Raw genomic sequence first — 57,671 nt, 5'->3', positions numbered from 1 at the left:
GTGGGTCCGCGGTGCCGTCGGCGACGACCATGCAGGAGGCCGCGCAATGAACGGAACAACCGTCAGCGATACCGCACTCGCCGCCGATGCGACGATGGCGCCGCAAGTGGGCGCCAAGGCCGCGAATCTCGGTAGGCTCGTAGCGGCCGGATATCGGGTGCCACCGTTCGTGGTGCTGAGTGCCGCCGCGTGTGCGCGCATCCTCGAACCGATCCGCGGATCCATCGCCGACGCGCTGGATTCGCTCGATCACTCCGATCCGGCGTCGTTGCGGGCGGTGTCGGGGGAGATCCGCACGGTTATCCGTGCTCAGCCGATCCCAGCGGATATCAACACCGAGCTGAGCGCGGAGATTCGCGAAATCGCCGAGCGCACAGCACAATCCGGTGTTCGCCTGGCTGTGCGTTCCTCGGTGAGCGGCGAGGATTCGGCGACGGACTCCTTCGCGGGCCAACTCGATACCCTGCTGAATGTCGCCCCGGCGGACGTATCGGCGGCGGTGCTGGAAGTGCTCGCCTCGGCCTACTCGGAGCGGTCACTTTTCTACCGAGGACATCGTGGACTGGACAATACCGAGATCGACTGTGCCGTCCTGGTCCAGGTGCTGATCGACAGTGCGGTCTCCGGTGTCGCCTTCAGCTGCAACCCGCAGACCGGCGACCCGGGCGAGGCCGTCGTCTCGGCGGCCCTCGGCCTGGGCGAAGGTGTCGTCGCCGGAACCGTGGAGTGCGATACCTACTTCGTCGATGCCGCCGCGCGCACGATCGTTTCCCGTTCGGTGGCCGAGAAGCAGAGCCGGGTCGCGGTTGCGGCCGATGGTTCCGGCACCGTCATCGAGCAGATCACCGCCGTAACCGGCCAGGCACTCACCGACGCACAGGTAGTCGAACTCGTCGATACCGCAACGGGATTGGCCGATACCTTCGACGCGCCACAGGATGTCGAATGGGCCTATGACGCCGAGGGCGCGCTGTACCTGCTCCAGGCCCGCCCGATCACCGCGACCGGTGCCCGCGAAACCATTTTCGACAATGTGAACGTCGCCGAGTCCTATCCCGGTCTTTCCAGCCCGCTGACCTTTTCGATCCTGCGGAACGCCTATGAGCAGGTGTTCCGGGCCTGTCACAAGGATTTCGGCGCAACCGACGCCATCGTCGACCGCAATGCCGCGAGCCTGTACCCCTATTTGGTCGGTACCGCGCACGGGCGCATCTACTACAACATCAGCAACTGGTACCGGCTGTTCCTGCAGATCCCGGGTATGGAGTTCGCCATCGAAGGCTGGGAGGCGGCACTCAATATCGAGAATCGCTACCAGCGCCCGGCCGCGCCGAAACAGGGGCTGGCGCGGGCGAAGATGTATCTGCTGCGCTTGCGTATCGCTGCCATCATCACCGTTGGCTGGCTGCGGCTACCGCGGCGGCTGCGCGCGTTCTTCGCCGAACTCCAGGCCTTCACCGTCGATCTGGACCACCGGCTCGACCCGGAAACACCGGAGCGGGAACGGGATCCGGAAGCACTACTCGAATGGATGGAACGCTGCCTGCACGAACTCGTCCCCGCCTACGCGGTGCAGATCTTCAATGACTTTCTGGCCCAGCAGATGTTCCACGTCGTGGGTCTGCTGCTGGAACGCGAAGGCCTCACCGAGCCATCCGCCATCACTTTGCGCAATGAATTGTTCTGCGGCGAAGAAGGTGTCGACAGTGTCGACCCGGTCCGCTCGGCGCTCGCGCTGACCGCGACGGTCCGGGCGGATGCCGCGCTGCGTGAGCTGTTCGAGGGGCCACTGGAACCGCACGAAGTGTGGAAAGCCCTGGCACAGCCCGAATTCGCCGATTTCCGCGGTGCATGCCTGCGCCATATCGCCCTGTTCGGCGACCGTACCGTGGACGAGCTGAAGCTGGAAACCGATCCGCTGGGCGAGCATCCGGAGCGACTGGTTCCTATGCTGCGCAACTACCTGCGTGGCGGTCAGAACATCGACGACATGGCGGCGCGCGAAAAGCAGATCCGCCGCGACGCGGAGCGCACCGCGGCGAGGCTGTTCCGTGGAAAGCTTCCGCAACGGTTGGCGTTCCGGTTCGCACTCGGGCGGGCGCGCGAGCATGTGAAACAGCGCGAGAATATGCGGCTGGGTCGCAGCCGTTCCTTCGGCCTGGTCAAACGGGTATTCCGGGAATACGGCAGGCAGATGCACGCGGCTGGACTGCTCGAGGATCCGCGCGATATCTTCTGGCTCACCTACGAGGAGATCGCGGCCCTTACCCGGGGGACCGCTGTCGATACCGATGCGGCGCGGACGGTCGTCAGACGTAAGAGCGATCACGAGCGGTGGCGCGTCGAGCAACTGCCGTCGCGGATCGTCACGGCTGGAATCGCGGCCGTCGGTTTCAACGATCCGGGCTTCGACCATCCGGCTCCCAACGGCGATTCCGGCAGTGTGCTACACGGAATCGGTTGCGCGCCGGGCCGAGTCGAAGCTCCGGCACTGGTGTTGGCCACTCCGGAACCGGATGTGGTGGTCGACGGTCAGATCCTCGTCGCAGCCAGTACCGATCCCGGTTGGGTCTTCCTGATGGTGGCCGCCGGTGGATTGGTCAGCGAGAAGGGCAGCCCGCTCTCCCATACCGCCATTATCGGCCGTGAACTCGGCATTCCCACCGTCGTCGGCGTTGCGGGCGTCACCCGGCTGGTCGCCAGCGGGGATGTGCTGATTCTCGACGGCAAGGCCGGAACCGCAACCATCGTTCAGGAACACAGCTCATGACATCCACCGCAGCCGCACCGCACGAGACCGCGCACGGCGAGAACTTCAGCCTCGAGCATTACCTGGATCCCGCCGCGCACACCTTCGAACAGCGCTTCGAGGAATTCCGGCCCTATGTCGCGAACGCACGCGGCACCGGATTCGTCCTCCGTGAGATCACCGGGCCCGCGGGTCCGGTCGTACAGGTCCGCGATCCCGGCGGCGACGCGGTCCGCGAACTGATCATGTTGGGGTCGAACAACTACCTCGGCCTCGGCAACGAACCGGAGATCGTCGAAGCCGCCGTCCGGGCCGTGCGCGAATTCGGTGTCGGCCATGGCGGACCGCCACTGCTGAACGGCACCACTTCGGTGCACCGGCGGCTGGAGGAACGCCTCGCCGAGACCAAGGGCTGCGAATCCGCGCTGGTGTTCTCCTCCGGCTACGCCGCCAATGTGGGCTGGGTGACCGGTCTGCTGCGCAAGGGCGACATCCTGCTCTACGACGAGCAGAGCCATGCCAGCCTCTATGACGGCATCCAACTCGGCCGGGTCCGCTCGATGGCCTTCGAGCACAACGATCTTCGGCATCTACGGCACCGGCTCATGCAGATCCGCTGGCGCAATCCAGGCGCGAATATCGTGGTCGCCGTCGAGGGCGTGTATTCGATGGACGGCGATATCGCGCCGCTGCCGGAGATTCGGGCGCTGTGCGATTCCTTCGGAGCCTGGCTGACCATCGACGACGCGCACGGTACCGGTGTGCTCGGCGCGCACGGCCACGGCACTGCCGAACATTTCGGCATGGGGGCCGGATCGGTCGAGCTGTACATGGGCACCTTCTCGAAGGTGTTCGCCACCACCGGCGGTTTCGTGGCCGGGTCGAAGGATCTGGTGGACACGCTGCGGTTCTTCGCGCGCTCGTACATGTTCTCGGCCTCGCTGGCCCCGGCGGTCGTCGCCTCGGTACTCGCCGCCATCGATTTCATCGATGAGCATCCGGAGCGGATCCGCCAATTGCACGACAATGTCGACTACTTCGTGCGCGAACTGCGTCGAATGGGCTTCGCGGTCGATCCGCAGACCGCGATCATCCCGATCTTGGTGCCGCAGCGCCTCGCCGTCGCCGAGGTTGTCGCGGCGCTGCACGCCGAGGGCGTGTTCGTCAACGGCGTCGAATTCCCGGCCGTCCCACGCGAACAGCAGCGGCTGCGGGTCAGCATGATGGCCACGCTCAGTCGCGACCAGCTGGATTTCGCGCTGGCGAAGATTTCGGCCGTGGCCCGCCGCTTCGCCTTCCATCCCGAGCAAATCGGTCCGACCGAAGAAGGGATCCGCTGATATGACCGGAACCGAAATCGCCGCGGGCGGAACGGCTTCCGAACGCCTGCTCGTGCACGCGGCACTTGCCGACCCGAGTCGGCACGAACGCGCCGCGTTGGCGAAACTCGCCCACGAGATCACCGACTGGGCAGAGGTTTTCGAACTCGCCGAGCTCAATGCGACCGTCCCACTGGTGCACCGTCGGTTGGAGTCCGAGCAGCTTTACGACCTCGTTCCCGAGCTGGTGCGAGCACATTTCGCGAGCGTGACCGATCACATTGCCGCCGTGAACGATCGGCGCCTGGCCGGTGCCAGGGAACTGTTGCGCCGCTTCGACGAACGCGGCGTGCGCTGCGTGGTGCTCAAGGGCATGTTGTTCTCAGCGGAGATCTACCACGACCCGCGCTACAAGCGGATGAACGACCTGGATATCCTCGTCGAACTCGATCAGGTCGACACCGTTATCGAGATCTACCGGGAGCTGGGACTTTTCGCCACCTCCGAACTGCTGGGCAAGGCCCCGAAGGTCCGCGCCGAACGCTCACACCACCTGCCGTCGTTCGTCTCCCGCGACGGATCCCTCGTCGTCGGCACGCACTGGGGGCTGATCACGCCGTTGGCTCCGTACATCGTCGACTACGCCGCGATCTGGAAGCGCGTGCGGCGCATCGACTTCTACGGTGTGCCCGCCTGGGCGATGTCGCACGAGGACAACCTGCACCACCTCGGCATCCACCTGCCCTACTACAAGACCGGTGTACGCGAACTCGCCGACATCTGGAACCTGGCCCGCTACGCCGATGGCCTCGACTACGACCTGCTGGCCGGTGAGATCGCCAAGACGGGCAGCGAAAGCCTGATGTACCACGCTCTTTCGCTGGCCGATCGGCTCGTGCCCGAACCGGAGTTCGCGGCCTTGATCAACTGGATCGCACCGAAGATCAACCGCTTCACCCGCTACGACACCGCGCGCAAAACCGCCGATATCCATGCGCTGCTGCGCAGCCGCTCCACCCACACCTCGCGCATCGAAAAGGCCTACACCGAATTCAATATGGCCGCCGTCGCGAGCGAAAAGCGTGACCGCTTCGGCCGCCTGTGGTCGGATCTGCTGCTGGTGCCCGGTGACGAAGCGCGCAAGATGAGTTCGCTGCGCGACCCAGCGCCGCTATCCGATCTCGGTGCGCGAATCTCCGCCCCCTACCGGCTGACTCGGGTTTTCCAGCGCGACCTCGGCCGCTGGCTCTTTCCGGCGGCGCTGGCCAAGACCGTCTTCGATCTCGGTACCGCCTATGGTTCGGAGCTGGCGAGCCGGGCCGGAATCGGTACCGCTGCGACCGGACGTCCCGGCATCGACGAATACGCGGCCCAGCTGGGCCTGACCCGCGCCGATCTCCAAGCGGTACTGGACAGCCAGGAATGAAGCGCACAGTGCTGTGGGACCTGGACGGCACCTTGGTGCGGTTGCATCGGCGCCGGTTCAAGGCGCTGATGCCGCTGGCTGCCGCGCAGGCATTTCGCGAGTTGACCTCACCGCATCGTTTTCTGCGCGTCCTGCCCGGCGTGCTGAAGCAGGTTCGAGCCAACGACACCGAGCACACCAACACCGACCTGATGGTCCGACTGCTCGCCGAGCGGCTGCGGGTCGCACCTGATGCGGTGGCGAGTCAACTGAAGAGCCTGGCGGAGACGGGTTTTCCGCGTCTGCGCGGTTGCTTTCCGCTGGAGCCTCGGGCACTGGATACGGTGACCCGGCTCCAGGAATCGGGCACGGTACAGGTCGTTGCGACCAATCCGCTGTGGCCGGACAGCACTGTCAGCACCCGGCTCGGCTGGGGCGGCTACGACCCGTCCGTGTTCACCTTCCGCACCAGCGGCGAGAACATGCGCCGCTCGAAACCACGTATCGAGTTCTACCGCGAACTGCTCGACCGGCTCGGCGCGGAACCGGGGGAGTGCGTGATGATCGGCAACGACGCCGCCAACGACGCACCGGCGGCACTTCTGGGGATCCCCGTATTCCTCGTGAACGTGCCGGAATCTGCTGTTCCGCAGAAATATTCGGGCCTTGTAAGTACGGGGGACTGGCCTCGGCTGCGCGAGTGGCTGGGTATCGAGGAGAAATCATGCTCGTCGTCCTGAATCCACAGTCCAATGCCGGGACCGCGCTGCAGCGGTGGCGTCCGGTAGAAGGCGTGCTACGCGAACGGAATACCGATCTCACCGTCGAAATGCCCAGTGACGCAGAACAAGCCACGAAACTGGTCCAAGCGAGCCTCGAGTCGGATCCACCCGAGGTGATCGTAGCGGCGGGCGGCGACGGCATGGTCAATCTGGTCCTCAATGCGATTATGGATCCGGCGACCGACCGACCGCGACAGGGCGCGGAATCGGTCGCACTCGGCGCGATCGGTCTCGGCAGTTCCAACGACTTCCACAAACCGGGGCGATCGAGCATCGCCGATATCCCGGTCCGGCTCGGCACACCCGAGCTCGTCGACGTCGGCAAGGCCACCATGCTGCTTCCGGACGGCACCCGAACAGTCCGATACTTCCTGCTCAATGCGAGTATGGGACTCGTTGCGGCGGGTAATCATTCGTTCAACCACGCGCGCGGGCTGATCGGCTGGCTGAAATCCCGCAATGTCGAGGCGGCCATTATCGCCACCGCGCTGAGCAATATCGCCACCCACAAGCCGCTGGCAGTCCAACTGCGCGGATCCGACTGGGTGCACGCCGCACCGATCACGAATGTGGGTGTGCTCAAGAGCGTGCACTTCGCCGGTGGCATGTACTACGACACACCGGTCACCCGTGCGGACGGCATGTTCGACGTGAATATCTGGAAAGCCGCCGGGCGGGCGCGGATTCTGGGGCTCATCGCAGGTCTTTACCGCGGCAAGTTCCGGGGTTCGGCGCTGGCCACCTGCCGTCGCGACACCGCGGTGGAACTGCGGCCCGCCGCACCCGCACCACTCGAACTGGATGGCGAGATCACGATTGTGGAATCGGCCCGACTAGAAGTGCTGCCGCGCATATTGCGGGTGTGTGCGCTGTGACCGTTGTCCTGGTGACCGGGGCCGCCCACGGCATGGGCGCGGCGACCGTCGAATACCTTGCGCGCGTCGGCTATACGGTCGAGGGCAGCGACAAGTTCGCGCGGGATGGCGTGCGCGCGGTCGACGTCCGCGATACCGAAGCGGTGCGGAGTTGGGTGAAATCCATGCACGCGCGGCACGGCCGCATCGATGCGGTGGTCACCTTCGCCGCCTACGGCATTGTCGGTTCGGTGGAGGAGACCGATCCGGACGAGGCCGCCGCACTTATCGACACCAACGTGATCGGCACTCACCGCGTGCTGCGCGAAGTGCTGCCGATCATGCGTGCGCAGGGCCACGGCCAGGTGATCGTGGTGAGCTCCGGTGCGGGCGCGATCGCCGAGCCCTATGGCGGCTGGTATTCGGCCACCAAGGCGGCCGTCGAACGTCTCGGTGAGGCGATGCGGATGGAGACCGCGGGCTTCGGCATCCACGTCTCGGTCCTCGCGCCGGGGTGGACGGTTACCCCGATCATCGATTCGGCTGCGCGCGTTGCCGATCCGATCGAGGCATATACGCCGGATCGGACTTCGGTGCTGTCGCGCGTCACCGGATATCTGGAGCACGGACAATCCGCGGAGGTGGTAGCCAGGAAGGTGCGGACAATCCTGGAAGCACCCGAACCGCGTCAAACCTACCTGTGCGGCAGTGACGTTCGGCTCTCGTTCTGGACCCGGCGATTCACGCCCGCTCGGGTCTACGAACGGCTCGTTCGCCGCTACTACGGCCTTTGACAGGAGCATGCACGGGCAGTGCCGGTAGTATCACCTCGGCCGCACGGCTCCCGAGAAAGCGGGGGCTTGTCCGGTACGTGCCGTTCGCTGGATGGTTTTCGCAGTAGCCCATCTGCCGACGACACGGCAGGAGAGGCAGCGATGACCAACCGATAGGGGCAGGCGATGGCACCGGCTCTGAGATGTCTTGTCTGGGAACTGGACAACACCCTCTGGGATGGTGTCGTCTGCGACGCGACCAGCAGCGCACCACGTCCCGCCGCCCTGCGCACGCTGCTGAAGCTCAGCGAGCGCGGCATCTGGCACGCCGTAGCCAGCCGCAGCGACCGCGACCTCACCCTCAAAAAGCTCTACCGCCACGGTCTCTACGACATGTTCTCGGCCATCGAGATCGGCTGGGGCCGCAAATCGGCGTCGCTATTGCGGATCGCGCACACCCTCGGCCTGGAACTGGACACCATCGGTTTCATCGACGCCGAACCGGTGGAGCGAGCCGAGGTCACCCGCGCACTCCCGCGCGTGCGCTGCTACGCCGCCCGCAACGCCGATGTGCTCCCCGCACTTCCCGACTTCCGCCCGGTACTGCGCACGGGTCCGTCGCCCACGCCGCCCATGGGTTTCGCAAGCGTCCGGGGATAACGGGAGTCGTTTGGTGAGCGGTCCGCTCACCGATCGGACGCGGGCCTACTGGCCGTTGGCCTTCGGCTCCGAAGGCTGCCCTGATCGGGCTACCGGCTTCGTTGCTCTGTTCGCGGTTTCAACCTACTGGCGGAGGGCCACATTACCCGACCCGGTTCTGAGGAGGCGTCACCACCGGCTGCAACCTGCACGGCTTGCCCGGCGCCCCCAGGCACAAAGACGCCCGGATACCGCGCCGCCGCTGAAACTGCTGTGGACTCTGGGACGCTTGTCGATGTCGACGCCATGGGGCGCTGCGGGGCCAGAGTCACTAGAGTCCTTTGTCGTAGCGGTTCGAGTTGTGCGGCCGGGACGGCCGGGGAGGAGTGTTGACGATGGTGAATCCGATGCCGCCGGGTCAGCCGGGTGGGTACGGGTTGCCGGGCCAGGCGAATCCGTATGGGGGTCAAGTGAACCCGCAGCACAGTCAGCCGCATCCCTACGGCGCGCCGCCGCCCGGCGTGCCGTATCTGGTGCCGTCCGCGCCCGGTTACAGTCCGCCGAGCCGCCCGCCGAGCGGCGGCGCGATGGAGCGGGTTGCGGGCGGTCTGCTGCTGGTCGCCGCGTTGCTCGCCATCGTCTTGCGGGTGGCCAACGCGTTCTCCTCGAGTTCGCGTTTCCTCTGGTCCGACATCCTGTTCGTGCTGATGATCCTGCTCGCGATCCTGACCGGTATCTGCGCGCTCGCGGGGATGGGCGCGCGATATCCGGTGCTGCGCGCGCTCGCGGCGGTGGCTGCGGGCATGCTCTTGTCCGGCATGGTGGAAGCGATGCTCAGTGCCGCACAGTTCGAATTCCTCTTCGAGGACGCCTTCTGGTTGTCCATCCCGTGCGCGATCGCGGCATTCGCCGCCACCCTCGCGACGGTGGTCGCCGCTGCGGCGGCGCGGACGCCGCCCGCGCCTGGAGGCCCCGGCGGCCAAGGGCCGCACCAGTACCCGCCCTGGAACCAGCCGCCGCGCTGAGTCCGTCCGTACGCCGCTCGGCCGCCGTCCCCCTACTCTCGGCCCTCACCCTGCCACTCGCCTTTCAGGACAATGCGATTCCCGCCATTGTTGGTGCATTGCTGTGGGGTGCGGTGCTGGGCGTCCAGGAATCGCATTCCGCGCGACGGTTGCCGATTTGGTCCCCGCGCACCGACCCGGCACACCGTCTATGGTGTTTTCGCCGCCGGTTCGGGTCTTGCCGCCTTCGTCGGAACCGCGCCTCAGGCACTGCTCTGTACTCGGTCCCTGACCGCGTCAGCGTTACTGCTGCCATCCAACTCATAGCGCTGCTCGTCTTCGTAACCAGCAGGCTTCGCCTCGGCGCGTCGAGTCGACGCGTGTGACCGATCCGCTACCGCACTGACCGGAGGAATCCGTCGATGTGGTCGAATGTGGCCTCCGGCTGTTCCAATTGGGGCAAATGCCCTGCCGCACGGATGATTTCGAAGCGGGCGTCGGCGAAGGCGGCGGCATAGGCCGCGCCGTAGGCCGGAGTGACGATGCGATCGCTTTCACCCCAGAGCAGCAGGGTGGGGGTGGTGACGGCGGTGAGTCGGGGGAGTAGTCGGGGATTGTGCATGTACGGGTCGGCCGCATAAGTCCGTAGTGCGGCCATATTCCCTTGGCGCATGGCCGATTCTGCGGCGGGAATACCAGCGGGATCTTGGTAGAAGCGCGCGGGGTCGTGGTACGAGTGCTCGGCCACGCCGCGGGCGTCGAGAGCGAAGAAGTCGGTGATCGGTTCGTCGTCGAACCATACGCCGGTCGCATCGATCAGCACGAGTCCGCCGATGCGGCGGTCGTGATCATGGACGGCCATTTCGGCGGCAATCCAGCCGCCGATCGAGGAGCCGACGACGAGAACGTCCTGCAGATCGCGATCGTGGAGCAGGTCCAGGTAGGCGCGTGAAAGATCGCCGATGCTGTCGAATGTCAACGGTGTGCCATTCCAACCCGGATGGGTCGGTGCAATGACATGAGACGAGCGGGACAGGTGCTCGGCGATACCGGCCACCGAGGCGGGCCCCGCGCCGCCGTGTAGGACGAGAACTGTTGGGCCGCTGCCTGATTCGGCGATGGTGAGGGGCGGTTGCGGCTGGGTGTGTGCGGTCATCGTCGAGCTCCCCGATCCAGTGACTAAACATGTTGATATAAACAAGCTTAGTCATACTGCTAGGGTCATGTCCATGCCTGGTGATCTGCAAGCCCTGGGACGCGCCGTCAAACAGGCGCAGTACCGCCACCACCGTGCGTTGGACAATCGGCTCGCGACCGTAGGAACCACCCTCGCCCAGTGGGACGCCTTGCGCGCCATCGACCGCAATCCCGGTTCCACCGCGCGTGCCTTGGCCGAGGAGACATTCCAGAGCGAGCAGGCCTTCGGCACCCTCGCGAACCGGCTTGTGACACGCGGTCTCATCGAACGCACCCCCGGTCGCGGTCGCGCCATCGAACACCGGTTGACCGTCGCGGGCGAGCAGGCCCTGCGCGCTGGTCATCGGGTCGCGAACGAGGTATTGACCGAATCCTTCGCCGCATTGTCCGCGGGCGAACGCGCGACCCTGCTCGACCTGCTCCAGCGAATCGGCACGCACGGATAATCACCCTGCTCGGCGTGGTCGGCAGCGGTGGCGATGCGGGCGGGGAATGATGTGGCCATGGTCAATGATCCGAACGGTCCCGATATCAAGCCGCGTAGTCGCGATGTCACCGATGGTCTGGAGAAGACGGCCGCGCGCGGCATGTTGCGGGCGGTGGGCATGGACGACGGCGACTGGGGGAAGTCGCAGATCGGGGTGGCCTCCTCGTGGAACGAGATCACGCCGTGCAATCTGTCGCTGGACCGGCTCGCCAAGGCGTGCAAGGAGGGGGTGTTCGCGGGCGGCGGGTATCCGATGGAATTCGGGACCATTTCGGTCTCCGACGGCATCTCCATGGGACATGAGGGCATGCATTTCTCCCTGGTATCGCGGGAGGTGATCGCCGACAGCGTGGAAACCGTCATGCAGGCCGAGCGGCTCGACGGTTCGGTGCTGCTGGCCGGATGCGATAAATCCTTGCCCGGCATGCTGATGGCGGCGGCGCGGCTGAACCTGGCGAGTGTGTTCCTGTACGCGGGCTCGATCCTGCCCGGAATCGCGAAACTCAGCGATGGCAGCGAGCGCGAAGTGACGATCATCGATGCGTTCGAGGCGGTCGGCGCCTGCTCGCGCGGTTTGATGAGTCGCGAGGACGTGGACGCCATCGAGCGCGCCATCTGTCCGGGTGAGGGCGCCTGCGGCGGCATGTACACGGCCAACACCATGGCGAGCGCGGCCGAGGCATTGGGTATGTCGCTGCCCGGCAGCGCGGCACCGCCCGCGACCGATCGGCGGCGCGACGGCTACGCGCGGCGCAGCGGTGAGGCGGTGGTGGAATTGCTGCGGCGGGGAATCACGACGGCCGACATCCTCACCAAGGAGGCCTTCGAGAACGCGATCGCGGTGGTCATGGCGTTCGGCGGCTCCACCAATGCCGTACTGCATCTGCTGGCGATCGCCCACGACGCGAAAGTCGATCTGGCACTCGCGGACTTCGCGCGCATCGGCCGCAAGGTGCCGCACCTCGCCGATGTAAAGCCCTTCGGGCGGCATGTGATGACCGATGTCGACCGGATCGGCGGCGTGCCGGTAATGATGAAGGCACTGCTCGATGCCGGACTGCTACACGGCGACTGCCTGACCGTCACTGGGCGCACGGTCGCGGAGAACCTCGCCACCATCGTCCCGCCGGATCCCGATGGAAAAGTGGTGCGGGCCATGGCATCTCCGATCCACCCGACCGGTGGCATCACCATCCTCGCCGGATCGCTCGCGCCCGGCGGCGCGGTGGTCAAGTCGGCAGGCTTCGATTCCGACGTATTCACCGGTACGGCACGGGTTTTCGATCGCGAGCGGGCGGCGATGGACGCGCTCGAGGACGGCACGATCACCGCGGGCGATGTGGTGGTCATCCGCTATGAGGGCCCCAAGGGCGGTCCCGGCATGCGCGAGATGCTCGCGATCACCGCGGCCATCAAGGGTGCGGGCCTCGGCAAGGACGTGCTGCTGCTCACCGATGGCCGCTTCTCCGGCGGCACCACCGGTCTCTGCGTCGGCCATGTCGCTCCGGAGGCGGTCGATGCCGGGCCGATCGCGTTCGTCCACGACGGCGACCAGATCCGCCTCGACGTCGCCGCAGGCACTCTCGACCTTCTCGTCGCCCCCGAAGAACTCGACCGCCGCCGCGAAGGCTGGAAACCGCTGCCGTCGCGCTACACGCGCGGCGTGCTCGCCAAATATTCGAAGTTGGTCGGCTCGGCGTCCTTCGGTGCGGTCTGCGACTGAAGCAGGAGTCGTCCGTTGGCTGGATGAGTCACATGGTGGTTCGGACGCATTCGGTAAGCGACCATTCGGCTCGCCTGCACGATAAGCCCATCTGTCGTACCGAGGTCTCGGAATCTTTGCGACGCGTGGCGGCGCGCGCGCCGAGTATTCGAAGTTGGTTGGTCGGCGTCCCTGGGTGTCGTCTGCGGCTGAAGTCGCCTTCGTCAGCTGCGTGGCGGTGTGCTGCGCGACGCCTGAATTTGCCCTGGCTCAAGGCAATTCGGGAAGGATGGCGATCTCCACGTGCCGCAGGCGGGCCGGATCGGCGATCACCTCGTAGCCCGCGATCCGGTCGTCCTGGACCGTAACCGCAAGCGCGAGTAGCAGTTTGCCGCGCGGCGCGACAATGATGCCGACCGCGCCGTCGACCAGCGCGAGCGTGGCGACCTGAGAGCGGCGGCGCAGGATGACGGTCTCGCGGGCCACCGCCTGCGCACCCCGCGCGACCGGTGCCATACCCGAGGGCAGTGCGGCCGGATCGGCCGTACGCACCACATCGGGCGCGAGGACCGCGAGCAAGCCGTCGAGATCACCACTGCGAGCGGCGGCGAGGAAGGCATCCACGACATGCCGCTGCTGCGCGAGTTCGGCGGTGGAAGCGCTCGCATCGCCGTGCGCCCGCCCGCGGGCCCGGCTGGCGAGCTTCTTGGTGGCGACGCTGGTGCGCCCGACGATCGGCGCGATCTGATCGAAGGGAACGGCGAACATATCGTGCAGCACGAACGCCACCCGCTCATCGGGACCGAGCGTATCCAGCACCACCAGTAGCGCGCGCCCGACCGAATCGATCAGCACCGCTTCGCTTTCCGGATCTCGGTCGTAGGCGGCGTCGCCGAGTTCGGCGATCCGATCGATCGGATCCTCGCGCCGGGCGGCCCGCGAGCGCAGCATATCGAGACAGATCCGGGAGACCACCGTGGTCAACCACCCGGCAAGATTCTCGACCTCGCTGGTGTCGGAGCGGTCCAGCCGCAGCCAGGCCTCCTGCACCGCGTCCTCGGCTTCAACGGCCGATCCGAGCATCCGGTAGGCGACCGCGTGCAGGTGATCGCGGTGCGTCTGGAATCGTCGCGCCAACAATTCCTGTGCGTGCATCGGTCACCTTTCGGGTTCGGCATCCGTCACGTGGATAAGGCGATCAGGTGTCCCGCCCACGATCGCAGACCCGCAGAACCCAGCTGACCGGAGGGTAGTTCCCATGTCTGTCGCATATGTCGTCGTCACCATCCTCGCCGCCGTAGCCGCATTCGGCGCCACCGGCTTCGATATCGTCAAGGCGGACCAAGTGCGCGAGACGATGCTCGGCTACGGCCTCCCACAATGGACCCTCAACCCGTTGGCCATCCTGAAAGCCCTCGGCGGCCTCGGCCTCCTGATCGGCCTGGCATACCCGCCACTCGGGCTCACCGCCGCCCTCTGCCTGGTCCTCTACTTCCTCGGCGCGGAAATCACCATTGTCCGAGCCAAGCTGTACGCCGACATCGCCTATCCCATGCCCTACCTACTGCTGTCCGCAGCCTCCCTGGCCCTATTCGCCTACGCCTGACCTCGCCCCGTGCCCGCGATCGAGCCTGCCGTGCTGCCGGGTGCCGCGGCGCTGCCGGGTCCCATTGGCGCTGCCGGGTCCCATTGCGCTGCTGGATGCCACTGCGCTATCGGGTGTCGATGTGCGGCTGGAGGTTGTTTTACTGCCGGGTGTCATCGCCCTGCTGGGTGTTGTTGTGCTGGCCAGTGTTGTCGTGCTGCTCGGTGCCGCTGCGCTCCCGGATGTCGGCGCGCCGCCGGACGCCGCTGACCTGCTGGGTGTAATTGTCCTGCGCGGCGCTGCCGCACCACTTGCGACGGAGACCAGAAGACTCGCCTCGACGAGGCGAGCCACTGCGGCACAACACCAATCGGTCAGGCGGGCGCTTTGACATTCGGTGCGGCACAGCACGTTATGCACGCAAGCATGCAATGCGATATTGCATTGCATGCCATTTCGAGCCCGATCTGTGGCACGAACCCGGGGACCACGGATTCCCTTGCCGCCCGGCATATTCCGCCGCCGCGGAGAGTCCCGCGGGCCCGACCGGCAACAAGCCCAATGGTGGTGTATCGAAACCCTATGCCTACGGCAGCACGCTAACCATGCTGGATGAACTTCGCCGCTTGCTCACCGATGAACACACTCGGCGCATGCGTGTGCCCGCGGATAAGCAACGGCATCACCGACGCGTCCGCGACGCGGAGTCCTTGCACCCCACGCACTTCCAGTCGCGGCGTGACGACACTGCCCGCATCGGTACCCATCCGGCAGGTGCCGACCGGGTGATACAGGGTGTGCGAGTAGCCGTTCAGTGTCAATTCCATCGCGGCCTCGAGCTCGGCCGGAGCCTGCGGAGGGTAGATCAGCGGCCCGAGTGCCGCCTTCAGAGCCGGAGCCGCGGCCAGTTCGGCGCACACGCGTAAACCAGACATGATCGCGGCCCGGTCCGCGCCACCGCTATCGGAGAGATAGCGTGGGTCGATGACCGGCTTGGCGGTGGGATCACCGGAACCCAGCGAGATCCGGCCGCGGCTGTGCGGCCGCAACAGCACCGTCGCCAGCACGACCCCGTGCTCGGTCGGATCCACGAGACCCTCGTAGAAGAACGGCGCTGGCGCGAAAATCAGCTCCAGATCGGGCAATTCGAGATCGGACCTGCTGCGGATGAAACCGTAGGCCTCACCGACATTGGAGGTGAGCATGCCGCGGTGCCGGATCAGGTAGTCGAGCAGCTGACGAGGCTTCTCCGCCGTGAACAGCGAATCGGATTCGACGCCGTAGCCGAGCGCCGCGACCAGGTGGTCCTGCAGATTGGCGCCCACCTCGGGCGCATTGTGCACAAGCGGAATGTGATGGCGCGCCAGCTCGTCCTCATCGCCGATTCCCGAGAGCATGAGCAGCTGCGGACTATTGATCGCACCACCGCAGAGCAACACCTCGCGCCTGGCGGACACAGTCTGTGTGACGCCGTCCTTGCGGTACTCCACACCGGTCGCGCGTGGCTGTCCGGTCGGCGAGGTCTCGAAGATGATCCGCGACGCGAGCGCCTCGGTATAGACGGTGAGATTCGCACGGCGCATCGCGGGCTTCAGATACCCGTCGGCCGTACTCCACCGCCTGCCGCCGCGCTGGGTGACCATGGTCTCGCTGAATCCCTCCGGCTGCGGCCGGTTCGGTGGCTCCACAAGGAATCCGGATTCCTCGGCCGCGGCCAAATACGCCGCGGTCAAAGCGCGCGGACTGCGCTGCCGCGAAATATGCAGCGGCCCGGTCGCGCCCTCATCCGGATACTGGGCGTTCTCGACGGACTCGATCTTGCGGAACTGCTCGACCGCCGCCGAGAACCCCCACTCGTCCCCGGCCAGCAATGCCCACTCGTCGTAGTCGGCACGGAATCCGCGCACCCACATCATCGCGTTCATCGACGACGATCCGCCGAACATTTTGCCGCGCGGCCAGTAGATCTGCCGATTCTTCAGCTCGGGCTGCGGTTCGGTGAGGTAGTCCCAATCCATCTCGGAGCGGAACAGCTTCGCGAATGCCGCCGGAATGTGAGCGAACTTGTTCTTATCCGGCGGTCCGGCTTCCAGCACCACCACCGACACATCCGGATCGTCGCTGAGCCGGTTGGCCAGGACCGCGCCGGCCGATCCGGAGCCGACGATCACATAATCCGCGGTAACCCCTGCTTGCACTGTCCCACTCCGATCTGCACTGCGTATGGCAAACATACGAGCAAGACGCGGCCTCGGGTTCGGTTTCCTGACAAACCGGATGTTTCGCGGATCGGACCGGATTATCCGCGCCTGGTCAGCGGCGGTCGCAGACCGAGATGTTCGCGCAGGGTGGCGCCTGTGTAGGCGGTGCGATAGGACCCGCGCTCCTGCAATTCCGGAATCAGCCAGTCGACGATCTCGTCGAGTCCGGTCGGCACCAAATACGGCGAGATATTGAACCCGTGGGTCGCGCCGTGGCGGACCCAGCGGGTGAGTTCGTCGGCGACCTGGCTCGGTGTCCCGGCGAATCCGGACCGCCGCGAGGTCTCGATGGCGACCTGGCGCAGCGACAGATTCTTGGCTTCGGCCAGCGCCCGCCATTGTCGGGCGATCGCCACCGGATCCTGACCGTCGCGCTGTGCGCCGCGCTCGCCCGAAATCACTCGGGGCTGTGGGTCGTCCGCGGGCAGCGGACCGTCCGGATCGAGATCCGACAGATCACGACCCCATACCTGCCCGACCAGGGAAAGCGCGGTCTGTCCGGTGAATTGGCCCTCCAGCACCCAGCGCGCCTTCTCCTCGACCTCGGATTCCCGCTCCGCCAATACGATCTGGGTGCCGGGCAGGATCTTGATGTCATCGGCCGGTCGGCCCGCCCGTTCCAGGCGTGCCCGAATATCGTTCGCGAATGCGAGCGCGGCGTCGAAATGTGTTCCGTGCCTGGAGAAGATGACCTCCGCATGGGCCGCTGCGAAGTCGCGGCCCGCCGGTGAATCACCGGCCTGGAAGATCACCGGATGGCCCTGGGCGCTACGCGGCAGGGTCGGCGTGATCGAGACTTGGAAGTGCTCGTTGTCGCGGGCCACCGGCCGCACCGAATCCGGTGCGGCCCAATCGGTATCGTGGCGCGAGGTCGCGATCGCATTGTCGGCCCAGGCATCCCAGATCTCGCGTGCCGTCCGAATGAATTCACCCGCGCGCTCGTAGCGCTGCCCGTGGTCGAGGAAGCCGCCGCGCCGGAAATTCGCACCGGTCCAGGCATTGTCGGTGGTGACCGCGTTCCAGCCCGCACGGCCGCCGGACAGCAGATCCAGGCCCGCGAGTCGGCGGGCGAGATCGGCGGGTTCGTTGTAGGTGGTGTTCTGGGTGGCGACCAGACCGATCCGGCTGGTGATCCCGGCCAGCGCCGCCAACTGGGCAATGGCGTCGGGACGCCCGGCGATATCGGTATCGAGCAGCTTTCCGTTCTGCTCGCGCAAGCGCAGGCCCTCACCGAGGAAGAATGCGTCGAAGAGTCCGCGCTCGGCCGTGGTGACGATATGCCGAAAGGTTTCGAAGTCGATCTGCGAGCCGCTGCTCGAATCCGACCAGATGGTGCTGTGATTGACGCCCTGGAAGAAGACGCCGAAATGAACCCGAGCGTCGGGGAAAGGAACCTCGGACATCAGTGCTGATCCTTCGCATAACGGTTGATCGGCCGTGCCAGGCCGAGATTGGCGCGCAGGGTCGAACCCGGCACCGGGCGGTGCGCGATACCGGCGCGGAATAGAGCGGGCAGGATGTAGCGCGCCAGCGCGGGGAGGTCTTCGTCGATAACGGCGGGATGCAGGCGTACGCCGTCGACATGGTGAGCGAGTTCGGTGATGAGGCGCACGAGTTCGGTCGGGGAGCCCGAGAACGTCAGGCGCTCGATGCGGTTCGTGGCCGCGTACTTGCCCAGGTCGGCGAGGCGTTCGGCGGCCGTTGCGTGCGGAATGTCCAGGGTGACATCGAGTTCCGCGAACACCAGTGCACCGGTGGCTCGCGCGTGGTCCGCGGCGGCGAGGGTCTGAGCGAGGTCGGTTCCGGTGACCAGGATGACGTCGGCAGCATCGGTGTCATGTGCGAAGACGACCACCTGCCCCTGCGGCGGCCGCGGCACGATCGTCGGACCCTTCACCGAGAACGTCTCACCGCTGAAGTCGATGTAGTGCAGCTTGTCTCGGTCCAGGAATCGGCTCGCCGCGTAGTCGCGTACCACGGCGTCGTCTTCCCACGAATCCCATAACCGACGCGCGACCTCGATCGAATCCCGTTGTTCGCGTGCGAGTTCCGCTTCCACTGTGCGCGGCGGTCGTCCCCAGGCGGTGGCGGCCGCGGGGTCGGTCGTGGCGATCCACCCGCCGCGCCCACGCGAGGCGTAGTCGAGCGTGGCAAGTTGTGACGATGTGTGGAACGGCTCCGCGTAAGTGGTCGCGACCGTGGCGACCAGCCCGATGGTGCTGGTTGTCGCCGCGACGTACGAAGCCCGCGTGACCCCGTCTATCCGCCCCGCCGGATGCCCCGTAGGTGGCAGGATCGAATCGTCGAAGGTGGCGAGGGTGAAACCGGCATTCTCGGCCGCGCTCACCCGTTTGCGCAGTGTATTGCCGGTGAGCAACTGATCGGGCGCATGTGTGGCCCGCCGCCACGCGGCCGGGTGATATCCCTCGCCATCCAATTCGATGCCCACCGCGAAGACATTTCCGCTCATTGGTACGACGATCGTCAAACTTGACCGCCACCGCCATGATTTGCGTCGCGATGATCCGAACCCGGACCACCGACGATCGCGAGCTGGCGGTGATCCCGGATTCGCTTTCGAGCGAATCCGGGATCGGTTGCCCTTACCGCACTGCGCGCGCAGACAGCGCCGCGGCAACCAATACCGTGACACCCTCCGCAATGGCGGTGCCGCCCAACGCATGTGCGGCCGAGAGCACCGTACTGCCCGCGAGGCCGAGGAATACCGACCCGAAGCAGGCGATCCCGACCACGATGCCGAGCTGCACACTGGTCACCAGAATGCCGCTGGCATCGGCCGCGAGGGCCATCGGAATCCTGGCCAGGGTGCGGGTCATCAGCGGGCTGAAGGCCAGGCCGAAACCGATGCCCTGGATCCCGAAGACGACCAGCGGCAGCGGACCGAAGTCGGCGCCGTCGCGCAGCATCATGCCCAGCGCCACCATGGTGGCCGCGCCGACCATCAGACCGAACGGAATCATGATGGCGTGCAGGCGATGTGGAATGCGCTCCCAGTTCAAACTGGCCAGCGCGAAGGTCACGCCCATCGGGATGAACAGCAGACCCGCGTGTAGTGCGGTATAGCCGAGGGTGCTCTGCAGGTGGATCGCCATGACGAACATCCAGCCACCGAAGGTCGCCATGATCGTGAACAGCGTGCCCGCGGTGAGCGCAAGCCCCGGCGACTTCAGCACCCGCTGCGCGAACAGCGGTTCACCGTCGCGTGCCGCGACCGCCCGCTCGATGGCCACGAACATTCCGACACCGATCACGCTGGCACCCAACATGATCCATGTCCACACCGGCCAGTCCTGCTCATGCCCCAGCACCAGCGGCAACACGAGCAGCAGCACCGAGACGGTGAGCATGGTCAGACCGGCGAGATCGAGTTTCCGATCGAATCGCGCGGTGGCAGTGGGCAATACCCGCGGCGCAATCAGCAGAAGCGCCGCACCGATCGGCACATTCACCAGGAATACGCCGCGCCAGCTACTCCCGAAAAGGTCGGCATTGACGATCAAACCGCCCGCCACCTGACCGACGACCATACCGCCGGAAATGATCGCCGAGTACGCGCTGAGCGCCTTGGCCCTGGCGTTGCCGGTGAAATTCCGCTGGATCATGGTCATGATCTGCGGAATCATCGCCGCGGCCCCCGCGCCCTGCAGGAACCGGAATACGATGAGCGAGAACTCATTCCATGCCAGCCCGCAGGCCAGCGAGGCAACGGTGAACACCGCGAGCCCGGTGATGAAGGTATGGCGCTGAGTGAACCGATCACCCAATCGTGCACCGGTCACGAGCAGCACGGCATAGGCGATCACATACCCCGCGACGATCAACTGCAGCGCGGATCCACTGGTATGCAACGAAGTACGAATAGAAGGAATGGCGACATTCACGATCGAGGCATCGAGTACCGCCATGAACTGCCCGGTGAGCAACACCGCGAGCACCGCGATGGTACGCCGCGCACCGAACGCGACGGGTTGAATTGCCGATCCCGCAACGGCCGACGTGGCCGCAGCGTTGCCCGGCTGCAAGGTCTGAGTCATCTCATGAGCTTGCAACCGATCCGACACCAGTAACAGGAGTCCGATAACACTGGTACTGGCAACACCTGGATAGCGACCGGCGGCCGCTGAGAGGCCGTCGAAGCGCGGCGAGATATACACCGACGATATCGCTTTCGATCTCGAGCTCTGGTGTGCCGGGATATGTTCGTTCGGGCACAGAGAGGGGGACCATGACTGCAGGTGGTTCGAGCGCTGTCGCTCGATTCGGCTCGGCGCATGTGCGGATCCGCACGACCACGGGTCAGGTCGTCGGCGCGGGGTACCTGGTGGGCCCGAACATCGTCGCGACGTGCGCGCACGTGGTCGCGTACGCGACCGGCGCCGATCCGAATGACCTGCGGCCGCCGGACTCGGTTGTGGCGGTCGACTTTCCGTTGCTGTCATCGGCCGGGCCGCAGCGCGCGCGGGTGCGCCGGTGGTCACCGATCGCCGAGGACGGCCGGGGAGATATCGCGATCCTGGAGCTGGACGACGCCATCAGCGATTCGGTTGCGCCGCCGCCGTTTTGGCGTGCCAATGACCCGTGGGGGCGCGAGTTCCGGATGTTCGGCTTTCCGGCGGAGTTGCCCGATGGCGTCTGGGCGTCGGGTGAGTTCCGGGAACGGCAGGGCACCGGCTGGCTGCAGTTGCAGCGGGTCGGCGGTCAGCCGATCACGCGGGGGTTCAGCGGTGCGCCGGTGTGGGACAGCGGAACAGACGCGGTAGTGGGGATGGCGGCGGTTGCCGACCCGCGTGGGTACACCGGGACGGCGTTCATGATCCCGATTGCCGACGTGCTCGGTATCGACCCCTCATTCGTCCCCAATCCCTACCGTGGGCTGGAGCCGTTCGACGAGGAACACGCGGACTACTTCTACGGTCGAGACGACGACATCGAGCGGGTGTCGGCAGCACTGCGGCAGCGACCGCTCGTCGCGGTGGCCGGACCGTCGGGCACCGGCAAATCGTCGCTCATCCGAGCCGGGGTGATTCCCCGGCTCCGGGCGCAGGGGAGGCAGATCGCGACCTTCCGGCTCGCTGGCGAGGTGTCGCCGGGCGAGGCGGCCACGCCGGTCGTCCGAGCGGTGGCGCCACGATTCGATTTTCCGGACGACGGCGCGCTCTCGACACTGCTGGCGGAACAGGCGGCGCGGGAGTCGGGTACCGACGACGACTCGGTGGCGCGACTGCTCGAGCGCGTGCCGCCGGAGGGCTTGGTGCTCTTCGCGGATCAATTCGAGGATCTGGCCGCGACCGCCCCGGAGCGGGCACGTGCGGTACTGCAATGGCTGATGGAGCTCACCCGCGCCGATACCGAGGGGCACATCAGAATTCTGCTCACGTTGCGGTGGGATGCGCTGAACAACCTGATCGACGCGGAACTCGCCAGCTTTCTCGACGGGGCGACGGTGGCGCTGGCGCCGATGGGCCGTGACCAGCTCCGCGACGCCATCCAGCGGCCCGCGACCCGTGCGCCTGGCGTCGATCTGCAGCCCGCGCTGGTCGAGCGTCTAATCGACGACACGGTGGGCGAGCCGGGTGCGCTGCCACTGCTCGAGTCGACTCTGACGCAACTGTGGGATCGGCGCGGCAGCGCGTCTCTGACCATCGATGATTACGAAAAAGTCGGCCGCGCAACGGGTTTCTTCACCGACCGCGCTGAGCAGGTGCTGGCCCAGTTCACCGATCCGGTCGAGGAATTCGACGTGCGGCGCCTACTGAAGCTGCTCGCCGCACCCGCGTCCAGCGGAGCGGGTTTCGTCCGGTCCGTGGTGTCGATGGGTGATTTCCCCGAACTGCGCAGTGTCGCTGGACGATTGGCGCGTGACCGGCTGGTCGTCGTCGGCCGGGACGCGCAGGGAACCGACATCGTAGAACTGGCGCACCAGGCCCTCATCGACAACTGGTCGCGGCTGCGCGGCTGGCTGCAGGACGACCGCGACTTCCGTGCCTGGCAACAGCGATTGGAGCAGGACCGCCAGAAGTGGGAGCTGTCAGCGCACGACAACGGCGCGCTGTTGCACGGCAAGACGCTGGAGGATGCGCTCGAATGGGTCGACAAGCGCAAACCTGAAATCCCTGCAGCGCACCGGCTGTACATCGCCGCGTCCCGCCGCCTCCGCCGACGCGAGGTGCGGCGATTGTGGACCGTCACCGCGGTGGTCGCCGTACTCGCCCTGGTCGCCTCCAGCGCCGCAGTCGTCGCCTATCGGACCAGCCAGGCCCGGACGGCCCAATTGCGGGAGCAAGCGGGAATCAACCTCGCTCAGCAATCCGAAGTGCTCGGTAACACCGATCCGTCCAGGGCTCTCCAATTCGCGCAAGCCGCAGGAAGATTCGCTCCGGACAATGCGGACGTTCGAGCGGGTCAGCTGCTCGAGCAGGTTCGGCTCGGCTCATTGGAGGCCGCGTACAACGACCTTTGGTCCAATGTGACGACAGCGGACTTCAGCGCCGATACGTCGGTCTTGGCAACTGCCGAATCGAACGGCAATGTCACGGTCTGGACGGGATTTCTCACCGGACCGCCGTCGCCGTGGCGGGTGGCCACGGGGCCGAGTGTCATCGGCGTGCGCCTGAGCCCTGATGGCGGCAAACTGGCGGTCCTGGACAATCGTGGCGGCATCGCGCTGTGGGACGTGCCGACTCGATCCGGTCCCGTCTCTGTTCGGCCCGCCGGTGCGGATGTTGTGGGAAGTAAGGCGCTCGTCGCAAGGTTCTCCGAGGATGGCAGACAGTTGTTCATTTCTGTCGATCCGAAGCGAGACTATGGCACCTATTTCGGCGATCCCGATGTGGTCGAAAGATATGACCTGTCCGGACAGCCTCGACGGCTTCAGGACATTCCTGCCGATGGCATGGCGACACGGACGGTCGCACGGGTCGACTCCGGGAATCAAACCGTGTGGCTTTCGGAGACGGACGTCGATTTCAAGGAACACCATGTCATTTACGACCTGAGAAGCGGTCGGCCAGTTGGTGAATGGCGAGGGCGCGACGTCACACCCGACGGCCTGACCACAGAATGCGCCGATGACGCGAAGACCCTGATCATCCGCGGCGCTGACGGCGCGCAGCTTCGCGGGGTGCGGCTCGGCACCTGTCAATCGCTCCAGCTCGACAGGACAGGACAATTCGCGATCGAATATTCCGGCGAAAGCAGGGATGCGTTCGGGATCGCAAAGCTTGTTCACCTTGCGACTGGACTCGTGTATCAGGTCCAGGTTCGACGCAGCTCCAACGAGGCCGCCCCCGCGGTACACCTCACCTCGGCCGGTCCGCAGTTGATCTATGCGACGGGTGGCGGCATCGAGCGATACCGGGCGGCAGCAGAGTTCAACCCTGATTGGCCTGAGATCGCGCCCGACTATGTCACGTCCCTGTGGAGTCCCGACGGCCGTTATGCCGCGAGCGATCGCGGTGAGACGTTCGAGGTCATCGACCTGAATTCGGTGCGGCTTCTCTACAGCCTGCCCGGTTTCACCCTTCGGGTCTGGCCACACGCGATGCTGGCTTTCACTCCCGACGGGCGCCATGCCCTGATGTTCACCGGCTCTTCGAAAGCCGCCGTTGTGCTCATGCCTGCCTTCGACGAGATAGCTCGCTTACAACTCCCGACGCCCCCGGGTTTGGATCCGGCAGATCTATCCTTCATAACCTTCGCCATTCGCGACGACGACGAAGTGGCCGCATTGTTCGCGGGAGCCATCACGCGCTGGCGCATCGGCGACGGTCGACAGATCGGCGGTCAGGTCCCGCTCAGCGAGAACCTCGAGGATTTGCGGACTTCCGCGAAAGCGTCGACCCTCGTCGGTTACGCGTCGCCAGACTCTGTTGTTGTCAACGTCGCCACCGCGTCGCTGCAGGTGTGGAATCTCGAGAGCGGCGCGCTGGTTCGCTCGTTCGTTCCGCAGGGTAGACGTGTGGTGAGTGTCCATATGAATCCTGGGCAGGCCGATGCGCTGGTCCAGGACGACTCGGGTTCGTTGTTCCGCTGGAACACCGCCACTGGCGAGGCCGCGAAGTTGGACATACCGCCGGTACCGCCCGACTCCGTTGTCGCTGGATGGTCAGCGGATGGTCTTGTCGTGCTCGGCAAAAAATCCGAAGTCGAAGCGTGGGACACGCGCACAGGGACCAGCACGAAGTTCACCGTGCCCGGGTCCACCATGGTTTGGAAGCTGATCGGAACGACGCTGATCGGTCTGTCCGACCAGGGTCCGATCCGGATCAACCTCGACCGCAACAATATTCAGGAACGGCTGTGCGCGATCAGCAATCGCGATTACACCGATGCCGAACGCGACAAGCTTCCGCGCGGCGTCGACAGCAAGCCGCCGTGTGGCTGATGCGCGAGCGTTGAATTCGCTTGTGTATCAAGCTGCTTCGATGTTCGCCCGGAGCCGTTTGAGCGCCGCGTGCACGTAGGCCTTCACGGTCCCGTCTCCCACGCCCATGATCGCGGCTGTTTCGGCATAGGTGTTTCCCTCGAAGGCGCGCACGACTACTGCTTGGCGCTCGCGGGCGGGCACGGCGTTCAACGCGGCGATCAGTGTGTGCCGCAACGCGATCACATCGTCGAAGGCGAGTCCGGCACTGTCTGCCAGCTGGGCGATCCGGGTTTCGCCGTCGGGATCGACACGGTCGCGTTCGTTCGCGGCTCGCCGCCACGTGTCGCGGGTCAGATTCTTTGCGGCGGTCCAGATGTAGCGGCGCAATTCCTCGGCGTCGGAGATATCGGGACGCGCGGCGTAGACGCGCATGAACGCGGTCTGGACGATATCTTCCGCGTCGGTGCGGCTCCCGACCTGTTTTGTCACCGAAGCCAACAGCATGTCCTTGGTCGATTCGTATGCCTCGATGAGCAGTTCATCGAACGGCCGCGCCGAATCAGCGCCGCCCCGCCCGATCCGAATCACCGACGTCTGGGGAGCGCTCGCGAGCAATGACAGCGGTTCTCGCGCACAGTCCTGCAGCACCGCGCCCAGTAGCGCGATGAGCGCAACGTCACGAACCCAGCCGCCATCGTCTGTGGTGCTCATCTGAACCGCCTTCCGTGTCCTACTCGACTACAACAGAAATGTGCACGAAAAGGTTGGGTTCGAAATCGGCACAACCCTTTGCGCCCTCCCGGGGTTGAGGGGGGTATGAAACTTGATTCGGCAACACCTCAACAGCTTTCCGGCAATCCGCCCCGGGGCTTCACTGCTCTCACAGCAGGTGTATCGGCCTGCCTCGGTGCCGCATCACATCTGTTCGGAGTCATTCTCGCGGTCTTGATCATCGGATCGACTCCAGCCGATGCCGACCTCGACGGCGAGTGGCCAACTTGGTTCAAGCCGACGATCGCCCTCATCGGTCTCTTCGGGCTTGCTGTCGGAGTCCTGCTGGCCGTGGGCGCGGTCCAGCTGTTCCGCAGAAGGCCTCAGGGCCGGTCGCTTGTGCTGGCAGCGTGCATCACCAACATTTCGGTCGGCTGGATCATGCTCGCGTATATGGCAATTGCCGGTTTCGGAGATGACAGCACGGTCCGAGTGAAAGTCGGTCCTTCGATACTGGCCACGCTTGTCGTCCAGACACCAGCGATTATCACGCTCATCCTCGTCGCGGTTCCAGCGACCAAGCTTTGGCTCGATTATCGGCCCGCGCAGCCTCGAGCATAGGGCGAACGATGCTTCCATCGGCCGTGGCTCGACGACACCGACGCCGCACATGGTTGCGACGCCCTGGTGCGCGAATTGCACGTCGCGCTCGACGAAATGAGCTCGTCGAGGAGGCGCGAGCTCAGGGCAAGTCGAAGCCCATGGCCTCGGCCGCGGCCGAAGGGGTTGGTTGGGGCCAGCGGTCGTTCAGGTTCTGGGCGGAGGTCAGGGAGCGGGTGATGGCGCGATCGATGTAGAGGGTGCCGTCGAGGTGGTCGGTTTCGTGCTGGACGATGCGGGCGGGCCAGCCGGAGACTTCCTCGTCCAACTCGCGGCCGCGTTCGTCCTGGCCGCGTAGGCGCACGCGGGCGTGGCGCGCGACGACGGCCTGCCAGCCCGGAACGCTCAGGCAGCCCTCGAAGAATGCCGCGTGGGCGTCGCCGATGGGTTCGTAGGTCGGGTTGACCAGAACTCGGAACGGTAGCGGGACTCGCTCGCGAACCGCGCGCACCTCGTCGGTCACTTCGGCCGGATCCTCCAGCACGGCCAGCCGCAGCGGTATCCCGACCTGTGGGGCAGCCAGTCCGACACCGGGCGCGGCACGCATCGTCTCCCGCATAGCCCACACCAAGCGGTCCAATTGAGCCTGCGTCAGCTGTCCGTCGTAGCGCGCCGCGGGCGTGCGCAGCACCGGATCGCCCGCGCTGACAATGGAGAGTGGACCACCGAGCAGCGTCTCGACGAGATCGGGAAGCGGGATCGTCATGGTTTCAGCATCGCAAAGCGCCGCGCGGCGCAATGATATGGCCAGGCCCGTTGTCGAATATGGGCCGCCCTGGAATATTTAGCCAGGCTAACGTGTTACTGGATACAGGCGTCTTCAATCTGAACAGAACAACCGACGGTCGACATGCGATCGAAGGAGGCTGGCCATGATTATTGATACGCGGATGGAACAGGTCATGAATCGCATCGCCGACCTGTATGCCACCTATCCGGACATTCGCAACGCGCGACCGAAACCGGAGACTTTCGCCGCGATCCGAGAACCCGGAATGCGGCCATCACAGATCGTGGCGACGGTCGCGGCGGCCTATGCCGATCGCCCCGCGCTCGGGCACCGGGTCCTCGAACCCACCGCGGACGAGTCCGGGCGGCGCACGCTGCGACCGCAGCCCGAATTCGCCACCATCACTTACGGCGAATTGTGGGCGCGCGTCGGTGCGATCGCCGCAGCCTGGCATCACAATCCCGACAACCCCATCAAAGCGGGCGACTTCATCGCGACACTCGGCTTCACCAGCGGCGACTACACCACGCTCGATCTGGCCTGTCTGTATCTCGGCGCGGTCGCCGTGCCGCTGCAGGCAGGTGCGGCACCGAAGCAAGTGTCGGCGATCATTGCCGAGACCGAACCACGCATCCTCGCCGCGACCCCCGAAAACCTCACTACCGCAGTGGAATGCGTCCTCGCGGGCCCGACGCCGGAACGTCTCGTGGTCTTCGATTACCACCCCGAGGACGATGATCAGCGCGACGCATTCGAATCCGCCCGCGACCGCCTGGCGAACACTCCGATAGTGGTGGAATCGCTGGAGTCGGTACTCGAACGCGGCCGTACCCTGCCGCCCGCACCGCTGTTCGTACCCGACGACGACGCTCTGGAGCTGCTGATCTACACCTCCGGCAGCACCGGAACCCCCAAGGGCGCGATGTACACCAGCCGGTTGGTAACCGCGATGTGGTTGGCCCAGCCGGAGGTCGGGGGAATCGGCCTGAACTATATGCCGATGAGCCATATGGCCGGACGCATGTCGCTCTACGGCGTGCTGGCCCGCGGCGGCACCGCGTATTTCACGGCCAAGAGCGATATATCGACGCTTTTCGAGGATATCGGCCTCGTCCGGCCGACCGAGATGTTCTTCGTGCCACGCGTGTGCGATATGGTCTTCCAGCGCTATCAGAGCGAAATGGAGCGTCGCGCCGAACCGGGCATCGATCGCGCTGAACTCGACCGTGCGGTGAAAACCGAACTGCGCGAGGACTTCCTGGGCGGCCGATTCCTATCGCCCATCGTCGGCAGTGCGCCACTGGCCGCCGAAATGAAGACATTCATGGAATCGGTCATCGATATGGACCTGCACGATGGCTACGGTTCGACCGAGGCGGGCGGCGCCATCATGGTCGACAATGTGATCCACCGTCCACCTGTGCTCGACTACAAGCTGGTGGACGTGCCGGAGCTGGGATATTTCGGTACCGACCAGCCGCATCCGCGCGGTGAGCTGCTGCTGAAGACCAGCACCATGATTCCCGGGTACTACAAGCGTCCCGAGGTCACCGCGGAAATCTTCGACGCGGACGGGTTCTACCGGACCGGTGACGTCGTGGCCGAACTCGGAGCAGATGAACTCGTCTACCTCGACCGTCGCAATAATGTGCTGAAGCTTTCCCAAGGCGAATTCGTCGCGGTCGCACACCTGGAAGCCGTATATGCCAGCAGCCCGCTGCTCGAGCAGATCTTCGTATACGGCAGCAGTGAGCGCGCCTACCTGCTCGCGGTGATCGTCCCGACCGACGAGACGCTTCGCAGCGCCGATCCAAAAGCGGCACTGAGTGATTCACTGCAGCGCATCGCCAACGAGGCCGATCTCCAGTCGTACGAGATCCCGCGCGATTTCCTCATCGAAACCGAACGTTTCACCACCGAAAACGGTCTGCTCTCCGGTATCGGCAAGTTGTTGCGTCCCAAGCTGATCGAGCGCTACGGCCGGCGGCTGCAGCAGCTGTACACCGAACTGGCCGAAGGGCAGGCGAACGAACTGCTCGCACTGCGTCGCGAAGCCGCCGACCTGCCGGTTCTGGAAACCGTGAGCCGAGCCGCACAGGCATTGCTCGGTTGTGCGACAACCGATCTGCGACCGGACGCGCATTTCACCGATCTCGGCGGCGATTCCCTCTCCGCGCTGTCATTTTCGAATCTACTGCGCGATATCTTCGCCGTCGAGGTACCGGTGGGCGTTATCGTCAGCCCGGCCAACGGATTGCGCGAGTTGGCGGAGTATGTCGAGGCGGCACAGGGGTCCGGCGCGATCCGGCCTACCTTCGCCGCGGTCCATACCCACGGCGGCGTCGCGCGTGCCGATGAATTGACACTGGACAAGTTCATCGACGCGCAAACACTGTCCGCCGCGACGACTCTCCCGCACACGACCGAGACACAGACGGTGCTGCTGACCGGTGCCAACGGCTACCTCGGCCGCTTCCTGTGCCTGGAATGGCTCGAGCGACTCGAGAAGACGGACGGCACGCTCGTCTGCATCATCCGCGGCAAAGACGCCGCGGCAGCGCGGAAACGGCTCGACGATGCCTTCGACAGCGGTGATCCGGACCTGCTGCGGCACTACCGCGAGCTGGCGGCCCGCCGCCTCGAAGTGCTGCCCGGTGATATCGGCGAGCCGAATCTCGGCCTGGACGATGCGACCTGGCATCGGCTGGCCGACACCGTCGATCTGATCGTGCATCCCGCCGCGCTGGTCAACCATGTCCTGCCCTACGACCAGCTGTTCGGCCCCAATGTCGTCGGTACCGCGGAACTCATCCGCCTGGCAATCACCACGCGAATCAAGCCCGTCACGTATTTGTCCACCGTGGCCGTCGCCGACCGGATTCAGCCATCGTCCTTCGAGGAGGACGGCGACATCCGCGAAATCAGCCCCACGCGTGCCATCGACGACAGCTACGCCAACGGCTACGGCAACAGCAAATGGGCGGGAGAGGTCCTGCTGCGGGAAGCGCACGACCTGTGCGGACTTCCGGTCGCCGTCTTCCGATCCGATATGATCCTGGCGCACAGTCGATACGCTGGCCAGCTCAACGTTCCGGATATGTTCACCCGGCTGCTGCTCAGTCTGGTGGCCACTGGCATCGCCCCGTATTCGTTCTACGAGACCGATGACGACGGCAAGCGCCGACGTGCCCACTACGACGGTCTGCCCGTCGATTTCACCGCCGAGGCGATCACCGCCGTCGGCGTCGCGGCGCGCACAGATTTCCACAGCTTCGACGTCCTGAATCCGCATGACGACGGCATCTCCCTCGACGAATTCGTCGACTGGCTCATCGAATCCGGCCACCCGATCCGGCGGATCGACGACTATCAGGAATGGTTGCGCCGATTCGAGACCGCGCTGCGCGGCCTTCCCGAGAAACAGCGCCAGGCCTCGCTGCTACCGCTGCTGCACGCCTACAGCCGACCCGGTCGGCCGGTCCGTGGCGCCGTCATTCCGGCAAAGGGTTTCACCGCTGCCGTGCAAGGCGCGAAAGTCGGTGTCGAGCATGATATTCCGCATCTGACTCGCGCGCTCATCGACAAGTACGTCAGCGATCTGCGGTTGCGTGGACTGCTGTAGTCAGGTGAGCTCGAGAACGGTAATGGTGAGTCGAGTGGCGTAGTCGACCACCGCGTCGCGATTGGCCTCGACATCGCCGTCGAGCCAATCGAGGAACAGTGCGACGAGTGCGCCGGATATCGCACTGACCGGCAGCGGAATCCGGCCCGGTGCGGTAGCGAAGCGCGCGGCCTGCACCGGTGCCAGTTGCGCGGCGACGAGCGTGACGAAGGCGGGGAGTGCGTCGGCGCCGCGTGCCCGCAGGGTGTCATCGGCGAGGGTTTCGCGGAACATGATCCGGCCGCGGCGCGGATCGTCCGCGAAATACTGCGCCGCCGCGTCGAAAGCCGCACGGGTACGGGCGGTTTCGTCGTCGGGTGCGTCGGCCAGCCGCGTGGTGACGGCGTCGATGAGCCCGTGTGCGGTCTGGTCGTAGACCTCGATGAGCAGGGCTTCGCGATCGGCGAAGTTCTCGTAGAAGTAGCGCAGGCTCAGGCCCGCTGCACGGCACACCGCCCGCATGGTGGTCGCCGCCGCGCCCTCGCCGCCGAGCAGCGCGTAGCCGGCGCGCACGAGTTGTTCGCGGCGCTCGGCGGCGCGGCTGGCCATGGTGCTGCCGCGCCAGGTGGTGGCAGACGAAGTCACGGTTGGATCATGTCATGCGCGGTTGGACTCGCTGCGCGGGCGTTGTTCCAGCTTGCGGAGCAGGACCCGCAGCTGTTCGTCGGTGCTGAGGTACCGGTCCATCAGCACGTTGACGGCACCGCGCAGCAGGGCATAGGGCTCCCAGACGCGGGGTGCGATGATGCGCGGGGCGCGATGGGCGATGCCGTCGGCGACGGCCAGTGCGGCCTGGGCGGCGCTGATGCGCTGGTTGAGCGGCCAGGGCAGCATGGCATCGGCCGCGCGGCCGAATTCGTCGTCGTCGAGCGTGTGGTGGGTCATGGCGGTCTCGACGATGCCGAAATAGGCGACTCCGGCGGTGGCCCCGGATGCGGCGAGTTCGACCCGCAACGCGCGGCCGAGCTGTTCGACCCCGGCCTTGCTGATCATGTACGGGGAGCCGCCCATGCCGGGCGCGAACGCCGCGCATGAGGAGACCACGACGACGTGGCCGCCGGAGGCGACGATATCGTCGAGGGCCGGTCGAACAGTGTTGAAGACACCGGTCAGATTGACTCCGATGACCCGATCGAAATCTGCGGGGTCCATCGTGCGCAGGGTGGCGGGTACCGGGGTGATACCGGCATTGGCGACCACGAGATCGATCCGGCCGAAGCGGTCACGTACCGTCGCCGTGGCGGCGACCATGCTGTCGCGGTCGGCGACATCGGCGCGCAGTGGAACCGCGCGTGACCCCAATCGGGCCGCGGCGGTGCGTACCTTGTCCTCGTCGAGATCGAGCATGACGACCCGCGCGCGGCGGCGGTGCAGGATTTGCGCCAGTTCCGCACCGATGCCGCGTCCGGCGCCGGTGATCACCACCACCTTGTCGGCCACATCGAAGGTGTCATTGGTCGGCAGCAGCCGCAGCAGGTTCATCATGCCTCGATCAGGTAGGCGTCGGAATCGAATCGCATGGTGCGCTTGGCGTATTCGAAGCTCCAATTCGGATACAGCCCGGCATTGTGATGGCCGTCGGCGGTCTGATAGTAGCTGCGACAGCCACCGGTCACCCATACCGTGTCGCGGCTGCGCCGCTCCATCTCCTCGACGAAGTCCCGCTGCACCTGCGGTCGTACCTCGATACGGCGAAGTTCGTTGTCGCGCACATGTTTTACCGCGTCCACGATGTAGCGGATCTGGGCCTCGATCATGAAGATCGCCGACTGGTTCCCGGCCGCGCCGAACGGGCCGAGGGTGGTGAAGAAGTTCGGAAATCCGGTGACGGTGGTGCCCAGATAGCTGCGCGGGCGCTCGCGATACAGCTGTGCGAGTGTGCGTCCCCCGGTGTCGTGGATGGCCTCGAATATCCGTGGCGGCACACCGAAACCGGTGCCCCAGATGATCGTGTCGACCTCGTGTTCGGTGCCGTCCACGGTGACGATCGATCGTGGCCGGACCTCGGCGATCCCGGCGGTCTCCACCTCGACATTGGGCTTGGACAGCGCGGGGTAGTAGGCGTCGGAGAAGATCGCGCGTTTGCAGCCGATCATGTAGTCGGGCGTCAGCTTTCGGCGCAGTCGCGGATCGGGAACCTGGCGGCGCAGCTGCAATCGGCCCAGCGCCTCGAACGGATGACGGAACCGCTTGTCCACGAACCCGACCAGCCCGAATCCCTCGATGCCGGTGAAGTACGCGGCGCGGATCGTCTTGCCCAGCAACGGCATCCGACGCAAGAGTGTGCGCTCGACCGTGCTGGTCGCCCAATCCATGCGCGGGACGATCCACGGCGCGGAACGCTGGAAAACCGTGAGCCGTTGCACCATGGGCTGGATCTCCGGAATGAACTGCACCGCGGACGCGCCGGTGCCGATCACCGCAACCCGCTCACCGGTCAGATCGTGGTCGTGATCCCAGTGCAGGGAATGGAACTGAGTGCCGGTGAAGTTCGGGATACCGGGGAGGCGGGGGATCTGTGCCTCGCTGAACGGACCGATCGCCGAAACCAGCACGTCGGCGGTCAATGACCCCTGCCCGGTACGGATGCGCCACTGTCCGGCGGCTTCGTCCCACGCGGCGTCGAGCACCTCTGTGCCGTACCGAATATGTTGCGGCACATCGTATTTGTTCGCCACTCCGCGCAAGTAGTCGAGGATCTCCGGCTGCGTGCCGTAGCGGCGGGACCAATTCGGGTTCGGGGCGAAGGAATACGAATACAGCATCGAAGGCACGTCGCACGCACAGCCGGGGTAGGTGTTGGCGCTCCAGGTGCCACCGAGGTCGGTGCCGCGTTCGAGGATGACGAAGTCGTGGAAACCGGCCTCGCGCAGCTTCACCGCCAATCCGATACCCGCGAACCCGGCACCTATTACAACGATCGGTACATGGTCGGGTCGCGTGGTCGGCTGATCCATCTGCACTCCTCCGAGCGAGTCCCGCACTCATTGGAATCATCCGATTCCAATGGAATCAGATGATTCCTTTATGGTTGGTGTGTGTCAAGGGCTGATCGGTGTTATCCCAGTTCAACGGCCTGAAGCGAGGGTTGCGGCCTGAACTGCCGTGGCTGACCGCGCCTGGCCGGATAGCCTTGTGGGCATGCGCAAGCAGTCACCGAAGCTCTCGCGTCACGTGGACGCGTGGCTGGTGGCGCGCAGTGCGCGGGTGCGGCCGACCCCTGCCGATCGGTTCCTGCGGACATTGAGTGTGAGCGCCGACCACAGTCGCCTGTGGCTGGTCGTGGCGGCGCTGATGTCGATGGGTGGCCGAGTACCGCGACGGGCGGCTGTGCGCGGGCTCCTGTCGGTCGCATTGGCCAGTTCGGTGGCAAACGGCATTGCGAAGCCGCTGTTCCCACGCCGCCGACCGCCGGACGAGTCGGTGCCCTTCGTGCGACGGCTGGTGAAACCGCCGGTGTCCTCCTCATTCCCCTCCGGCCACTCAGCCTCCGCTGCGGCCTTCGCAACCGGCGTCGCCCTCGAATCCCCGGCCGCCGCGGTCGTCGTCGCGCCGATAGCGGCGGCCGTCGGCTATTCACGCGTGCATATCGGCGTGCATTGGCCCTCCGATGTGATCGCGGGCGCGGCACTCGGCAGTGCGATCGCCCTCGGTACCCGGCGTTGGTGGGCGCAGCGCGACGATGAGCCCGCCGAGCTGGGTCCGCGTGAACGAATCACCGCTATGCACAACGGATTCGGGCTGCTGCTCGTCATCAATACGGATTCGGGCAGCGGCGGCTCGGAGCAACTGCAGTTACTACACGAAAACCTGCCAGCCGCTGAAGTTCTGGCGGTGACCGATGACCTCACCGCCCAGCTCGACGAACGCGCCCGCCGCCACGATATCGCCGCCCTCGGCGTATTCGGCGGCGACGGAACAGTTTCGGCCGTCGCGGCCGTCGCGGTCGAGCACCGGCTGCCTCTGGCGGTATTCGCCGGTGGCACCCTCAACCATTTCGCCCGCGACACCGGGGTCGAGCGCCCCGAGCACACCCTGGCCGCACTGGAATCCGGCGACGCGGTCCGCACCGATACCGCCGAGGTGCGATCCGACGGACTCGCGCCGCGAACCTTCGTCAATACCGCAAGCCTGGGCGGCTATCCCGACTTCGTCCGCATCCGCGAACACTGGGAGCCGCGCCTGGGCAAATGGCCCGCCGCGGGAATAGCCATGGTACGTGTGCTGTTTCGGGCCCAGCCGCTACCGACGACCATCGACGGCACCCGCACCGCCATCTGGATGCTGTTCGTCGGCAACGGCCACTACCGCCCCGCCCACCAGATCCCCATGTCGCGTCCCGCACTGCGTCACGGCACCCTGGATATCCGATATCTGCGCGCGGACCTGCCGTTTTCCCGAACCCGCCTGATCTGGGCCACCCTCACCGGCACTCTCGACCGCTCCGCGACCTACGTCAACCGCCGCGCCGACCGGCTGACCGTGCACGTCGACGGTGGCCCGGTCGCGCTGGCCACCGACGGCGAGGTCGAGCACCGCGGCAACGACTTCTCCTTCACCAGCCGCCCCGCGACGTTGACGCTGTTCCGCCGGACGGAGCCGAGTTGATTCGGCGCGTCAGTCCGCGACCACCCGGATCGTCCGCATCGAACTGTCGGCGGCATCCGGCACCACCATTCCGGCACGAACCCCCGTGACCAGGTAATCGAGAACCGCCTCGTTCAGCCGCTCCCCGGGAACCGCGACCGGTATGCCGGGCGGATACGGCGTGAGCTGCTCGGCGACAATCCGCCCGGCACCGGCCTTCATCTCGACCGTATCGACGGCGCCGAAGAACGCGTCGCGGGGGAGCATCGTGGTTTCGAGTTCGAGGTCTTGCGGATCGGGAAGTCGAATCGCTTCCGGCGCGGGGATTTCCGGGGCCGCCGCGCTCAGCGACAGCAGCGCATCGAGCAGCCGCCTGGTGGTCGACTCGTCATCGGCCATCGACAGTGTCGCCATGATCCGGCGGTGATCGCTCAGTCCGACATCGATGCGCGCGTTCTCCCGAAGCCAGTCGGCGCACTGATAGCCGGACAGCCCGAGCTCGTCGACATCGATGAGGACCTGCATCCGGTCCAGGTCGTGCGAGGCCTCGGCGCCGAGCAACTCGTCCTCCAGTACGTGCAATCCCGGAATGTCCTCGATATCGGCGCGTAGTTGTCCGGCCAATTTCAGTGCGGCGCCGAGCAATTCGCTACCGTGCTCGACCATCTGACGTCGCCACCCGTCCAATGCGGCGTACACCATGACATTCGGGCTGGTGGTCATCAACAGATCGGCGCATGCCGATAGACGTTCGCGTTCGACCAGGTCGCCCTGCAGATGGAAGACCGAACCCTGCTCGAATCCGCTGCCCATCTTGTGCACACTGACCACACAGACATCCGCGCCCGCATCCATTGCCCACGTAGGCAATTCGTCGTGGAACGGCAGATGCGCGCCCCACGCCTCATCCACGATGAGCGGCTTGCCGCGCTCATGGCACACCTCGGCGATACCCCGGATATCGGCGCACGTTCCGTACGGACTCGGGCTGACGATCAAGGCCCCCGACGCATCCGGATAGCGCTCCCAGGTCTCGCGGATCTGCTCGGGCGACGGCGGATGGGACAGGTGCCGCGCCGCATCCCATCGCGGGGATATCCAGCGCGGCTGTACACCGGAGAAGATCAAACCGGCGACGATCGACTTGTGGCTGTCGCGCGCCACCAGCAGCCCCGGTGAACCTCCCGCGACGGCCATCATCGCCGCCTTGACCGACAGCGAGCTACCGCAGGTCGAGAAGAAGGCGTAGTCGGCGCCGACCGCGTCGGCCATCAACTCCTCGGCACGCGCCAGGTAGCCACCGCTTGCCCGGCGGTCGTCGAGTCCGCTGTTGCCGAGAACATCCGAACCGAATGTCTCGGCGCCGAGGATGCGTCGCACGCGTTCGTCCGCGCCGCGGCCCTGTCGGTGGCCGGGCGGGGTGAAACCGTATCGGCCCAGCTCACGGTATTCGACCAGGGCATCGAGTAATGGGGCTCCGGCATGGTCCATAGTGCCGATCTACCCAGGGGCGCAGGTAGCAAACGAACTCGGTGGCGAGTTTGCCCGTGGCGCGCTGGTCGGCCTTCGGAGGAAGATGTGTAGTACTCCGCCGCAGAAATGAGGTGCACGATGGGAAAGCTGGATCAGAATGTGATCGATCTGCTGACCGACCAGCATGAGCAGATCCGGCGCCTGCTCGAGAAGCTGAGATCGGGCCAGGACGATAAGCGGGAACTGTTCACCGAGTTGGTGCGCCTACTCGCGGTACACGAAACCGCCGAGGAGGAGGTCGTGCATGCGGTGGCGCGGCGCGCGGCTTTCGGCGCCGATGACATCATCGGCCCGAGATTGGCCGAGGAAAACGCGGTGAAGCACGCACTGGCCGACCTGTACGACATGGGTGTCGACCATCCGGATTTCGATGCGAAGCTCGCCGCATTCGCCGATAAGGTCTCCGCACATGCCGCACACGAGGAGACCGAGGAATTCCCCTTCCTGCTCAAACAGTTCTCGGTCAACCAACTCGAACGCTGGGCCGGCATGGTGCGCGCCGCCGAGAGACTCGCCCCGACCCGCCCGCACCCTCATGCGGGCGAGACCGGTCTGGCCAACCTCGTGATGAGCCCACCGCTGGCCGTATTCGACCGAGCACGGGACGTCCTTCGCGACATGCGCTCGCACTGAAGCTATTACCGGCACCTGGACACCGCTGGCGGGTCCGGGATGATCGCTGTCCGACAGAGCATCGCGCCAGGCACGAAGATTTCTGATCACCCGGGCCGTCTGCAGGACGTGAGCGGCTGGAAAACAGCCAAAAACGGTGAGCACCGATCAGACCATTCGCCCAGCTCGACGGTTCAGGTGGTGCCCGGCAGGGAGACGGCGCGAGTCCGGTCTGCGGCTTCTGCATCCGCGTAGCAGGTGATGTCTGTATCCGGCATGGTCCCCACGCTGAAGTATGTGTTGATCGCGTCGTTCACGCAGTTGCTCAGTTCGGGCCGGAATGTCATGTGGATACGGACATCCTGCAGCGTCACCATCCGTGACTCGGACATGTCCTGATGCAATCGGACGCCATGGGCATAAGGAGTTCGGGGATCTCCCGTCGCCTGCAAGATGAGCGCGGGCACCGAATTCCGGATGACAGTCGGAGGCTCGACCGGTCGAGGCCAGAAGGCGCACGGCTGCATGTTGTTCGCCAGCGCGCCGAACACCGGCTGCGTGGCGCGGGTCTCTTCGATGTTGCGCCAGTACCAGGTCGGATCAATCGGTGCCCCGACATCGCCGCAGGCGATCTGCGCCAGCACCGAGTTCTCGTTGTCGCGCAGCGCCTCCACGATGGCGCGAAGCCGGGGTGTTCGCGATGTAGTGGGCGGACCGCCCGCAGCGTCGGCGATCTCCCGCACGGTGGCGGCCATCGCTTCGTTCAGCCGGAAGTTCATCAGCAATCCGTGTAGGACGAACGGAAGCCAGTGATCGTCGATGGCAAACCCATCGATGACAATGGGTTGGCGTGCGGCGATTCGAACGAGCTCCTCGATCTTCGCTCGCACCTGCTGCGGAGTCGCACCGAGCCGGAACTCGCCATCCCGACCGGAAACCCAGCCCGCCCAGTCGTCCAGCGCGATCTCATCTGCTGGACCCCAATCCTGAACCAAGCCCTCCCAATACCGGTCCGGGTCGATCGAGCTATCGAGCACGACGCGGTCACTCCTCTCGGGGAACATCTGCGTGAACACGGCACCGAGGTAGGTGCCATAGGACACGCCGTAGAAGTTGACCTTCTCCTCACCCAGGGCGCCTCGCACAATGTCTATGTCACGCGCGGTGTTGCGAGTGGTGAACTGCCTCAGCTTGTTCGGATCACGAATCAGGCAGGTCGCGGCCATCCCCGCGGACTGAACGGTGTCGTGCACGAAACCCAGCGGATCCAGACCCGCCGACCGAATCATCTCGCCTACCGGCCACCCACACCGCGGACTCCGACCGGATTCGCCGACCCCGCGCGGATCCATGCCGATCAGGTCGTAACTCGCCAAGACCTCCGGCGAGAGCACATCACCGAGCAGATCCAGACTGTCCAGCCCCTCCGCACCAGGGCCGCCCGGATTGGACAGCAGAATTCCCCGTCGCCGCACCGGATCGCCGGCCTTCACCCGCGAAATCGCCACGGTCATCGTTCGATCGCCGGGATTGTCGTAGTCGAGCGGCACCAGTACATCCGCGCACTCGCCACCAGCCTTGTCGACATTCTCGACGCCGCAAGGTTTCCACTCGAGCCGCTGGTGATAGAACCGGTCCAACCCTATCGGGTGCGCGTCGTCCACCGGGCCCGCCTGGCTGTGCGCCGGGACAGCCATCAGCAGGGACACCGCCGCTACAGACATCGAACGCCAGAACAGGTTCACCGACAACAGACTTCACCTCTCGACATGAGGGATCACGCAGGTTGGTGCGACGTGAACCGTAGCCGATACGGCGGTTCGATTGTGGTAGCCCACACCCACCCAGGAAGAGTGTCAGAAGGATTCAGCCCCGATAACCCTCGCGGTAACCAGCGGCGGCGCGGTGGTCGCCACGTGTTCTGGGATAGCCATTTTCGTCAAGTACCCGCAGGCGAATGCGGATGACGAGCACGAATCCGGGCTACCCCGATCGAGGAGTACCGGCCCCCGTCGACCCGAGACCGCATAGATCGAGTCCCAACGCACTCACCCCGGCAGGATTGTCATCAGCAGTGGGAGCGGAGCTTCATGGAATCGATCAGCGGGAAAAGTGCGCTGTCGAATTTCCCGTCGGTGATCCAGTGGGTGCCGCGATGTGCGAAGGGCAGATTCACCACGAATTTGCCACGATCGCCGGGGTCGGCAGGCTGGTCCGCGACTACGAGATTGGCGAGGTAGAGGTCGTCTCGATCGAACAGTTCGGCATGCATGAGCCAGGCGTCGTCGCCGGTGGTGGAGATGAGGTTTGCGTCGAAGTGGGCGGTGCCGTTGGAACGCACCGTCCAGGTCGCGCTGTACATTCGGCAGTCGCCGCTGCGGAGTTCGTCCCAGGTGAAGGAGAACTCGTCGGCGTGCGCGGTGCCGGTCGGCAAGGTTGCACCGAGCAACCCCAGCGCCGCCACGGTGGCCAGTTTGCGGATCATTCGAATAGACATGGCGGTGCCTCCCGGAAGTCGTTGTGCGCCATGTCCTTACGATGACCACCCGCCGGTTCGAGGCCAACCGCTGCGTATCACCCAGTGATACGCAGCCGTGATGCGGCCCAGCCGATAGCTCGAGGCGCCGCAGGATCTTGCAGGGCTCAGAACCGTTCGAGCGGAGCTGCAGACTTTGATCGATGTGCACGATTCTGATTGATGTAGCGCACGGCCTTCTGACCGACCTGGGCTGGACCGAGGACTGGACCGAAGACCTCGGCGACATCACCACCGCTCGCAGCACCGAGTCCCTGATGTTGTTGGTGCCCTCGATCATTCGCAACCGCGGTATGGAACCCTTCGCGCTGACCATCGCCGCTGGCGACTGAAAAAGCACCCACTGCGATGTGCCGGTCAGTTCGGGCAGCAGTCCCCAGCTTTACGTATCGTTGCTCATTCCGTGCGGGAGCGGTACTCGTGCCTGTCGTTTGGTGCCGATCAGGACTTCCAGCGTGACCGGCTCGATGAGCGGTTCGTTCGGTTCGAGGGTTTGCAGTCTGTCGGTGACTTCTTGTTCGAACGCGGTGCGGCGGTTTCCGAGTAGCCGACGAAGCGGCAGCGAGGTCGAGTAGAGGTAGCCGATAACCTGTTCGATGGTCCAGGGACGATCGAATTCGTAGACCAGACGATCGACTTGCCGGAACGGTGATCGAGCCAGTATCTGCTCATGCGGCTGGTGGTCGGTGGAGGCGTTGAGGCGGCCGGGTAGTGGCGGCGGCATCAACTCCGCTGGTACGAAACGACGTTGGATATCTTCGACGGTTTGTTGCCATGGTGTGATCGGTCGGACCAGGCAACTGTCGTTGGCGAGCACGATGGCGCCGTCGCCGTCGACCATGCTATCGAGAGCGGTGAGGACTTGTTCGCGGTCCATCCAGTGGAACGAGCGGCCCATGGTGACCAGCCGGAATTGCCCGAACTCACCTGGAAGGTCGGTTGAGCTGCCCTGTGCCCAGGTCGCATTGGCGAGTCCAGCGGCCTGTGCTTGCTCGGCGGCCTCGGCGAGCATCTCGGGTTCGGGATCGATGCCGACTGCTTCAGCGACGTGGGGTGCCAGCGGGATGGTGAGTTGGCCGGTGCCGCAGCCCAGATCGAGCAGTCGCCCGGTGCGGTCGAGATGAAACCGCTCGACGAGATCATCGAGGAACGGTTGTGGATAGCTCGGTCGGTAGCGTGCGTAGTGCCATGCGGTTCCGGCGAACAGGCCTGTGCTGAACGGTTCGGGTGAGCTGGTCATGCTGATCCGATCTGGTGATGGCGGTCAACCGAGGTCTGGCTTGTTGCGGCGGCGGCGCAGTTCGTCAGTCGATGCGACGGTGCACCATCCGGTGTTGTGCTTGCCTTCGATCGCGCGCCGCGACAACCCTGCCTTGTCGTCGCGACGGATGGCCGAGTCTCGCCGCCATTCGGACTCGGCGTTGCGGCCGGCTCGTTCACGATGTTCGGCGGCGATTCTGGTCCGTTTCGGGACGGCGGCGGGCGGCCGAGCGGCGGATGCTGCAGCGGTTCACTGCTGCCGTCGATCGGCGTGAGAAGGCCGCTCCTCGCCAAGAAGGCCGGTGTCGCAACGGATCTGCGTGTCGCCCTCGCCGTCGTAGTACTCGGCGACGGTGCGAACGCCGCTTTGGGCCCATGCCATGTTCGGGTAAGTGTCGCCGTGGCGGCGTCTAGGACCTTGACGATGTGATTCAGCGGCACGTCGCCCGGCCGACCAGATCGATGCCATGCTCCTTGGCTGCGTCACAGTGTGCACTGCGTCAACCCCGTAGAGTGTTTCTGAAATCAATTGCCTAACAGTCAGGTTCGGCTACCGGGCAGAGGTCGAGATCCACCGTTGTCATCGCGACACACTCTCTCGGAAGAAGCCTGGGCTATGCGGGCTCGGGTTGCGTCCGCGCATGATGTCGACGGCGAATTGCGCGTATTCGACGGCGATTTGTTGTCGAGAGATGGGGCCGACAGGGCGGAACCACTGCGGCAGGGAGGTGCACATGGTGGCGACAGCGCGGGCGGCTTCGCGTGGGTAGCGGGTGGTGAACTCGCCTGCCCGGATGCCAGCGGCAACTTCGTCGTCGATCATTCGCTGAATGTCTACGCGCTGAGCAGCGACTCGGGAGCGGTTGGGTTCGTCGAAGCTGCGCATTTCGCTGGCGCCGATGAACGCGAGGTCACCACGGTACGCGTGGAACAGCGCGAGGGCTTCGACCATCTTGGCGAATCGTTCTACGGCGGTGACACCGTCGTCGCGGGCCGCTGGGATTCGCCAAAGCAGTTCGGACATTCCGAGGTCGAATATGGCGACGAGGAGGTCTTGTTTACTCGGGTAGTAGTGGTAGACGCCGGCGACGCTCATGCCGGCGGTGGCCGCGATGCTCCTCATCGTCGCGCCGTGGTAACCGGTTTGCATGAATGCCGCGATCGCCGCGTCGAGAACAGGATCGAGTACCAGGGGTTCAAAAGTGCGCCATGTTTGCCCATCACCGGCCGACCGGGCGGGGGATGAGCCGGTAGCGTCGGCGGCTGATGGTAGCCGGGTGGCGAGAATGTCGACGGTGGAGACGCCGAGTTCGGCAGCGATCCGGTCGAGCCGGTCTACGGTCAGTGGTGTCTTGCCGTTCTCGACGGCACTGAGGGTCCCGGCGCTGACGCCGATGAGGCGCGCCAGTTCGCGCAGCGAGACTCCAGCCGCCGTTCGAGCCCGGCGCACCAGATGACCCGCACCGGTGTCGCCCGAACCTGTACGTGCGCTCTCATGTTCAGGCATGCTGAACACCATACATCACCTTTTCTATCGGATTGCAGAAGTACCAGCTGGTGTCTTGACATCCTTTCGAAGTGCAGTGACGATAGTCACCATCTGAACAGCTACCTATCGAACGTACGGTTAATGTTCACATTAAGCAGGAACCGGAAGGATGCGCGATGGCCGAGCCAGCCCTTATGGACTCGCTATCGGATTCGCCGACGGACTGGGGCAAGTGTGGTTCTGCTGACGAAGCGGGGATGCCGAACTATCCGACGGCCGAGGAGGTCCTGCGCGCGGCTCGGGAGATGACCGCGGGCAAGGTGTTCACCTGGCAGCAGCTGACCAGGGATCCGAAGGGTGATCCGGTGTGGCTGGACCGCTCGCCCGCCATGCGGGCCCAAGCCGCCGCGCAATCTATTTCCGCCGTGTCTCCTGATGCGTACGACTGGCGATCCGATCCTCTGCGAACAGGACTGTCGCGACGAGACCTTCGCTACCATTCGCCGGTTCGCGCACCCCCGGACGCTGAACGGCGAACGCGTCGATCCAGTCCTCTGGCTTGCGCAACTGGACCGCGGGTTGCTGGCGTAGCTCCTAGCAGATAGGTAAATGCGATCCGTATGTTGCTGTCTCTTGCTATTGCTGCCATCGCCGGAGGTGTCTCACCCTAATTCAAACCAAGGATTGATCATGAATTCTCACGACATAGATATCGACAGAGCCGGGTTTCATGCGGCTATGGAAGCACTGATGATGGACGATCCCCACCCAAGTGATTGCTTTAGTGATTACTTTCAAGATTGTCCCTCACGATGGCTGCAGAGAGCGCTCTACGCATATGAATGGGCGAAGCGAACATACCTTGTTCAGAATGTTGGTTCCACGCTCTACCAGGAGATTCCGCAGCCAGGCGAAGCTCGTGAAGCTGTCCTCCTTCATGAGTCCAGAGTGCAAGAAGCGCCGACACGGCGATGACTGTGTGGAGTTGCTCAGTGTGTAACATCCATGTCTCATGCCGCTGACTGCTGTCGTAGGGATTCGCCTCCAGGTGAGAGTGCGCAACACTACTCATCGTCCCGACGACGGCGTCCGGGTGATTCACAAAGGTGTGGACTGGAGAGTTTTGAGGTGCAGATCGGAAGCGCCGATCAACTCAGTGCGGCGACCGTCGAATTGGCACGCGGCTTTCGCGAGCTGAACCCCGCCCGATCTGTCTCGGCACGCGTGGCCGCCACACCACTGAGCAAAGACCGGTGCGAGCCGCGCCGGTGGCTGGGAATCGTGTTGTGCGGGTCGACCGACGCTCCGCAGTTCCTCGCCGTGCGCGGGTGCGCGTGGTGCTACACGGGGGGCAGGACTGCAGCCGCCGAGGAGCCGTCCCGGTCGGACGCGAGTGCCCCGGCCAGCGCCCAGGTGCGGTGCTGATCGTCCGGACCGGCCAGATCCGTGGTGGTCAGTACGACCTCGGTGGCGCCCGCGTCGTAGTAACGCTGGATTCCGTCGGCGACGGTCTGCTCGTCGCCGATGAGCGCCAGTTCCGCTGCCCGCGAGGCACCTTCGAGTTCGATGACCCGGCGATAGGACGGCACCTGCTCGTAGAACGCCAGCTGTCGCACCGCCGTCGCACGGGTGCCCTCGACGTCGGCGGTGACGACTGCCGGGACGAAGGCGACGATGCGTGGTGCGGTTTCCGAGGTTTGCGTGATCACCGGCACGATGTGGTTGCTCAAGGTCTTCGGGCCCGCCAGATACGGCAGGGTGCCGTCGGCGAGTTCCCCGGTGACGCGTAGTGCTTGCGGTCCCATCGCGGCCACCAATACCGGTACGCGTGGTTCTGCCCCAGGAACCGCGGTCGGCAGCGGTGGTGTGACCGTCAGCAATTCGCCGTGGAAGTCGGCGGTGCCCGTGTCGAGCAATTCCCTTAGCGCGGTGAGGAACTCACGCAAGCGGGTAATGGGCCGATCGAAGGCTGTGCCGAACGCACCGGCGGCCAGTGTCGAACCGACGGCCAAGCCCAGATGATAGCGCCCATGCGTCGCGGCTTGGGCGGTCTGCGCCTGAGAGGACACCAGTAGCGGATGGCGGCCGACCACGGGGATGGCCGAGGTGCCGACCTGTAGGCCCGGCACCTCCTTTCGGTGCGCCGCCGTGCTGGGCGGGTGCCCGGCCTCGGGGCTGACGAAATCAGCGTGCACGACCTGGTTATATAGCGTCCAATACTTGTATTCCATCGCCATCATTGATTCCATCAATGGGCATGGCGGCGGTGCTCCTCCGCGACATCGTGAACGATCGCCGTGAACGCGCGGGCGGCAGCCGAGTGGTACGCGGTGTTCCGTCGCAACAGCCCGACGGTGAGGGTGATACCGGGGTGTGCGGAACGGAACCGGTGCACGAGCGGTCCGATGAGATACGCGGTGAAGGTCGGGGTGATGGCCGCCCGCAGCTGTCCGCGAGTCAGGTCCTGCACATCGTGCACCGCGCGTTCAGCGGTGCCGAGATCCCGCAGGGCCAGCCGCGCGTGGTGCGCATACGCCTCGCCTACGTCGGTCAGCCGCACCGTGCGGCCGGATCGGTCCAAGAGCACCACGCCCAGCGCACGCTCGAGCTGTTTGATCTGCTGCGACAGCGTCGGCTGCGAGATGTGCAGCGATTGGGCCGCGCGGGTGAAGTTCCCGTGGTCGGCGACCGCGAGCAGGTACCTGATGTGGCGCACCTCCATCGCCCCACTATAGGCTCGATCAATTGTCGCGATGGAATCTATAACTCAGACACTATTGCCGCTGTTCGGCATCATGGATTCGAGCACACAGTCAGCGGAAACCGCCGACGATCTACACCGCGCGCCGCCGACTGCCTCGCGAAATCACCGGAATCGAGGGACACGATGACCAGTGCCGACAATGACCTTCTGCGGCAAGCGATCTCGCTCGCCGAGGAGGCGGGGCGGCGCGGCAACCGCCCGTTCGGTGCCGTCATCGCGACCGCCGACGGCACGGTCATCGCCGCGGGACGCAATCGGGTTGCCGAGTCCGGCATGGTCACCGCCCACGCCGAACTCACCGCCATCATGGGGGCGACCGAGACCGGACGCTCCGCCGACCTGGTCGGCGCCACGATCTACGCCAGTGGCGAGCCATGCCCCATGTGCAGCGCGGCGATTGTATGGACCGGCATCACGCGGGTCGTCTTCGCCGCCGCGGAACCCGATTTCACCGCAATTATCGGCGGACACCCGCGATTCGCCCTCCGGTGCGCCGACGTCATCGGCGCCAGCGACGCGGACGTCACCGTCTCGGGCCCTCACCTCGGCGACGAGGCCCTCGAGCCGTTTCGCCGCCATCGCGGAAACCTGTAGCCCGGCTGCACGATTCGCGCCGTCCGCGGCAAGGCCTGGCCAAGGCCGTCGATATCGCTTTGCTGCACGCATTCCGGTCCCTCGGTTCGGTGGCTCGCTGATACTGGTACTGGTGGCACCTGGATACCGCTAGTGAAGTGCGGGACGATCATTACATGACCGATGTTGTTGATGTGCAGGCGGTGCGCAAGGCTCGACGTTCCGAGCTGGGGGCATTCCTGAAGTCGCGTCGCGCCAGGATCTCACCGGAGGACGTGGGGCTTCCTCCGGGACCTCGTAGGCGAACGCCAGGTCTACGTCGCGAGGAGGTCGCGCAATTGGCGGGGATAGGCGTGACGTGGTACACGTGGCTCGAGCAGGGGCGCAGCATCAATGTCAGTGTGCAGGTGTTGAATTCGGTTGCGCGGACGTTGTCGTTGGATGCTGCGGAGAAGGCGCATCTGTATCGGTTGGCGGATGTACCCACAGTGCCGACCGCGCATGCGGGTACGGCGCTGCCAGAAGAGCTTCAGGTGATTCTGGATCATCTGGAACCTTTGCCGGGTGTGGTGCTCAGCCCGCGTTATGACGTGTTGGCGCACAATAAGTCGTATGAGGTGTTGTGTCCGGGTTTTGTGAAGGGGGAGCGGAATGTGGCTCGTCGGGTGTTCCTGACTCCGGAGTGCTGCAACACCTATCACCATAATTGGGATGACTTGCGGCGCATGGTCGGTTACTTGCGTGGTTCGTATGTGAAGAATCTCGGTGATCTGAGTTGGGAGGAGTTCATCTCCGAGTTGTGCGCGGAGAGTGAGACTTTCGCGTCTTTGTGGGCTCGTAATGACGTTGCTGTTCCGGCGAGTCGTACGAAGCAGATCCGGAATTTGGCGGTGGGGGAGTTGGAGATGTTCTTGACGAGTATGAGCTTGCCCGCGCTGCCGCATGCGTGGATGCAGATTTATACCCCGGTTGATGAGGTGGCGTGGGCGAAGTTGCGGGAGTTGCTGGCAATGAGTGATGAAGAGCGGCAACGTCCGTGGATCGAGCATCGCGACCAGTATCACGCTGCCGTGGGGTAGCGGGCGGTTCGTTGCGAGCTGTCGTGGACCGGATCGTATCCAGGTCATGATCTGTAAGGCGCGAAGGACCTCTTCATGGTGAGATGCCCGAATTCGGCAAGGTGATCTCTTAGTCTGCCGAGAGCCTCCGTGCTACCAGTGGCGCAGTATGGCGAGCTGTCGCTCCGAGAGCCGCCGTGTCAATGCATCGAATGCGTTGGCACGGCGGCGGCGTCACGGATTCATCTCGTAAACGTTCGCATGTTCGAGCACCTCGTCGTAGATTCGTGCCGCGAGTGGTTCGTCGACGACCGGTTTACGCAGGACGCTCAGTGCCCAATCCTGTTGCGGTTGTGTCGATGATGCTCGCGCCGCTGACCATCGAGGAAACCCGGATCCCACCAACAACATTCCATATCCGAACATCATGGAGTTCCGGGTCGGTACGCGAGAGGTGCGAGATCGCTTCACGCCACCGGACACGCTGGCTCGTACGTATCGCGTCCGCACCGACGACATTCCGCACCGCCGCCGACTGATCGTCATCGCACCCGGCAAAACCAAGGGCTGTGGCCGTCATCCGCAGCAATGAAAGATGCGCGATGCCGATGCCGCACAGTGGATTCGACATGCCGCTCGAACCTGAAGACCTGGGCATGATGCGCCCATTCCGGGTGATCCCAGCCATGGTCGGCCGTTTCGACCATGGTGCCGAGATGCGCACTCGCTGAGACCTATGATCCACGCGTAATGGAGAGAAAGCAGGGAGCGACAGTTGCCGCAGCGGGCGGACAACGGGGACAGCGGAGATTCCGGCGAATACCGCATCCCAAAAGTCTACCGCGACAACCATTTCCCGCAGCCATGCCTTGCGAAGTTCGACCAGCGAAGCTCGGGTAACGAAGAGTGGATCGTCCGGGTGGGCGGATCCCCTTTGGGGATCATTGCCTCCGACATTGCGTTACGGACAATATATCGACGGACTGCGTAACTATTTCGCCAGAAAGCAAGAACGCGAGCAACTTCTGGGTACTCCCGACACAAGCCGGGCTGGACCCGGAGGCACGATAAATTAAGAAGTACGACCATGCGTAGAGCAACGGCGCTCTTCGCCGCATTACTGTTGGCAATCATCCTTTCCTTCACAAACGAGATGGGGCCGAAGGCTCACGCCGACAACTGTATTGGCGACTGGGCCATCGGCATCGGCGGCCTCGGCGACAACACATCGTCGGTGTTCATCCCCTTTGTGGATCAACCTGTCGGCTACAATTCGCTCGACCCGATGTCGGGACTGAACGAACTCGACCGCTTGTTCTGGCTGCATCGCAGCGAATGTCCGTATGACCACATCAGGCTGATCGGGCACAGCGAGGGCGCGGGCATAGTCCACGCCTGGGTCACCGCCCACCAGGACGTCGGCAATGCCAACGCCATTCTCCTGTCGGATCCCAAGCGAGCCCCAGGGCCTGGTTGGGGTGGCCTGTCGTCGACTCCCGGGAGTGGGATCGTCGGTTATCCGCTGGCCGGTGTCGACGACTGGTTCGGCGACTTCCCGGTGCTGACGGTGTGCAACCACGATGACCAGATCTGCGACACCTCGGCAGGATGGTGGGGCTATCTGTTCGGGGGTGCGCATGGTCGCTACGATTTCAACGTGTGGGACTACGGTGATTGGGATTCCGGTGTCTGGTATCGGTAGCCGGTGATTCGTGGGGATCAGTAGCCTTGCGGCACTGGTCCCCATTGGCTGAACCCGTGCCCCATCGATGTGCATACCGCCGCACCTTGATAGGTGATTTGGCAATTCGCTCCGGCATATGTGATCGAATACTGTGGGTCGTGGTAATTCGCGGGTGTGATACGCGGCAGCGGCGGATTTCCGCCTGGCACAGTGTGACTGCCGTTGGAGTTCCACTGGGGATGTGCCGGCCACATGGTCGAGTCGATTATGACGGCTGGCACATTCGGCATCGGCACCTGCATTCCGGCATACAGCACATTCATGGACGGGGCCGGGGCGGCGAGGTCGCAGCCCACTGTGCCGTCCGCACCGATCGAGCAGTTCCAACTGCCCATAGCGAAATACGCTGTGTCGCCGACCAGTAACGGGCCGGGTTCATCATCGGCGTGCGCGGTGCTCATCCCGACCAGGCACGCGAGTGTACCGAGAATTCCCCCGCAAACCCTTGCAGCGGCGACGCTTCCGGCCATTGACACGATATCTCCCTCCATGCGTAGCGAGTATGAGATCTATCCGACGATACAGAAAAACTATCACCAAACAAAGCAATGGCACGATAGTCTGTCAAGGGGGCTTCCATCGTAATCGCCGCGCTGCTCACGCTCATCGGCATATGGCGGCTTGCGTTCTAGCCGGATGCCCCTGTCGGACAAGTGATCAGGAGCAGTCAGCCGACTCCGCGCCCGGTCGAATTGCGGGACGTTCCGAGGCTACCGGTAACGCCGGACCGCTTCACGATCGCTGAACACCGCTGACGGTCAATGGTTTTCGGTGGCGGGTCGGTGCGCTGTGCCGTGTCGGCGTCCTTGGCGGTGAGACGCTCGTCGTGGACGGCCCTGCGCAGGTCACCCCGGCTGGCGGTTTTGGTGCGCAAAATCGGCGTCCTGAACGTCGGCGCCGCGGCAGGCTCGGCTGCCGGTCTGCCCGGATGCGCCTCCGACACCGCCGTACCCGCGCCGACCGGTGGCAGCAAGACCGGGCTGATCGTTGCTGGCGTCATGCTGGTGGTGGTGCTTTGCATCGGCGTTCGCGGCGGGGTCGGTAGCACCGTGTCCGGAGGCGCCGCGGAGACGTCGGCGCAGGGCAACGCGGCGCCGACGATCTATGCGTGAGCACGATCACCAATGCGTGCGATCTCGTCGATCCCACGCTGTTGACCAAATGGTCGTCGACTCCCAAGGGCGTCCCCGAACATTCGGTGCGGGTCAAGGTCGACCTGAGCCGTGAGGATATGGGTGGGCCTGTGGCGAGCTGGGACTAAACTCGATTCGATCGCCCGACCGCAAGTCCGCACGGCGCTCAACCGGCGGAAAAAAAGTAGACGCTGCCCGGCGAGGGCGGATGCTGCAGTTGAGCATCCTTTCCAGGGATCAACCGCTGCGAATACGGACGCGCCTATGCTCACAGCATGACGCGTGACGCTCGGGATTCGGGTGTTTCGCTGGCCGCGCTGCTGGCCGCGTTCTCGTTTGCGATGGATCTCGGCCTTGGCCAGCCGATGGCGCATGTGCTGCGGTCGTGGCGGCTGGCTTCGCGGCTCGGCGAGCGAGTCGGGTTGAGCGCCGAGGAGCGGTCCGACCTGTACTACACCTCGGTTTTGGCGTGGACCGGTTGTGTGGCCGACGCACCCGAGGTGGCCGCGTGGTTCGGCGATGACATCGCTTTTCGCGCGGACAGCTACAACCTGGATTTGCGTGGGGCGAGCGGGGCGGTCTTCTTCCTGTCGCACGCGGGGTCCTCGGGACCGTTCGTGCAGCGGGTGCGCAAAACGGTGACGATCGCGGCGAAGGGCGGCCGCGATATCGAGCGGGGGTTGATGTCGCACTGCCTCACCACGTCGACGATGGCGGAACGGCTCGGGCTGGGCCCGGCTGTCGGAGACTCGCTGCGGCAGTTCTTTGCGAGATGGGACGGTAAGGGCGTGCCGGGTGGTGTCGCCGGGGAGCGAATCGGGCTCGGTATGCGGCTGTTCCATCTCGCCGACGTCGTCGAGGTGCTGCACCGTAGTGCTGGAATCGATGCCGCGATCGACGTCGCCCGCTCGCGGCGTGGGACGCAGTTCGATCCGGCCGTGGTGGACGCGTTCTGTGCCTCGGCCCGCGACCTGCTGGCGGATGCGGAAGTCGAGCCGGACTATGCGGAGCTCATTGCCGCAGATCCGGCGCTGCGGCGGAATCTCACCGGCGCAGAACTGGATTCGGCACTCGAGGTGATCGCCGACTTCACCGATCTGCGCTCGCCCTATCGGGCTGGGCATTCACGTGGTGTAGCCGATCTCGCCGGTCGGGCTGCGGCCGTCGCCGGGTTCCCCGAAGCCGATATCACCTTGGTGCGTCGCGCGGCGTTGCTGCACGACATCGGATTACACGGTGTTCCGGCCACCATTCTGGACAAGCCGGGAGCGCTGAGCGTGACCGAGCTCGAGCGGCTTCGGATGAACTCGTACTACACCGAGCGGGTGCTGGCCCGCCCGGCCGCGCTGTCTCGCATCGGGGCTATCGCGGCCCTGGCCTACGAGCGCCTCGACGGCTCCGGTGCCCATCGCGGGCTGACCGGACCGTCGATCCCGATGTCGGCCCGCCTGCTGGCGGCGGCCGATACGTATCGGGCCGTGACCGAGCCGCGTCCGTATCGAGATGCCTTGCCGCCCAAGCAGATTCTGACCGAACTGCGTGCCGAGGTGCGCCGCGGTCGACTCGACGCGGCGGCGGTCGACGCCGTCCTCGAGGCAGCGGGACAGCCGCGCCATCGCCGCCGCTGCGGCCCGGACGGTCTGACACCGCGCGAGCTCGAGGTCCTCGTGCTGATCGCGCGGGGCGCCTCGACCCGGCAGGTCGCACGCACTTTGGGCATCACCCCGAAAACGGCAGGCACCCACATCGAACGCATCTACATCAAGACCGGATCGTCGACACGAGCGACCGCCACCCTCTACGCGGTTGAACACGGCTTGCTGGACACGCTGGCGACCGATTCGTAGGGAGAACACCCGACGACATGCACAGCCGTCGCGCCTAGCGTTCGTTTCATGATCCGTTCTGTCGTCCGGCGGCAGTGCATGAAGTGAGGTTTCGCGATGTCGAAAGCCGTGATCAGTTCGACCACGGGCCTGGAGGGCCCGGAGAAGGGTCTGCGTCGTGTTCCTGGTGGCAGTCTGTGCCGCCGAGACCGGGCGCGAGACCCTGATGTTCCTGACGAAGGAAGCCCTCCGGCGCGCTCGAAGGCACCGCCCTCGGCGTCGCCTGCGACGGTTGGCCGCCGCTTACTGCGCTGTGCAAGCGCTACGAGGCTGCTGGTGGGCGCTACTTCGTCTGCCCGATCTGCTTTATCGCCGAGCGATGCGGGACTGCGGCGCGTCATCCCGACGCGGCCGTGGATCGGCGACGTCCCGGCCACCACATTCAGCTACTCAGGCGCGCGGCGCCGGAGGTGAGTACCATGTTAGATCTGGCATCCCAGTTGACCGACCTGCCGGAACACCGGGGCAACGCGCCCTGGCCCGGCTATGAATATGTCAAGGGCTGGGGCGTTTTCGGCCTTCCCTTCGACAGCGGCCACATCCTCGCCCTGCGCGTCTTCCCCGAAAACGACTTCGGCCCATACAAAACCGTCTGGCACCGCGACCCCGACGGCCGATGGTCGATCTTCGTCGACGGTGACCGGCTCGAGACCGCATGCCCCCGCTACTACGGTCCCGCGTGTGACTACACCGGTTTCGCCACGATTCGAGTGGCGTGGACCGGACCGGCATCGCTGCGAGTCACCGTCGACGAGCCCGCGCTGGACTGGACGCTGACCGCACACGAGACTGCGGCGCTGCATATGCTCAACGCCGTCGGAGGGCATCTGCCGCTTGCCACCTGGCGGTCGCGTTCGCTGGTGCGTGCCCGGGAAATGATCGCCTCCGCACTGGGTATGGGTCATGTGAGCATGGCGGGTGTCATGCCGAGCGGCCACGTCGGAATCCTCATGCCCCAGCAGATGTACCTGATCGCGCAGTCGACGGCGGTGCTCGACGACCGCGACCTCGGGCATCCCGCACGCCTGGACACGAATCCGGTCATAGGCGACGTCGCCCTGCCTGCCCGCGGCGTGGTCGCTATCGGCCAGGCAATGTGGCAGGCAGCCTCGACCGAAAGTACTTCGGGCCCTGGCAATCTCACGTCCTATCCCCACTCACGATAGTCAGGCGCCTCCCATGAGCACGTCCATCCGGTAGCTCGATGTCGCGGGCCTGGCAAAAGGGTCGAGTCGATATGCGAGCACGAGATCCCTTCGCGCAGTTCCGCTTCGAGACCTGGCGAGGACTGGGGCAAAGCCACGGCCGCCATCACCTGTCACGGCAACGCCGCGCGTCGGCGAGGATGTTTCAGGGTAAGTTCCATACGGAATGCGCTGGGGGAGAAGCAGTTGCGACAGGGGGTGCGGATCAGCGGGCGGTGCTTATCGGTGGCTGGGCTGTGGCGCGAAACTCGGCTGCTGGGGCATTCTGCTAGCCCATCATGGTTGCCGCCTGGATTGATATGTACCCCGGCCGCTGTGGGCATCACCATGCAATCAGATCCGGCTGACCTGGATGAACACGAAACCTGCAGCCACACAAACGATTCCGATGCGACTAGGAAGAAGCTGCCATCTCGTCATGACCGAATCCGTCACCGCCGCTTTCGCCGCCCGCGGCGACCTGGTCGGGCAGCTGCGCGAGCGGGCTGTCGCTACCTTCTACGACCCGCTCGCCGGACGCTCTACGGCCGAGGCCACCGCGCTCGTGTGGAGCCTCGCCGGTAAGCTCACCGGCGCAGACACCCTCGCCCAGCGCCAGATCTACCGTGCCGCGCTGGTGTGGGGGATACGGCAGGTGCCTGCCGACATCGATGAGATTCTCTCCAGCGCGCCCGCCGCGCCGTTGTGTGACACGGTCGCCGCGCTCGTCACCGCCGAGGCTTGTGCCGTCACCGAACCGTCCGGCGCCGAGCAGTGGATCCTGGCGCGCGACCAGGCCGATATTCTCGCGGTGGACCCCGATGCCACGGCCGGATTCGCCGGTGCGGCGTTGTTGTTCGGCGCGCTGGCACGCGCGCGCCGACGCGTTCTGGTCGAGGGAGGCTTCCCGCGCCACTGCGCACTCGTGTTGTGGCTTGCCGCGGCGATCTACCGCAGTCGTGACGCGCGTTGGACGGCGACGGAGCTGGGGTCGGGCAACGGGTGGGTCCTGACCGACCATCACGACCGCGTCGAGGGCCCCGGCAGGCGCACCTATCACTTCGATCTGACCGGGGCGCAGGAATACGTGCTCACCGAGCGGCACGCCACCTGCAGGCGGGTGCTGGCGTCGCGGATCGCGGCGGGGCAGAACCTCGAGCCGGTCACCGGCTCGTACCTGCGGTATCTGATCGCGGTCGACACCGACACCCACACCGGGATCTTCTTCGTGCCAGGGGAATTCACCGAAGTCGAGTACAAGGCTTGCGCCTTCGAAGCCCTCGGGACCGATCTGGAGCCGACCCTGCATGTGCACTCCGACTGCCAGGTGTTCCACGCCGCGGACGTGGTGTGGCAGCAGCTGGCCGCGCAGGATTCGCACAAACCCGATGCCTAACCGGGAGCGGGAACTCAGTGAAACCACCGATACACCAGACGATTTCGGCTTCGGCGATGTGAAGATCACTCTGTCGCCGGTAGCGCGACACACAGCGCCGCCGACCACGGCGCCCGGCATCATCGGTGCCGAATGTCAGAGGAGCAGCGGCAGCGTTCCCGGGTGGAACATCGGGACGGTTTCACGCGGTAATGCGGGGCGCTCGCGTGGAAAGCCATCGGGTTCGGCCTGCCCTGTGGTTCGATCCTGACGCGTGTGGCTGATCTGGTCCCGCCCGCACCATTGGACGGGAGACCGCTCGAGCTCGTAGCGACCGCTCAGTTCGATTCGGCGCTCTGCCTCGAAGCTGACCGTATTTCAGACTTCACACACTTGTTCGCATTTCTTCGCACCAGTGGTCGTGCAGTGTTCGCCAGTCCTCGGCGGCGGTGCGGGTCCACTTCATTTCCAGCTCCGTCGCAGCCAAGGCGGGTTTCTCCCGGTCGACTTCGTTCTCCGCGTGTGCGGCGCGGTCCACCAGTTCGGTCCAGCGATCGAAATCCTGATGTAGTGCTTCTTCGACCTTGGTGTGCATGGCCAACTCCTTTGGTGACTATAGTGATCTTGTTTTCTGAATCTGCGCTTCTAAGTGCGCAAACGGCTATCGCGCCCGAGGCGAGGGTGACGGCAACTTTTTTTGATTTCAGCTTGGTCACAGTTTACGCACAGTCGGTTAACGATGCATAGGGCGAGAGTGGAAGATATTCCAGTAAATCGCTGGTACGCCACCCTTTCGTCGCACATGCGGGAATGTTGCTGAGGATCTCCGAGCCCAGCGGCCGAACCTGATCGGTTTACGAGGAGTCGCGAATTCGGATCTTGTGCAGGACAAGTGCGGCCGAACGGTGGGCGTGGTGTTGCTCGGAACGAACTCGCCCACCCGGTCTTCCTGGGACCGCGTCTTACCACCCGCTTTGCCCCTTGACTGGTGGTAGCTGGTGGATCTATGTCGAAAGGCCGAGACTGATTACTGTCTGCCTGCGTTATTACGGCACGCGACCGGCGGGGTGGGGCCCACGTCGGAACCGCCGGAGGGGGAGGTGCGCGGGTCTGCGCCTATCGACATGAAGGAGGCTGGAAATGAATCACTCGGACATGGACCCGACCTTCTATCGGAGTGCAGCGGAGGCGGCCGCCGCGGCACCGGAGCGGCTCGCATACGTCGTTGCGTTCGACCGGGCGGCACAGAAGCCGGATGCGCTGTCAGTAGTCGATGTGGATCCGGGCTCGGCCAGCTACGGCAGGGTGGTGGGCTGGACCGAGGTGCCCCACCTGGGCAACGAGCTGCATCATTTCGGCTGGAACGCCTGCAGCAGCGCGCTGAAGCACGAGGGCCATCGCATGGCGGGGCTGGCTCGGCGGTACCTGATCGTGCCGGGTCTGCGCTCGTCGCACCTGTACGTGTTCGACACCCAGCCCGACCCCGGCCGGCCCACCCTGTCCAAGATCGTGGACAGCTCCGAGCTCGCGGCCAAGGCCGGCTACTCCCGCCCGCACACGCTGCACTGCGGGCCGGACGGTGTGTTCATGACCTGCCTCGGCGGGGCGGACGGATCGGACGGGCCGGGCGGGATCGCGCTGCTCGACCACGACACGTTCGATGTGCTGCGGCAATGGGAGACCGACCGCGGGCCACAGCACCTCGCCTACGACGCCTGGTGGCATCTCAACCAGAACACGCTGATCAGCAGCGAGTGGGGCACCCCTGCCATGATCGAGGACGGGCTGCAGCCAGATCTGCTGCTGGCCAACGAGTACGGCCACGCGATCCACTTCTGGGACCTCACCGCCGGTCGGCATCAGCAGCGGGTCGATCTCGGGGAACACAACCAGATGCCACTCGAGCTGCGACCTTCGCACGATCCGGACGCCACCTGGGGTTTCGTCGGCGTGGTGATCTCGACCGAGGATTTGTCGGCCTCCGTGTGGCGTTGGCACCGCGACGGTGGAGTGTGGGCGGTCGACCAGGTGATCACCATCCCGGCCGAGCCGGCTGATCCCGACCTGCTGCCGCCGGCGCTGAAACCGTTCGGCGCGGTGCCGCCGCTGGTCAGCGACATCGACCTGTCGGTCGACGACGCATACCTCTACGTCTCGTGCTGGGGTACCGGGGAGCTCGAGCAGTTCGACGTGCGCGATCCGGCCAACCCGAGACAGACCGGTTCCGTGCGGCTCGGCGGGATCGTGGGCCGCACCGCCCACCCGGCCGCGCCGAACCAGCCGCTTGCGGGCGGTCCTCAGATGGTCGAGATCAGCCGTAACGGTCAGCGGGTCTACCTCACCAACTCGCTCTATGGTGCGTGGGACGACCAGTTCTACCCGGACGGGGTCGGCGCCTGGATGGCCGTGATACACACCGATCCCGACGGCGGAATGAGCATCGACGAGTCGTTCTTCCCGCACGACGAGGACTTTCGAGGTCTGCGGGTGCACCAGGTGCGCCTACAGGGCGGCGACGCCTCCTCCGACTCCTACTGCTACCGGTAGCCGGGTCGAGCCGGGACCACTTGATTTCGACCGCGTACGCCGGGCCGCCGTGCGCCTGGCACAGCCCATGGTTGTCAGCCGACACCGTGAATGTTTCACGGCAAGTTGATCACATCGGTGCGGGCAGTGAGCACGGCGCCGACGGATTTCCTGGTGGCCAGGTCCCATAGCCGCACGGTGCGGTCATCGCTGGCGGTGGCAAGTCGCGTGCCATCCGGGCTGAACGCCACCACGTTCACCGTGTCGGTGTAGCCGGTCAGTGGTTCGCCGACCGGTTTCCCGGTCGCCGGGTCCCATAGCCGCACGGTGCGGTCGTCGCTGGCGGTGGCAAGTCGCGAGCCGTCCGGGCTGAACGCCACCGCCTTTACCGCGCCGGTATGACCGCTGAGCGGGACACGCACCTGCTGGCCGATGCGGTGGCCGAATGCGATGCGGGCGTTGATGGTCTGGGTCGAATCGCCCGGTACGTCCGTCCCAGCTCAGAT

General features: G+C 65.1%; 48 protein-coding genes and 2 pseudogenes (1 of these 50 running past the window's edge). 29 read left to right on the top strand and 21 right to left on the bottom strand.

The features are described 5' to 3' along the window. The 9 genes from NP3_RS10575 to NP3_RS10535 all read left to right on the top strand — a co-directional run. Positions 1-50 carry the 3' portion of a cytochrome P450 gene (locus tag NP3_RS10575; protein ID WP_063040172.1) on the top strand. Its footprint begins 1,354 nt before the window's first position, so 50 of the gene's 1,404 nt are visible here — the last part of the coding sequence; its start codon lies off the left edge, out of view; it ends in the stop codon at positions 48-50. Beyond that, entirely contained in the window at positions 47-2,770 is a 2,724-nt protein-coding gene (locus NP3_RS10570; protein WP_063040170.1) for a PEP/pyruvate-binding domain-containing protein, read from the top strand. Before NP3_RS10575 ends, NP3_RS10570 begins: the two co-directional genes overlap by 4 nt. Then, complete coding sequence (locus NP3_RS10565) at positions 2,767-4,089, top strand: aminotransferase class I/II-fold pyridoxal phosphate-dependent enzyme (protein ID WP_063040168.1); 1,323 nt, start codon at positions 2,767-2,769, stop codon at positions 4,087-4,089. Before NP3_RS10570 ends, NP3_RS10565 begins: the two co-directional genes overlap by 4 nt. Before the next feature lies 1 nt (position 4,090). After that, positions 4,091-5,494, top strand: a complete 1,404-nt coding sequence (locus NP3_RS10560) for a nucleotidyltransferase domain-containing protein (protein ID WP_063040166.1) — start codon at positions 4,091-4,093, stop codon at positions 5,492-5,494. Then, a complete protein-coding gene (locus NP3_RS10555; protein WP_063040164.1) occupies positions 5,491-6,213 on the top strand; it encodes an HAD family hydrolase in 723 nt (240 codons plus the stop codon). Before NP3_RS10560 ends, NP3_RS10555 begins: the two co-directional genes overlap by 4 nt. Then, positions 6,198-7,130 (top strand): diacylglycerol/lipid kinase family protein, encoded by a 933-nt coding sequence (locus NP3_RS10550; RefSeq protein WP_063040162.1) that lies wholly within the window; start codon positions 6,198-6,200, stop codon positions 7,128-7,130. The genes NP3_RS10555 and NP3_RS10550 overlap by 16 nt, the downstream gene beginning before the upstream one ends. Beyond that, on the top strand, positions 7,127-7,903 hold the full coding sequence (locus NP3_RS10545) for an SDR family NAD(P)-dependent oxidoreductase (RefSeq protein WP_157124246.1): 777 nt from the start codon (positions 7,127-7,129) through the stop codon (positions 7,901-7,903). The genes NP3_RS10550 and NP3_RS10545 overlap by 4 nt, the downstream gene beginning before the upstream one ends. 165 nt (positions 7,904-8,068) lie before the next feature. Continuing rightward, entirely contained in the window at positions 8,069-8,542 is a 474-nt protein-coding gene (locus NP3_RS10540; RefSeq protein ID WP_063040158.1) for an HAD-IIIC family phosphatase, read from the top strand. Between the two features lie 374 nt (positions 8,543-8,916). Next, entirely contained in the window at positions 8,917-9,546 is a 630-nt protein-coding gene (locus tag NP3_RS10535) for a hypothetical protein (protein WP_157124245.1), read from the top strand. Between the two features lie 373 nt (positions 9,547-9,919). Here NP3_RS10535 and NP3_RS10530 read toward each other — a convergent pair whose 3' ends face one another. Further along, entirely contained in the window at positions 9,920-10,681 is a 762-nt protein-coding gene (locus tag NP3_RS10530) for an alpha/beta fold hydrolase (RefSeq protein ID WP_063040154.1), read from the bottom strand. Positions 10,682-10,754: 73 nt separating this feature from the next. On the opposite strand from NP3_RS10530, the gene NP3_RS10525 reads away from it, so the two are divergent. Next, complete coding sequence (locus tag NP3_RS10525; protein WP_063040254.1) at positions 10,755-11,168, top strand: MarR family winged helix-turn-helix transcriptional regulator; 414 nt, start codon at positions 10,755-10,757, stop codon at positions 11,166-11,168. 57 nt (positions 11,169-11,225) lie between these two features. Continuing rightward, on the top strand, positions 11,226-12,932 hold the full coding sequence (gene ilvD, locus NP3_RS10520; protein ID WP_063040252.1) for a dihydroxy-acid dehydratase: 1,707 nt from the start codon (positions 11,226-11,228) through the stop codon (positions 12,930-12,932). A 249-nt stretch (positions 12,933-13,181) separates the two neighbouring features. On the opposite strand, the gene NP3_RS10515 is transcribed toward ilvD, so the two are convergent. Next, positions 13,182-14,066, bottom strand: a complete 885-nt coding sequence (locus NP3_RS10515; RefSeq protein ID WP_063040152.1) for a sigma-70 family RNA polymerase sigma factor — start codon at positions 14,064-14,066, stop codon at positions 13,182-13,184. 103 nt (positions 14,067-14,169) lie between these two features. Between NP3_RS10515 and NP3_RS10510 the strand changes: the two genes are divergently transcribed. Further along, the gene (locus tag NP3_RS10510) at positions 14,170-14,517 is read left to right on the top strand and encodes a DoxX family protein (RefSeq protein WP_063040150.1); all 348 of its coding nucleotides are present in this window, start codon (positions 14,170-14,172) and stop codon (positions 14,515-14,517) included. A 40-nt stretch (positions 14,518-14,557) separates the two neighbouring features. Then, positions 14,558-14,887, top strand: a complete 330-nt coding sequence (locus NP3_RS10505; RefSeq protein ID WP_063040148.1) for a hypothetical protein — start codon at positions 14,558-14,560, stop codon at positions 14,885-14,887. 208 nt (positions 14,888-15,095) lie between these two features. Here the strand turns inward: NP3_RS10505 and NP3_RS10500 are convergent, their stop codons facing one another. The 4 genes from NP3_RS10500 to NP3_RS10485 form a co-directional block, all read right to left on the bottom strand. Next, entirely contained in the window at positions 15,096-16,694 is a 1,599-nt protein-coding gene (locus NP3_RS10500; RefSeq protein ID WP_245720881.1) for a GMC family oxidoreductase, read from the bottom strand. Positions 16,695-16,795: 101 nt separating this feature from the next. Next, the gene (locus tag NP3_RS10495) at positions 16,796-18,160 is read right to left on the bottom strand and encodes an NtaA/DmoA family FMN-dependent monooxygenase (protein WP_063040144.1); all 1,365 of its coding nucleotides are present in this window, start codon (positions 18,158-18,160) and stop codon (positions 16,796-16,798) included. Then, positions 18,160-19,227 carry an LLM class flavin-dependent oxidoreductase gene (locus NP3_RS10490; protein WP_063040141.1) on the bottom strand — a complete coding sequence of 356 codons (1,068 nt, stop codon included), beginning with the start codon at positions 19,225-19,227 and terminating at the stop codon, positions 18,160-18,162. The genes NP3_RS10495 and NP3_RS10490 overlap by 1 nt, the downstream gene beginning before the upstream one ends. A gap of 133 nt (positions 19,228-19,360) precedes the next feature. Beyond that, the gene (locus tag NP3_RS10485; protein ID WP_169814476.1) at positions 19,361-20,812 is read right to left on the bottom strand and encodes an MFS transporter; all 1,452 of its coding nucleotides are present in this window, start codon (positions 20,810-20,812) and stop codon (positions 19,361-19,363) included. A 191-nt stretch (positions 20,813-21,003) separates the two neighbouring features. Here NP3_RS10485 and NP3_RS10480 point away from each other — a divergent pair, with 191 nt between their 5' ends. Further along, on the top strand, positions 21,004-25,161 hold the full coding sequence (locus tag NP3_RS10480; RefSeq protein WP_063040139.1) for an nSTAND1 domain-containing NTPase: 4,158 nt from the start codon (positions 21,004-21,006) through the stop codon (positions 25,159-25,161). Between the two features lie 27 nt (positions 25,162-25,188). Here NP3_RS10480 and NP3_RS10475 read toward each other — a convergent pair whose 3' ends face one another. Then, positions 25,189-25,854 carry an RNA polymerase sigma factor gene (locus NP3_RS10475; RefSeq protein WP_063040137.1) on the bottom strand — a complete coding sequence of 222 codons (666 nt, stop codon included), beginning with the start codon at positions 25,852-25,854 and terminating at the stop codon, positions 25,189-25,191. Positions 25,855-25,959: 105 nt separating this feature from the next. On the opposite strand from NP3_RS10475, the gene NP3_RS10470 reads away from it, so the two are divergent. Then, positions 25,960-26,475, top strand: a complete 516-nt coding sequence (locus tag NP3_RS10470; protein ID WP_063040135.1) for a hypothetical protein — start codon at positions 25,960-25,962, stop codon at positions 26,473-26,475. 121 nt (positions 26,476-26,596) lie between these two features. Here NP3_RS10470 and def read toward each other — a convergent pair whose 3' ends face one another. After that, positions 26,597-27,220, bottom strand: coding sequence for a peptide deformylase (gene def, locus NP3_RS10465; RefSeq protein ID WP_063040248.1), 624 nt, complete (start codon positions 27,218-27,220; stop codon positions 26,597-26,599). Between the two features lie 166 nt (positions 27,221-27,386). On the opposite strand from def, the gene car reads away from it, so the two are divergent. Continuing rightward, on the top strand, positions 27,387-30,866 hold the full coding sequence (car, locus tag NP3_RS10460; protein WP_063040133.1) for a carboxylic acid reductase: 3,480 nt from the start codon (positions 27,387-27,389) through the stop codon (positions 30,864-30,866). On the opposite strand, the gene NP3_RS10455 is transcribed toward car, so the two are convergent. The 3 genes from NP3_RS10455 to NP3_RS10445 are packed head-to-tail and all read right to left on the bottom strand — an operon-like array spanning position 30,867 to position 33,862. After that, entirely contained in the window at positions 30,867-31,490 is a 624-nt protein-coding gene (locus NP3_RS10455; protein ID WP_157124244.1) for a TetR/AcrR family transcriptional regulator, read from the bottom strand. A 12-nt stretch (positions 31,491-31,502) separates the two neighbouring features. Then, positions 31,503-32,390: an SDR family oxidoreductase gene (locus tag NP3_RS10450; protein ID WP_063040129.1), complete on the bottom strand. Its 888-nt coding sequence runs from the start codon at positions 32,388-32,390 to the stop codon at positions 31,503-31,505. After that, on the bottom strand, positions 32,387-33,862 hold the full coding sequence (locus NP3_RS10445; protein ID WP_063040246.1) for a flavin-containing monooxygenase: 1,476 nt from the start codon (positions 33,860-33,862) through the stop codon (positions 32,387-32,389). The genes NP3_RS10450 and NP3_RS10445 overlap by 4 nt, the downstream gene beginning before the upstream one ends. Before the next feature lie 184 nt (positions 33,863-34,046). On the opposite strand from NP3_RS10445, the gene NP3_RS10440 reads away from it, so the two are divergent. Further along, on the top strand, positions 34,047-35,513 hold the full coding sequence (locus NP3_RS10440; RefSeq protein ID WP_063040127.1) for a bifunctional phosphatase PAP2/diacylglycerol kinase family protein: 1,467 nt from the start codon (positions 34,047-34,049) through the stop codon (positions 35,511-35,513). 9 nt (positions 35,514-35,522) lie between these two features. Here NP3_RS10440 and NP3_RS10435 read toward each other — a convergent pair whose 3' ends face one another. Then, positions 35,523-36,983 (bottom strand): aminotransferase class I/II-fold pyridoxal phosphate-dependent enzyme, encoded by a 1,461-nt coding sequence (locus NP3_RS10435; protein ID WP_063040125.1) that lies wholly within the window; start codon positions 36,981-36,983, stop codon positions 35,523-35,525. A gap of 120 nt (positions 36,984-37,103) precedes the next feature. Between NP3_RS10435 and NP3_RS10430 the strand changes: the two genes are divergently transcribed. After that, positions 37,104-37,658: a hemerythrin domain-containing protein gene (locus NP3_RS10430; RefSeq protein WP_063040124.1), complete on the top strand. Its 555-nt coding sequence runs from the start codon at positions 37,104-37,106 to the stop codon at positions 37,656-37,658. A 173-nt stretch (positions 37,659-37,831) separates the two neighbouring features. Here the strand turns inward: NP3_RS10430 and NP3_RS10425 are convergent, their stop codons facing one another. Together NP3_RS10425 and NP3_RS10420 are read right to left on the bottom strand one after the other, a co-directional pair. Then, positions 37,832-39,382 (bottom strand): alpha/beta hydrolase, encoded by a 1,551-nt coding sequence (locus NP3_RS10425; protein ID WP_245720886.1) that lies wholly within the window; start codon positions 39,380-39,382, stop codon positions 37,832-37,834. A 323-nt stretch (positions 39,383-39,705) separates the two neighbouring features. Next, positions 39,706-40,134 carry a DUF6294 family protein gene (locus NP3_RS10420; protein ID WP_157124242.1) on the bottom strand — a complete coding sequence of 143 codons (429 nt, stop codon included), beginning with the start codon at positions 40,132-40,134 and terminating at the stop codon, positions 39,706-39,708. 182 nt (positions 40,135-40,316) lie between these two features. Here NP3_RS10420 and NP3_RS10415 point away from each other — a divergent pair, with 182 nt between their 5' ends. Further along, on the top strand, positions 40,317-40,505 hold the full coding sequence (locus tag NP3_RS10415) for a hypothetical protein (RefSeq protein WP_063040121.1): 189 nt from the start codon (positions 40,317-40,319) through the stop codon (positions 40,503-40,505). A gap of 50 nt (positions 40,506-40,555) precedes the next feature. Here the strand turns inward: NP3_RS10415 and NP3_RS10410 are convergent, their stop codons facing one another. The 4 genes and pseudogenes from NP3_RS10410 to NP3_RS10390 form a co-directional block, all read right to left on the bottom strand. Further along, on the bottom strand, positions 40,556-41,413 hold the full coding sequence (locus NP3_RS10410; protein ID WP_063040120.1) for a class I SAM-dependent methyltransferase: 858 nt from the start codon (positions 41,411-41,413) through the stop codon (positions 40,556-40,558). Between the two features lie 600 nt (positions 41,414-42,013). After that, entirely contained in the window at positions 42,014-42,940 is a 927-nt protein-coding gene (locus NP3_RS10400; protein ID WP_063040244.1) for a TetR-type transcription factor C-terminal domain-containing protein, read from the bottom strand. 1,322 nt (positions 42,941-44,262) lie between these two features. Next, positions 44,263-45,159 carry a TIGR03564 family F420-dependent LLM class oxidoreductase gene (locus NP3_RS10395; RefSeq protein WP_245720880.1) on the bottom strand — a complete coding sequence of 299 codons (897 nt, stop codon included), beginning with the start codon at positions 45,157-45,159 and terminating at the stop codon, positions 44,263-44,265. A gap of 113 nt (positions 45,160-45,272) precedes the next feature. Next, positions 45,273-45,644: pseudogene (locus tag NP3_RS10390) on the bottom strand (LysR family transcriptional regulator); the annotation flags it as partial. A 165-nt stretch (positions 45,645-45,809) separates the two neighbouring features. Between NP3_RS10390 and NP3_RS10385 the strand changes: the two are divergent. Continuing rightward, positions 45,810-46,280, top strand: coding sequence for a nucleoside deaminase (locus NP3_RS10385; protein WP_063040116.1), 471 nt, complete (start codon positions 45,810-45,812; stop codon positions 46,278-46,280). Between the two features lie 155 nt (positions 46,281-46,435). Then, a complete protein-coding gene (locus NP3_RS10380; protein ID WP_063040114.1) occupies positions 46,436-47,338 on the top strand; it encodes a helix-turn-helix transcriptional regulator in 903 nt (300 codons plus the stop codon). Between the two features lie 295 nt (positions 47,339-47,633). Here NP3_RS10380 and NP3_RS47810 read toward each other — a convergent pair whose 3' ends face one another. Next, a complete protein-coding gene (locus NP3_RS47810) occupies positions 47,634-47,948 on the bottom strand; it encodes a hypothetical protein (protein WP_157124241.1) in 315 nt (104 codons plus the stop codon). Positions 47,949-48,404: 456 nt separating this feature from the next. Here NP3_RS47810 and NP3_RS10370 point away from each other — a divergent pair, with 456 nt between their 5' ends. From NP3_RS10370 to NP3_RS10345, 7 genes and pseudogenes are all read left to right on the top strand, one after another. Beyond that, complete coding sequence (locus NP3_RS10370) at positions 48,405-49,019, top strand: hypothetical protein (protein ID WP_063824735.1); 615 nt, start codon at positions 48,405-48,407, stop codon at positions 49,017-49,019. Between the two features lie 854 nt (positions 49,020-49,873). Continuing rightward, positions 49,874-50,173, top strand: coding sequence for a hypothetical protein (locus tag NP3_RS10360; protein WP_157124240.1), 300 nt, complete (start codon positions 49,874-49,876; stop codon positions 50,171-50,173). Continuing rightward, positions 50,170-50,322: a hypothetical protein gene (locus NP3_RS47805; protein WP_157124239.1), complete on the top strand. Its 153-nt coding sequence runs from the start codon at positions 50,170-50,172 to the stop codon at positions 50,320-50,322. The genes NP3_RS10360 and NP3_RS47805 overlap by 4 nt, the downstream gene beginning before the upstream one ends. A gap of 147 nt (positions 50,323-50,469) precedes the next feature. Further along, positions 50,470-52,041, top strand: coding sequence for an HD domain-containing phosphohydrolase (locus tag NP3_RS10355; RefSeq protein ID WP_063040103.1), 1,572 nt, complete (start codon positions 50,470-50,472; stop codon positions 52,039-52,041). 96 nt (positions 52,042-52,137) lie between these two features. Continuing rightward, positions 52,138-52,494: pseudogene (locus tag NP3_RS50350) on the top strand (DsrE family protein). Positions 52,495-52,499: 5 nt separating this feature from the next. Continuing rightward, positions 52,500-53,246, top strand: a complete 747-nt coding sequence (locus tag NP3_RS10350) for a hypothetical protein (RefSeq protein ID WP_063824734.1) — start codon at positions 52,500-52,502, stop codon at positions 53,244-53,246. 457 nt (positions 53,247-53,703) lie between these two features. After that, positions 53,704-54,660, top strand: coding sequence for a hypothetical protein (locus tag NP3_RS10345; protein ID WP_063040101.1), 957 nt, complete (start codon positions 53,704-53,706; stop codon positions 54,658-54,660). A gap of 364 nt (positions 54,661-55,024) precedes the next feature. Here the strand turns inward: NP3_RS10345 and NP3_RS10340 are convergent, their stop codons facing one another. Then, positions 55,025-55,234, bottom strand: a complete 210-nt coding sequence (locus NP3_RS10340; protein ID WP_063040099.1) for a hypothetical protein — start codon at positions 55,232-55,234, stop codon at positions 55,025-55,027. Between the two features lie 545 nt (positions 55,235-55,779). Between NP3_RS10340 and NP3_RS10335 the strand changes: the two genes are divergently transcribed. Further along, on the top strand, positions 55,780-57,186 hold the full coding sequence (locus NP3_RS10335; protein WP_063040097.1) for a selenium-binding protein SBP56-related protein: 1,407 nt from the start codon (positions 55,780-55,782) through the stop codon (positions 57,184-57,186). A gap of 95 nt (positions 57,187-57,281) precedes the next feature. Here NP3_RS10335 and NP3_RS10330 read toward each other — a convergent pair whose 3' ends face one another. After that, the gene (locus NP3_RS10330; RefSeq protein WP_063040095.1) at positions 57,282-57,587 is read right to left on the bottom strand and encodes a WD40 repeat domain-containing protein; all 306 of its coding nucleotides are present in this window, start codon (positions 57,585-57,587) and stop codon (positions 57,282-57,284) included. Positions 57,588-57,671 lie beyond the last annotated feature (84 nt).

This window comes from Nocardia pseudovaccinii NBRC 100343, from assembly GCF_001613225.1.
GTDB classification, from domain to species: Bacteria; Actinomycetota; Actinomycetes; order Mycobacteriales; family Mycobacteriaceae; genus Nocardia; species Nocardia pseudovaccinii.
The sequence above is the reverse complement of the archived record's forward strand: the minus strand, read 5'-3'. Positions and strand labels throughout refer to the sequence as shown.

Bases quoted from the DNA above. Each gene is read 5' to 3' on its own strand.
- NP3_RS10380 (WP_063040114.1), top strand. From the start codon at position 46,436: ATGACCGATGTTGTTGATGTGCAGGCGGTGCGCAAGGCTCGACGTTCC.
- NP3_RS10450 (WP_063040129.1), bottom strand. From the start codon at position 32,390: ATGATGAACCTGCTGCGGCTGCTGCCGACCAATGACACCTTCGATGTG.
- NP3_RS10355 (WP_063040103.1), top strand. From the start codon at position 50,470: ATGACGCGTGACGCTCGGGATTCGGGTGTTTCGCTGGCCGCGCTGCTG.
- def (WP_063040248.1), bottom strand. From the start codon at position 27,220: ATGACGATCCCGCTTCCCGATCTCGTCGAGACGCTGCTCGGTGGTCCA.
- NP3_RS10350 (WP_063824734.1), top strand. From the start codon at position 52,500: ATGTTAGATCTGGCATCCCAGTTGACCGACCTGCCGGAACACCGGGGC.
- NP3_RS10385 (WP_063040116.1), top strand. From the start codon at position 45,810: ATGACCAGTGCCGACAATGACCTTCTGCGGCAAGCGATCTCGCTCGCC.
- car (WP_063040133.1), top strand. From the start codon at position 27,387: ATGATTATTGATACGCGGATGGAACAGGTCATGAATCGCATCGCCGAC.
- NP3_RS10420 (WP_157124242.1), bottom strand. From the start codon at position 40,134: ATGTCTATTCGAATGATCCGCAAACTGGCCACCGTGGCGGCGCTGGGG.
- NP3_RS10525 (WP_063040254.1), top strand. From the start codon at position 10,755: ATGCCTGGTGATCTGCAAGCCCTGGGACGCGCCGTCAAACAGGCGCAG.
- NP3_RS10440 (WP_063040127.1), top strand. From the start codon at position 34,047: ATGCGCAAGCAGTCACCGAAGCTCTCGCGTCACGTGGACGCGTGGCTG.
- NP3_RS10335 (WP_063040097.1), top strand. From the start codon at position 55,780: ATGAATCACTCGGACATGGACCCGACCTTCTATCGGAGTGCAGCGGAG.
- NP3_RS10535 (WP_157124245.1), top strand. From the start codon at position 8,917: ATGGTGAATCCGATGCCGCCGGGTCAGCCGGGTGGGTACGGGTTGCCG.
- NP3_RS10345 (WP_063040101.1), top strand. From the start codon at position 53,704: ATGACCGAATCCGTCACCGCCGCTTTCGCCGCCCGCGGCGACCTGGTC.
- NP3_RS10555 (WP_063040164.1), top strand. From the start codon at position 5,491: ATGAAGCGCACAGTGCTGTGGGACCTGGACGGCACCTTGGTGCGGTTG.
- NP3_RS10530 (WP_063040154.1), bottom strand. From the start codon at position 10,681: ATGACCGCACACACCCAGCCGCAACCGCCCCTCACCATCGCCGAATCA.
- NP3_RS10410 (WP_063040120.1), bottom strand. From the start codon at position 41,413: ATGACCAGCTCACCCGAACCGTTCAGCACAGGCCTGTTCGCCGGAACC.
- NP3_RS10395 (WP_245720880.1), bottom strand. From the start codon at position 45,159: ATGGCGATGGAATACAAGTATTGGACGCTATATAACCAGGTCGTGCAC.
- NP3_RS10490 (WP_063040141.1), bottom strand. From the start codon at position 19,227: ATGAGCGGAAATGTCTTCGCGGTGGGCATCGAATTGGATGGCGAGGGA.
- NP3_RS10445 (WP_063040246.1), bottom strand. From the start codon at position 33,862: ATGGATCAGCCGACCACGCGACCCGACCATGTACCGATCGTTGTAATA.
- NP3_RS10370 (WP_063824735.1), top strand. From the start codon at position 48,405: ATGCGTAGAGCAACGGCGCTCTTCGCCGCATTACTGTTGGCAATCATC.
- NP3_RS10540 (WP_063040158.1), top strand. From the start codon at position 8,069: ATGGCACCGGCTCTGAGATGTCTTGTCTGGGAACTGGACAACACCCTC.
- NP3_RS10495 (WP_063040144.1), bottom strand. From the start codon at position 18,160: ATGTCCGAGGTTCCTTTCCCCGACGCTCGGGTTCATTTCGGCGTCTTC.
- NP3_RS10340 (WP_063040099.1), bottom strand. From the start codon at position 55,234: ATGCACACCAAGGTCGAAGAAGCACTACATCAGGATTTCGATCGCTGG.
- NP3_RS10485 (WP_169814476.1), bottom strand. From the start codon at position 20,812: ATGACTCAGACCTTGCAGCCGGGCAACGCTGCGGCCACGTCGGCCGTT.
- NP3_RS10565 (WP_063040168.1), top strand. From the start codon at position 2,767: ATGACATCCACCGCAGCCGCACCGCACGAGACCGCGCACGGCGAGAAC.
- NP3_RS10435 (WP_063040125.1), bottom strand. From the start codon at position 36,983: ATGGACCATGCCGGAGCCCCATTACTCGATGCCCTGGTCGAATACCGT.
- NP3_RS10400 (WP_063040244.1), bottom strand. From the start codon at position 42,940: ATGCCTGAACATGAGAGCGCACGTACAGGTTCGGGCGACACCGGTGCG.
- NP3_RS10515 (WP_063040152.1), bottom strand. From the start codon at position 14,066: ATGCACGCACAGGAATTGTTGGCGCGACGATTCCAGACGCACCGCGAT.
- NP3_RS10415 (WP_063040121.1), top strand. From the start codon at position 40,317: ATGTGCACGATTCTGATTGATGTAGCGCACGGCCTTCTGACCGACCTG.
- NP3_RS10510 (WP_063040150.1), top strand. From the start codon at position 14,170: ATGTCTGTCGCATATGTCGTCGTCACCATCCTCGCCGCCGTAGCCGCA.
- NP3_RS10570 (WP_063040170.1), top strand. From the start codon at position 47: ATGAACGGAACAACCGTCAGCGATACCGCACTCGCCGCCGATGCGACG.
- NP3_RS10470 (WP_063040135.1), top strand. From the start codon at position 25,960: ATGAAACTTGATTCGGCAACACCTCAACAGCTTTCCGGCAATCCGCCC.
- NP3_RS10430 (WP_063040124.1), top strand. From the start codon at position 37,104: ATGGGAAAGCTGGATCAGAATGTGATCGATCTGCTGACCGACCAGCAT.
- NP3_RS10475 (WP_063040137.1), bottom strand. From the start codon at position 25,854: ATGAGCACCACAGACGATGGCGGCTGGGTTCGTGACGTTGCGCTCATC.
- NP3_RS10560 (WP_063040166.1), top strand. From the start codon at position 4,091: ATGACCGGAACCGAAATCGCCGCGGGCGGAACGGCTTCCGAACGCCTG.
- NP3_RS47810 (WP_157124241.1), bottom strand. From the start codon at position 47,948: ATGTCGAATCCACTGTGCGGCATCGGCATCGCGCATCTTTCATTGCTG.
- NP3_RS10480 (WP_063040139.1), top strand. From the start codon at position 21,004: ATGACTGCAGGTGGTTCGAGCGCTGTCGCTCGATTCGGCTCGGCGCAT.
- ilvD (WP_063040252.1), top strand. From the start codon at position 11,226: ATGGTCAATGATCCGAACGGTCCCGATATCAAGCCGCGTAGTCGCGAT.
- NP3_RS10550 (WP_063040162.1), top strand. From the start codon at position 6,198: ATGCTCGTCGTCCTGAATCCACAGTCCAATGCCGGGACCGCGCTGCAG.